This window comes from Trichormus variabilis 0441 (assembly GCF_009856605.1).
GTDB lineage: Bacteria > Cyanobacteriota > Cyanobacteriia > Cyanobacteriales > Nostocaceae > Trichormus > Trichormus variabilis.
Window position 1 is genome coordinate 831,371 of the sequence record NZ_CP047242.1, and the last position, 57,671, is coordinate 889,041.

27 protein-coding genes and 1 pseudogene (2 of these 28 running past the window's edge) are annotated in these 57,671 nt (G+C 41.5%); 6 read left to right on the forward strand and 22 right to left on the reverse strand.

The window, feature by feature from the left end; all coding sequences use genetic code 11:
• The 8 genes from GSQ19_RS03365 to GSQ19_RS03400 all read right to left on the reverse strand — a co-directional run.
• Positions 1-1,098, reverse strand: partial view of a trifunctional serine/threonine-protein kinase/ATP-binding protein/sensor histidine kinase gene (locus tag GSQ19_RS03365; RefSeq protein WP_011321378.1) — the beginning only. The gene continues 4,329 nt to the left of window position 1, outside the view; only the first 1,098 of its 5,427 coding nucleotides appear in the window; it begins with the start codon at positions 1,096-1,098; its stop codon lies beyond the left edge, outside the window.
• 335 nt (positions 1,099-1,433) lie between these two features.
• Positions 1,434-2,777: an FAD-binding oxidoreductase gene (locus GSQ19_RS03370; protein ID WP_011321379.1), complete on the reverse strand. Its 1,344-nt coding sequence runs from the start codon at positions 2,775-2,777 to the stop codon at positions 1,434-1,436.
• 362 nt (positions 2,778-3,139) lie between these two features.
• Entirely contained in the window at positions 3,140-3,874 is a 735-nt protein-coding gene (locus GSQ19_RS03375) for a class I SAM-dependent methyltransferase (RefSeq protein WP_011321380.1), read from the reverse strand.
• A gap of 37 nt (positions 3,875-3,911) precedes the next feature.
• A complete protein-coding gene (locus GSQ19_RS03380; RefSeq protein WP_011321381.1) occupies positions 3,912-4,601 on the reverse strand; it encodes a hypothetical protein in 690 nt (229 codons plus the stop codon).
• A gap of 231 nt (positions 4,602-4,832) precedes the next feature.
• Entirely contained in the window at positions 4,833-5,612 is a 780-nt protein-coding gene (locus tag GSQ19_RS03385; protein ID WP_011321382.1) for a class II glutamine amidotransferase, read from the reverse strand.
• Between the two features lie 367 nt (positions 5,613-5,979).
• Positions 5,980-7,494 (reverse strand): anthranilate synthase component I, encoded by a 1,515-nt coding sequence (gene trpE / locus GSQ19_RS03390; protein ID WP_011321383.1) that lies wholly within the window; start codon positions 7,492-7,494, stop codon positions 5,980-5,982.
• A gap of 147 nt (positions 7,495-7,641) precedes the next feature.
• A complete protein-coding gene (locus tag GSQ19_RS03395) occupies positions 7,642-8,061 on the reverse strand; it encodes a photosystem I reaction center subunit II PsaD (protein ID WP_011321384.1) in 420 nt (139 codons plus the stop codon).
• Between the two features lie 102 nt (positions 8,062-8,163).
• Positions 8,164-10,176, reverse strand: a complete 2,013-nt coding sequence (locus GSQ19_RS03400) for a DICT sensory domain-containing protein (protein ID WP_011321385.1) — start codon at positions 10,174-10,176, stop codon at positions 8,164-8,166.
• Between the two features lie 881 nt (positions 10,177-11,057).
• On the opposite strand from GSQ19_RS03400, the gene GSQ19_RS03405 reads away from it, so the two are divergent.
• The gene (locus tag GSQ19_RS03405; RefSeq protein WP_011321386.1) at positions 11,058-13,340 is read left to right on the forward strand and encodes an amylo-alpha-1,6-glucosidase; all 2,283 of its coding nucleotides are present in this window, start codon (positions 11,058-11,060) and stop codon (positions 13,338-13,340) included.
• A gap of 106 nt (positions 13,341-13,446) precedes the next feature.
• Here GSQ19_RS03405 and GSQ19_RS03410 read toward each other — a convergent pair whose 3' ends face one another.
• The 3 genes from GSQ19_RS03410 to GSQ19_RS03420 form a co-directional block, all read right to left on the reverse strand.
• Entirely contained in the window at positions 13,447-16,560 is a 3,114-nt protein-coding gene (locus GSQ19_RS03410) for a beta strand repeat-containing protein (RefSeq protein WP_011321387.1), read from the reverse strand.
• A gap of 433 nt (positions 16,561-16,993) precedes the next feature.
• A complete protein-coding gene (locus GSQ19_RS03415; protein ID WP_011321388.1) occupies positions 16,994-19,474 on the reverse strand; it encodes a DUF4114 domain-containing protein in 2,481 nt (826 codons plus the stop codon).
• A gap of 388 nt (positions 19,475-19,862) precedes the next feature.
• Entirely contained in the window at positions 19,863-22,946 is a 3,084-nt protein-coding gene (locus tag GSQ19_RS03420; RefSeq protein WP_011321389.1) for an esterase-like activity of phytase family protein, read from the reverse strand.
• A gap of 381 nt (positions 22,947-23,327) precedes the next feature.
• Between GSQ19_RS03420 and GSQ19_RS03425 the strand changes: the two genes are divergently transcribed.
• Positions 23,328-30,368, forward strand: coding sequence for an ExeM/NucH family extracellular endonuclease (locus tag GSQ19_RS03425; RefSeq protein WP_011321390.1), 7,041 nt, complete (start codon positions 23,328-23,330; stop codon positions 30,366-30,368).
• A 90-nt stretch (positions 30,369-30,458) separates the two neighbouring features.
• Here the strand turns inward: GSQ19_RS03425 and GSQ19_RS29950 are convergent.
• From GSQ19_RS29950 to GSQ19_RS03475, 11 genes and pseudogenes are all read right to left on the reverse strand, one after another.
• Positions 30,459-30,669: pseudogene (locus GSQ19_RS29950) on the reverse strand (hypothetical protein); the annotation flags it as partial.
• A 196-nt stretch (positions 30,670-30,865) separates the two neighbouring features.
• Positions 30,866-31,624: a thioesterase II family protein gene (locus GSQ19_RS03430; protein ID WP_011321392.1), complete on the reverse strand. Its 759-nt coding sequence runs from the start codon at positions 31,622-31,624 to the stop codon at positions 30,866-30,868.
• Positions 31,625-31,751: 127 nt separating this feature from the next.
• Positions 31,752-34,799: a hypothetical protein gene (locus tag GSQ19_RS03435; RefSeq protein WP_011321393.1), complete on the reverse strand. Its 3,048-nt coding sequence runs from the start codon at positions 34,797-34,799 to the stop codon at positions 31,752-31,754.
• 86 nt (positions 34,800-34,885) lie between these two features.
• Positions 34,886-37,618: a tubulin-like doman-containing protein gene (locus GSQ19_RS03440; RefSeq protein ID WP_011321394.1), complete on the reverse strand. Its 2,733-nt coding sequence runs from the start codon at positions 37,616-37,618 to the stop codon at positions 34,886-34,888.
• Positions 37,619-37,638: 20 nt separating this feature from the next.
• Positions 37,639-39,369: a vWA domain-containing protein gene (locus GSQ19_RS03445; RefSeq protein WP_224311700.1), complete on the reverse strand. Its 1,731-nt coding sequence runs from the start codon at positions 39,367-39,369 to the stop codon at positions 37,639-37,641.
• 155 nt (positions 39,370-39,524) lie between these two features.
• Entirely contained in the window at positions 39,525-39,773 is a 249-nt protein-coding gene (locus GSQ19_RS03450; RefSeq protein WP_011321396.1) for a helix-turn-helix domain-containing protein, read from the reverse strand.
• 542 nt (positions 39,774-40,315) lie between these two features.
• A complete protein-coding gene (locus GSQ19_RS03455) occupies positions 40,316-43,405 on the reverse strand; it encodes an efflux RND transporter permease subunit (RefSeq protein ID WP_011321397.1) in 3,090 nt (1,029 codons plus the stop codon).
• 213 nt (positions 43,406-43,618) lie between these two features.
• Positions 43,619-45,151: an efflux RND transporter periplasmic adaptor subunit gene (locus GSQ19_RS03460; protein ID WP_011321398.1), complete on the reverse strand. Its 1,533-nt coding sequence runs from the start codon at positions 45,149-45,151 to the stop codon at positions 43,619-43,621.
• Positions 45,152-45,248: 97 nt separating this feature from the next.
• Entirely contained in the window at positions 45,249-46,232 is a 984-nt protein-coding gene (locus GSQ19_RS03465) for a PEP-CTERM sorting domain-containing protein (RefSeq protein WP_011321399.1), read from the reverse strand.
• 251 nt (positions 46,233-46,483) lie between these two features.
• A complete protein-coding gene (locus GSQ19_RS03470; protein ID WP_011321400.1) occupies positions 46,484-47,467 on the reverse strand; it encodes a PEP-CTERM sorting domain-containing protein in 984 nt (327 codons plus the stop codon).
• Between the two features lie 254 nt (positions 47,468-47,721).
• Positions 47,722-48,471 (reverse strand): PEP-CTERM sorting domain-containing protein, encoded by a 750-nt coding sequence (locus GSQ19_RS03475; protein ID WP_011321401.1) that lies wholly within the window; start codon positions 48,469-48,471, stop codon positions 47,722-47,724.
• A gap of 1,181 nt (positions 48,472-49,652) precedes the next feature.
• Between GSQ19_RS03475 and GSQ19_RS03480 the strand changes: the two genes are divergently transcribed.
• The 4 genes from GSQ19_RS03480 to GSQ19_RS03495 all read left to right on the forward strand — a co-directional run.
• Positions 49,653-50,486: a helix-turn-helix domain-containing protein gene (locus GSQ19_RS03480; protein WP_011321402.1), complete on the forward strand. Its 834-nt coding sequence runs from the start codon at positions 49,653-49,655 to the stop codon at positions 50,484-50,486.
• Positions 50,487-50,622: 136 nt separating this feature from the next.
• Positions 50,623-50,880 (forward strand): acyl carrier protein, encoded by a 258-nt coding sequence (locus GSQ19_RS03485; RefSeq protein ID WP_011321403.1) that lies wholly within the window; start codon positions 50,623-50,625, stop codon positions 50,878-50,880.
• Between the two features lie 552 nt (positions 50,881-51,432).
• Positions 51,433-56,280: a type I polyketide synthase gene (locus GSQ19_RS03490; RefSeq protein WP_153228345.1), complete on the forward strand. Its 4,848-nt coding sequence runs from the start codon at positions 51,433-51,435 to the stop codon at positions 56,278-56,280.
• A 14-nt stretch (positions 56,281-56,294) separates the two neighbouring features.
• Positions 56,295-57,671, forward strand: the 5' end (the start) of a protein-coding gene (locus tag GSQ19_RS03495; protein WP_011321406.1) for a type I polyketide synthase. Its footprint extends 3,387 nt past the window's final position; 1,377 of the gene's 4,764 nt are visible here — the first part of the coding sequence; the start codon lies at positions 56,295-56,297; the stop codon falls past the right edge of the window.

Genomic DNA, 57,671 nt, shown 5'->3' on the forward strand with positions numbered 1-57,671 from the left:
CTTAACTTGAGTGATGGGCTTATTAACTTCATTGATAACGGAAGTTTTACCAATACCGGAGTAACCGGATACTAATATTAACTCACTGTTACCACGGCTAACTCGTGCGAATGAAAGGAGTAGTTGTTCAACTTGGGTCTCTCGTCCGTATAGCTTTTGGGGAATAATTAGCTGAGAGAAAACATCTAGACGACCTGGAGTAAAATCAGCGATCGCTCCTGTATGATTAAGTTGTTCTAAACATTGTTCTAAATCAACCAATAATCCTTGAGCAGAGTAGTATCTATCTTCTGCATTTTTAGCCATTAACTTGTGGACGATACCGACAACAGCATTGGGTACGTTTGCAGCTAGCTGCTGTATGGGTGTCGGCTCCTTGGCAATATGAGCGTGTACTAATTCTAAGGGTTCACTGCTGTTAAACGGTAATTGTCCCGTCAGCATTTCGTAAAGTGTAATTCCCAATGAATAGAAGTCGCTACGGTAATCTAGGTTACGGTTCATCCGTCCCGTTTGTTCTGGCGACATATAAGCTAGTGTTCCTTCTAGCTGGTTGGGGTTGATAAGTTGTGGCGTTTCCTTTTTTAAACGGGAAGCAATGCTAAAATCAGTGAGTTTAATAATTAAGTTAGACAAGACTTCTGGCGTTTGTTGTAACCTGGTTCCTAAATTTTTAATGATGATATTGCCGGGTTTAATATCTTTATGAATGATTTTATTGTCGTGAATGTAGACTAAAGCACGGGTGATGGCGATGGCAACTTGAAGAGTCAGTTGCAAAGAAGGCTGATGGTTATAAAGATAATGTTTGAGGCTAATACCACCAAAATCTTCAAATACTATTACTAATCGTTTGTGATGAGTTTCCAAACTGATAACCTTGACAATATTTGGATGGTCAAGGTTAGCAGAGATAGAATATTCGTGTTTAAATCTGACAATTGCTTCTAGAGAAAAGTAATTGTCTATTAAGACTTTGAGAATGGTGGGAGTGTTACCATCCACTTTTGTAGCGCGGTAGATGTTAGTGTTGGCTCCAGAATGGGCAAGTTCTAAAATTCTGTAGCCAGATACTTGAATATTATGGGAAATTACCACGTTCTTCTTCCTAGACTCAAATTATTGTTATGGCTATCCTCAATGAGTTTTGAGAAATTAATTCTTGGCTAACGCTGTCCTTCTTAATTCTGACTAAGGAAGAGTTAAAGGGGAATAATCTCTAATTCTCAATAATGATTTAAGGCAATATACAACCTGATCTCAAACCTAATCCCCAACTTATTCCCTTATAGGTCTTGTGCCAACCCAGGAAAGTAAGTTATGAAAACAGATTTAAAAAATAAGTTGTACATCACCTAATTTAGGATTGCTATATGTCTAGGATTCCCATTAATTTCAGTTACTAACAAAATTACAGCAGATTAAAAACTCTACTAGCCGAGAATATGACTTGGATCATACCGTTGTTTCATAGTCTCCCAAGTCTCATAACTGGTACCATAATGCTGTTGCCAATCAAAATCTGATTTACCAAGCCAACCGGAGAGATAGCGTTTTCCTCCTGCACTGAGAAGTATTTGACTAACTTTTGCTAACACGTCAAAAGTTTTGGTATCTCCAACTGGAACAGCCATAGGGAGAATTGCAAAACAAAGAATATTCTTGGCTGGTGGCATCATAAATAAGCTAGGTAGGTTATCAGATGCAACCATGATGGCTCTGTGTCCATCGCCCAAGCTTAGCGGTAACATATCCAGAATTTCTGGCAAGATTTCGGTCAAGGCTTCAGCACTAATGAAACATTCTATCCAAGGGTGAGCTTGATTCCATCCACCACTTGCCCGCATAACTTCAAAGCGGGGTTGGTAGCGAAAAACATGACTCACAGTTTCTTCATCTTCTGTATGGAAAAGCTGCCAGTAATTTAAGTTTTGTAATACATCACTTACAGATGGTGCTGCCTCATCATACTCAATGCCAACTTGTAGTCCATAAAGCCAATGGGCAAAGAAACTTTTACCATTAGTAGTTTGACGAATACCTTTAGCCGAAGTCCAACAGAATCCTTCTAAATGCTCTATTTGGTGATTTCTACTTAACAATACATGGTCATCCATCCAGGCTTTCAGAGAATCATAAAGTAGATGAAAAGTACGAATGTATTTTTTAGTTTTCCGTAGTGCTAATGTGGCGCTGGCAATAATGCCGCATCCTCCTAAACCACCTAAAACTGCATGGTAGAGTTCTGGTGCTTGTGTGCGGCTGCATTGGATATGTTCACCATTCCCGGTGATGATATGCAAATCAATCACATTGGCAACGACGGGGCCATAAGTTTTGGAAGTGCTACCAATACCGCCTGTGGAAAGTAGCCCTCCTACTGTTTGTTCCAAGTTGAGGGGGAGAACACAGGGAAGCATTCCGAATTTCATAGTTGTGGTAACTATATCTTGCCATGTTGCCCCAGCTTCAGTAGCGATCGCCTGCGTCACGGTATCTACTTTAGATATATGGTTTAGTCGCGTCAGGTCAAGGGTGAAAGCATCTTGAGCCACGGACTGTCCGCTTTGCGTGTAACCTTTACCACGAGCTTTGAGTCGTGAATTCTGTTGTTTGGCAAATTCTATTGCTGAACTGATTTCCTCAATATTGTGAGGTTGGATAATGCCAAGAGTATTACCTTTAATCAGATTGCCAAAGTCAGTAATAACGCTCGACACAAGACTCTGATCTTGGATTACATTCACCCCTTGAGCATCGATTTTTTGTTCACTCATGGTAATACCAATTCAAAATACCCTACAAAAAGCTAAAGCTACAAAATACCTTTCTGGTTATCCGCAGGATTACAAAATTAAGAATCAAGACAGAACAAGCGCTTGGGTCTGTATATCTGTCGCATTCTTGTTTTAAATTGGTATAAGCTAATGCGCGTCCAAATTGCATAACTACTAATAAGGGCTGTTAACATCTATATGTGCAAGCGCAGGCTAATCTAACAAGAATCAAATCGGATTTTTCTAGATGTATTAGAGAACACCAAAAAATAAATTATCCGGAATTGACGATTTGGTAGGGTGCGTCAGTACGATATATACTGACGCACCCTACATTTTGGATATTTTTATCTGGAAGTTCCTTAGCGGTGTTTAATTACTGCCCAAAATGCTGGTGGTGTTGCGTAGTTGCCATCAGGTAGTTTATGAATACTTTGGAATAAGCCTTCACCCTGACTGAGAATTTCAAAATCAGGAAAATATAATTCAATATCTTCTGCTGTGAAAATCCCTGGTCTAATGCCGTGTTCCATGACTAACAATAGTTCGTATGGTAATTGTCCATACTTTTCCAAGAGTGAGTTAAAGAAGTCAATACAGCCAGTACCTAATTCAATTAAATACATTGCTCCTTGTTTACCAAGAAGTATGCGTAAAGATTGACCAAGCAACTCCCTTTTTTCTACGGGAATGTGGTGAAAACCTGTTCTCATATAAATATTGGCATCACCGATTTCCGAATGTATTTGTGCAGCTTGTTCGGGTACTAAACCATCAAGAAGGCGATATGAAATATTTGCAGCAGTGTTTTCCTTAGCTGCTATTTCCAGCGCAGACTTAGAAACATCCAATCCGATCACTCTAGGGAAAAATTGCGAGAGAAACTTAGTTTGTGTACCATTACCACAAGCAAAGTCAATGAGTGGGAGTTCGGGATTAAATAATAATTCAAACCGTGGTAAATCAACGACTACAGCTCTTTCTACATTGGCATCCCACAAAACCGGAGTTGAATTAACTAAAGTTTTGTTCCAATATTGTTCCCAAGCATCAGCAACGTTAATGTCAGGTTTTTTGATAGCACTAAGCTTTTCCATAAGGCCTCCTAGTTTTTTAATTTACTGTTGTTACGCTCTACGAAACAGCGACCATCAATGCTGCGGAGGGAGATAACGCAATGGCTAGGCCATCAAACATCAGATCAAAAGCTTCATATATACGATCAATCATCTTGAGATGATGTATTTTTTGCTCATGATTTAACTGTATATTTCCAATTAAATCCTGCATTCCTGTCTCGAAAATCTCATGTTCTTTTTCAACGCCAAGATGATGACTGGAAAAGTATTTAAGAGATGTGTCACAGTTATTTTCTTTAATAAAGTCTGCAACACATTCAAAAAAAACATGACCTGCCGATTCTAGTGCAAGTATTAAAGTTATTCTTTCATAGTCATTGTTAGCACGAAATACTTCTGACATGAGTAAAAACGTTGCATCACGCACAGGAGTATGGAATTGATTATAGAGAACCTGCAAATTTGGCTGTTCCGTATTTAACGCCTTTAGGTCATATAAAAACCATTTATCATGACCGATATCTTCCATGAGGTGTTTTCTAATAAATTGATAGTATTCCTCATCAGTAATGAATGATAGATTAATTCTCAATAAGTCTTGAAATGACATTACCCAAAAGCCGACACTAGAAGCCATTCTGGCAAAATCTTCTAACTTAGAATCACCCAATTTTAAGTCCCGAAATAAACTGTGTTCGGCCAACAGTTTTTGTTTTGTTTCCAGATATTCTTGTATGGCTTTCATGGTGTTTTTATGATTACCTACTTGAATACAAGATAGCTTTCTTCATAATTAGCAATCATGGGTGCTAACACCGAGCTTTAAAAGAAAAAATATCTGAATTTTTTGGACAAAAATGCACTATTAAACTATCATGCACTCAGTAGTTACTTAAGTGATGATTACAGTATCTTCGTAAGATTTTTAACTCTGATTTAACGGTTTCTCAAAATCAATCTGTAATAGATGAGATGCTTAATTGAATATATGCCTTAGTGGCAAACCATCCTGAAAGACCAACAGTTCTCCTGGTTGAATTGGTGTCCAAACTTCGTTATCTGTAAGCGGCGTAGTGGCAATAACAGCAACGCGATCGCTTGGTGTTGTCAATTCATTAAAATCTACAGTCATATCCTGATCAATCAGGTGTGCAGCCGCAAAAGGTGCTTGACGGACTATGTAACTTAGGTTGGTTGAGCAATGGGTAAAGAAATGTTCTCCGTCAGATAGTAGATAGTTGAAAACACCGATTGCCGCTAATGTTTTTGTAACCTGTTGCAATACAGGATACAGTTTTTCTAGGGAGGGTTTACCTTCGGGAAAACTTTGCCGCAGTGTTTCTAATATCAAGCAGAACGCTTTTTCACTATCAGTATGACCGACAGCTTGATAAAAACTTTGTATTGGTGGTTGAAAGTCAGGTAAATTACCGTTGTGAGCAAACACCCAATATCTTCCCCAGAGTTCTCGGCGGAAAGGATGGCAGTTTTCTAAGGCGACTTCACCTTGGGTTGCCTTGCGAATATGGGCGATGACATGGGTAGAGTGAATGGGATAGCATCGCACAAAATCGGCTATCGGAGAATCTATAGAGGGTTTAGCATCTAAAAATATTCGACATCCCTTTCCTTCAAAAAAAGCAATTCCCCAACCATCACTGTGATGATCTGTCTTTCCTCCCCGCGCGGAAAATCCTTCAAAGGAAAAACAGATATCTGTTGGCACATTGCAATTCATTCCCAGTAGTTGACACATTAATATTGCAGCTTCTGAATTTTTGACTCATGCCTGAGAATCAAGATACTTCAGAATGCTGCCACAGTTTTGGTGCGATCGCTGCAATCTGAAAATTTTTAGATGTATAGCTGGGGATTGGGGACTGGGGACTGGGTGAAAAGTCTTTTTGTGTCTCGGTTGTATCATCTATTGATGTCCTAACACTACTGGCGACAGCTATAGCTGTTGACTGTTGGGAGGTAGCAAGGAAGAGGACAAGGGGCTGGGGAGGACCCCATAAATAAATTTAGGGGCTGGAAAAAATTTAGTAGGGTGGGCATTGCCCACCAAAACCATGAGCCGATCACCCTATGTATATTTAAGAACTCAAATACTAGGGCTGTATCTAGCGTAAGCAGCGAATTGCCAAGAGAAGTCCCCTAGCTTTATTTAAAGTTTCCTCATATTCTTTTTCTGGGTCAGAATCAGCCACCAAACCTGCACCAGCTTGTACCGTTACAGTGTGATCTCTGACTACCATTGTCCGAATAGCGATCGCACTATTTAATTGCCCTTCAAAATCGTAATAGCCATACACCCCAGAATACACACCCCGCCGACTGGGTTCTAACTCATTAATGATTTCCATCGCCCTAATTTTTGGTGCGCCGCTAACTGTGCCGGCGGGAAAACAGGCTTTTAATAAATCCCAGGCGTTTTTATTTGCGGCTAATTTCCCTACAACATTACTCACAATGTGCATTACATGAGAGTAACGTTCCACCACCATTAATTCATCAACTTTTACAGTCCCACTGGCACAAACACGCCCTAAATCGTTGCGTCCTAAATCCACCAGCATGACGTGTTCGGCGATTTCTTTGGGGTCTTGGAGTAAATCTGCGGCTAATTCTGCATCTTCTTTGGTTGTCTTACCCCGTGGACGAGTCCCCGCAATGGGGCGAACTGTGGCTACTGCTTCACCATCTCCATCCAGTTCCGCTTTTACCATCACTTCGGGGCTGGAACCGATGATTTGCCAGTCTTGGAAGTTAAAGTACGCCATGTAGGGCGAGGGATTGATCTGACGCAGGGAACGGTACAGAGAGAAGGGATCGCCGGTGTATTGGGTGGAAAGGCGTTGAGAAATGACTACTTGAAAGATATCACCCGCTTTGATGTACTCTTTGGCTTTTTGGACGCTGGCGCAAAATTCCGGTCGAGTGAAGTTGCTGGTATATTCTTGTGTTTCCCCCACGTTTTGGCTGCCTGGGGGTGTCCATTCTAATATGGTTTTTTGTGGCGATACGGGCAAAGATAGTTTGCTCACCATTTGGGTGACGCGATCGCACGCTTGCTGATACGCTGCTTTTAAATCTACATTTGGATCACGTAAATCAGCATAGGCGATCGCCCATATTTTCCGCTTTACCTGGTCAAATATTAACAAATGGTCTACCTGCATCCACAATCCATCAGGAATGTTGCGCTCATCTTGGGAATGCACTGGTACACGCGGTTCAATCCAACGAATTAATTCATAACCCCAAAAACCGAACAAACCGCCAATTCCTGGTGGTAGTTGGGGTAACTTGACTGGTTTATATGGTGCTAGACAATCGGCTAAAGCTGTAAATGGATCACCTGTAAACACAACCTGAGAAGCATCACGGTTTGTCTGAGTGGTCGTCTCACCCCTAGCTTCCAAAATCCATAAAGGATCACACCCCAGCAGACTATAACGCCCAATCTTTTCCCCACCTTCTACCGATTCCAGCAAAAAGCTATAAGGCTCTCCAGCGCAAACTTTGTACCAAGCGGAAACTGGTGTATCTAGGTCTGCCACCCATTCCTGATACACCGGCACAAAATTACCTTGCAAAGCTAGCTGAGAAAATTCGGAGAAATTGGGGAAAATCATCGGCAATTTGGAGATTGGGTAATGGGGATTGGGTACTAGGGATTGGGGATTGGGTAATGGGTATCAGGTATTAGAGAAGTTTCTCTCCCCTGCCCCCTGCCCCCTGCCCCCTGCTTTCCCTAGTCTCCAGTCCCTATTCCCTAGTTTCTAAGCGTCGTAGGTAGCTTTACCAGAGAACTTCACTTGTGAAGGATTGGGATTTTCCCCAATGCTGCGGGCGTTGAAACGGACTTTCTCACGACCTGGGTTGACTTTTTCTGGGAATACACCATCAGCTGGGTGGATGAAAGTGGTTTCGCCGCTTGGTAAAATCCGGTAAATTTTGTAATTGGTGATCTTGAATTTCCGGAGTTGACCGCCTAGCGCGATACCATATTCCTTCCGAGCGATATACAGGAGGTTTTCACCTTCGTGCATAGTAGCTGCACCACCTGTGGGCAGTTCAAAAACTTGCGCCTTGGGGCTAGTCCAGGTGATAGCATACTTTTCTTCTTCTACTGCTTTTGTGAGCAAGCCACCAGTGCTGCCAGCAAATAGGGGGGTTTTACCAGAAAGTGTTTCTGCCATAAGGTATTCTCTCAACGTTTTTAGGGCATCGTAACACCGCCATCACCATCATATTGCGATCGCGTTATAGTCTGTAACAGTTTTTAGTCATTGGTCAAACAACTAACGACTTTTAACTTTTGACCAGCTTTCTTCTTGACTATTTTGGGCGATGGGGATAGTGAAATGAAATTGGCTACCTTGGTCTTTACCTGTGGAAGCTGCCCAAATTGCGCCACCCCAACCGTTGACGATTTGGCGGCAAATTGCTAAACCTAGCCCTGTACCCCCTGCTGTGCGCCTTAATGCCCCTTCTTCTTGGTAGAAGCGGTCAAAAACTATTTCTAAGCGATTTGGCTCGATACCGCGTCCTGTATCGGCTACGGTGACTTCTACCATTTGACTACCATTGTGAGTGGCACTAATCTTGATCTCCCCTTGTGTGGGTGTGAATTTACAAGCGTTGTCTACGAGTTTTGCCAACACTTCTACTAGCCAATCACCGTCTGCTCTTACCAAGGGTAAGTTTCCGTCTATTTGGGTTTTAATCGCTGGTGGTTTCTCGACTCCAGGACGGATGCGGAGACGACTAAGGGCTAAATCGATACACTCTTGCAGGGTTAAGGATTCTGGATGCCATTCCACTCGACCGCTTTCTAAGTTAGAGAGAGTCAAGAAATCCTGCACTAGTTTTCGCATCCGTTCTGAGTCCGACAACGCAGTATTCAGCATTACCTGTTGCAATTCCACGGGCATATCTGGTTCGGTAGCTAAACTTTCTAAGCACACCTGAATTGTGGATAAAGGTGTGCGGAGTTCATGCCCAGTAATAGCTATCAAGTTGCTGCGGGTACGGTCTAGGGCTTCTAGTTGTTGGTTGAGTTCTTCCAGGTTGGCGTAAGCTTCTGCTTGAATTAAGGCGGCTCCAATTTGGGTGGCGATCGCTTCTACTAAATCTAATTCTCCTGGCTGCCATTGGTGGGGCGGAAGGGCGCAATAATGCAGTTCTACAATGCCTAATAATCTCCCTTGAAATACGACTGGTTCGATTAACCAAGAACGAATCGCCAATTTTTTGGCAATTAAGGACAATGTGGGGGAATTTGTAATCCGGAAGTCATTTAAGGTATCGGTGACACAAACACCTTCGCCATGATCTACCACCTCTTTAAACAGGGAATTGTTTTTTAATTCCCAGGTTTGACCACTAATTGAGACTGTCCCAGGGGTTAAAAATTCATGTTCGATCACAGCTTGGGCATCACTGGCTTGGGCGCGATAAATTAGGCAACGACTAGCTCCTAAATGTTGTCCTAATTCTTGGGCGGCGATTTGTAATACTTGGTGGGGATCAAGCGATCGCCGAATTGCTGTACTAATTGAGTTGACTAAACGTTCTTTTCGTGCTTGAGCCGCAATTGAACGGTAAGCTTTATGTAACTTGTACTGACTAGCTTGCAGGTAAGTCACTAAGCGCTGCACAAAAGGGTCAGTATCAATATCACAAGCATATTCAGTCAGAACACTAGTAGCGTTGGAGTAAATTTTCTTTTCGCCAATGCCAAATCGCTGGCAAGCCTTTGTCACTTTTTTTGCTAAGTCTGGTCGATAAACCAAAATCCTATCTAATAGCAGTTGGGCAGCTTTAATACTTACTCCCCTTTCAGATGTCCAAATACCTTCAAAGCGTCGCCCTGCATCCATATCTAGGCCAGGACTAAACTCAGGTATTTGCTGATTTTTGGCGATCGAACCCAGGCTTTCCCTACAGACCAAGCAAGTAGCATAATTGTCAGCTACTACGACCAAATGCCACTCTTGACTCAAAGCATCATCAGGCTCAAATGCTACTTTTTCGTAGTATTCCGAGCTATTGGCAAAATCAGTTTCCGGTGCAGATAGAACGTATATTTGATTACTACGTTGTGCCAATCGCTGATAGCGATGAGCTTCTTGGCGATAGAATCTCTCTCTTTGAAAGCTAGCAATCACTAAAGGCTGGTCTAAAGTCGCAGCCAACACCTGATCTTCCATCGCGTGGGAAAGGGCCGTCAATGAAGCTTTGAAATATAGCTGAGGCCGCAGGTAAGGTAGGGACTGTAGCAGATCACTCAGCACGGAAGTTGAAATGCTCATGAATATCTTTAAAGAAGCCCAATCTGAACTAGATCCACGTCACAGCTGCATTGTACAAATTACAACGGACTCTCAAGTAAACGAAAGTGTTGCGATTTGTAAATTAATGTTAAATCATACTTCTATCAAGGCATTTGCAACACTTTGCTGATTCCTGATAAGAGTGCTGAAAACTTTGTGTACACATTAAAGAACATAGAATCACTAATAGACTATCGACAGCAATGAATTTTGTGTCCAAACCTTGGCTGATCTAGGGTATAGACAGATCATAGCTAGTTTAGTCATCATTCCAGTTTTGTTTATGCAGTTATTTACATCGTAATTTTTCCTAAATTAGGCTACTAAGCCCAATATACATTCTCGAACAGCTCTCCTATTACACTGTTGGCAAGTTTCTTGGCTCAAAACCCGAACTCCAAAAATTACTAGGCATCCTCCAGCCTTACATAAAATAATGTTGTATCGTAGTTGAATATTCGCTACTCTGCTAGCTTTTTTTGTTTGATTTAGGGATAAGTCAAGTAAAAACTCTGATTTTTCAGGCTTGACTTAAGATGCAAACAATATAAATTTATAAAGATTTGTAATGTGGTTTGAGGTCTGATTATCCACCAGCATGATGTAAAGATCAAGATAATTTGGCTCCAATGCCTCGCCAGAGTTTTCTAGATAGAACTTACCTATGAAGGCACAAATTCAAAGTTATGGACAAAAAATTTAGGGGTATAGGTTTTCTGTTTTGACAAATCCCACACTTACCACCCCTGATATTTTCCCAAGGCTAGGAGTCCATTGGCTTAATTCTCACTCAAGCATATTCTCCCGACTAACGCTGATACGATCGCCAAAATTTAGACCTGTACACGGAATTTTTACTAATGACACCGGATACTCTGACTAACCCGGATAAAATCTTCTTGGATGGCAAAACTTTTATCCCCGCCGATCAATTACCGATTCCCGAATGGCCTTGTGTAGTGAGTGAAAGACCACAGCCAACGCTGACGGTTAAGGATGATGATTTATTTTTAGTTACAGACACAATTGGGAATATTTCTGGTTGTTCTCTGAATGATGGCAACCCCAGTATGGGTTTATTTTGCTGTGACACACGATTTCTCAACCGATTAGAGTTACAAATTGATGGGCGATCGCCTGTGCTTCTCAGTAGTACTGCGGAAAAAGGTTTCGCTTTGTCGGTTTTGTGTACTAATCCCAGAATCGACGAACGCATGAAGGCTGATAGCGTGAGTATTCGCCGGGAGTTGGTACTGAATGGCGCTTTATTTGAAGAAATCGAAGTAGCTAACTACAGCACAACGACTGTTGCTTTTGAACTTAGTATCAGTTTTGATGCTGATTTTGTCGATTTATTTGAAGTCCGGGGTTATGACAGAGACAAACGGGGTAAGCTTTTACGCCTAGTAGAACCAATCGCTGAGGATGGAGTAGCTGATGGTGACGGTGCTGTACAAACCCAGCATTTTGCCCACAAAGAACAGTCTTTAACCTTAGCCTATCAAGGACTAGATGGTTCGGTGATGGAATCTCGTATCCAATTCCAGCATCGCCAACCAGACGATTTTAAAGGTTACACAGCAATTTGGCGCTTAGAGTTGCCCTCTCACTCTACCCAAAAGCTGGGCTATCGGCTGAATATGTTCACCAATAACAACTCTAGTTCTAGGGTGAGTGCGGCTGTAACTTTAGTACAAGCCAAAGCATCCGAGATGATGGAAGAACAAAACTGGGTACAGAAAATTACTAATATTCGTGCCGATAAAAGTATCTTCAATTTGGTAATTGAACGCGCTGAACAAGATATGTATTTGTTACGTCAATCTTTTGACAAATACAAAACTGTTTCCGCCGGCGTACCTTGGTTTTCGGCTTTGTTTGGGCGAGATTCCTTGATTACAGCTTCCCAAACCTTGATGCTTAACCCCGAAATTGCCAAAGAAACTTTGATGTTGCTGGCTGCTTATCAAGGTAAACATGAAGATGAGTGGCGGGAAGAAGAACCAGGGAAAATTCTGCACGAGTTACGTTTGGGAGAAATGGCCAGATGTCAGGAAATTCCCCATACGCCATACTACGGCACAGTTGATGCCACTCCCCTATGGTTGATGTTGTATTCTGAGTACTATTCTTGGACACATGACCGGGAAACATTAGAGCAACTATGGCCTCATGCCCTAGCTGCAATGGAATGGATTGACCGCAATATGCAGCCAACTGGTTATCTCACCTACCACCGCAAATCTAAACGCGGTTTAGATAACCAAGGGTGGAAAGATTCTGGTGATTGTATTGTAGACCGTCAGGGCGATTTAGCTAACGGTTCCATAGCCTTGAGTGAGGTACAAGCTTACGTTTACGCTGCTAAAACCCGACTGGCGGAAATCGCTAGGATGAAGAAGCGCCTAGACTTATTTGAACGGTGGCAAGAAGAAGCCAGAAGCTTGAAGGAGCGTTTTAACCAAGATTTTTGGATCGAAGACCAGGATTTCTGCGCCTTGGCTTTAGATGGTGCAGGTAAGCAGGTAGACAGTATTACATCTAATCCTGGTCACTGCCTACTTTTGGGAATTTTCACACCAGAGAGAGCCTACAGTGTGGCAGAACGTTTACGCGCCCCAGATATGTTTAACGGTTGGGGGATTCGTACTTTAAGTAGTTTGTCCCCAGCTTACAATCCAATGGGCTATCACATTGGTTCGGTATGGCCTCATGATAATTCTTTGATTGCTATGGGATTACGATCGCTTGGTTTAATTGATCAAGCCTTAGAAATCTTCCAAGGTTTGCTTGATATGACGAGCCAACAACCTTACCTGCGTCCCCCAGAATTATTTTGCGGTTATGAGCGTAACGGCGATCGCTCTCCTGTACAATATCCTGTTGCTTGTACACCCCAAGCCTGGGCTACTGGGAGCATTTTTCAATTAATTCACATGATTGTCAATCTCGTACCCGACGCACCCAACAACTGCTTACGCATTATCGATCCTGCTTTACCAGAGTCAATTAGTAAGTTGTCATTGCACAATTTACAAGTTGGCACTACAGTCTTGGATCTAGAATTTGAGCGTTCCGGTGGTACTACTGCTTGTCGAGTCGCCAGAAAACGCGGCAATCTACGGGTAGTAATTGAGGCTTAAAACCCTGATTTCTCAAAAATCAAGACTGTAGAGACGTTGCACGCAACGTCTCTACATCGTTTATTAGTGCAATTTCATAGAGAATTGGTATAAATCTAATTACTGATCAAGCAACGATCGCCAAATCAGCCGCAGTTAAACTAGGTAAATTAATCAAATTAACCAACTCCGCACCAGTACCAAACCCAGCAGCACTGCCATTTTGGTTATAGTAAAGACTACCACTACCGATGCTGTAAACGAGGAATGCTGTACTGGTTGCGGCTAAATCATCATCCTCGACAGTGGTAAAATCAGATACTTGACTCAATCCATCACCAATAACACTACTTAAAGCCGTAAATGTCCTTTTACTCAAAACCAGCTTATCGCTTCCAGAAGTAAAGTCAGTCAGGATATCTATACCAAAATCGTTACTAGTAAAAGCTCGTCCACTACTATATAAAAAGCGATCGCTCTCAGTTCCACCTGTCAAGATATCATTGCCAGACCCGCCAATCAAAGTATCTGCCCCGCCTCTACCTGTTAACACATCATTACCATTGCCACCAGTCAGAGTATTATTGAGGCTATTGCCAATGAGGCGATCGCTGCCATTACCACCAACGACATTTTCAATCACATTATTAGCAGATAGGGTCAACTTTAAGTTACTGTTGATGGTCTGGGTGGCAATAGTACCTAAATTTACGCGTGCGGCGTTATTTGTACCAGCAAAACTGATCGTATCATTGCCGCCTGTGGTAATTTCTTGAATGCGATCGCTACCTAATGGTGTGGAAGCATTGAAATTGTAGGTATCATCCCCATTACCACCAGTCAGAATATTATTCCCACTATTCCCCGTCAATGTATTATTACTACTGTTACCAGTAGCGTTAATATTGCTACTGCCAAGTAAAGTTAAATTCTCAATCCCCTCCGCTAAGGTTGTGGTTACACTAGCTTGCAAAGTGTCAGTAATAGTGACAGTGCCAGAAGCTTTTTGTATAGTTGCATTGGTAGGGCTAGAAAGATTAACTCTCAAGGTTTCGTTAGCTTCATTGAGATTATCGTTCAGGATCGGAATTGTAATTGTCGCCGTGGTAGTATTGGCAGCAAAAGTTACAGTACCACTGCGGCTGGTATAGTCTGTATTAGCTGTAGCAGTACCAGCTACTGTAGAGTAGTTAACGCTGACTGGTTGACTAGAAGCACTGCTGAGGGTAACAGTTAAGACTGCTTGACTGCTTTGCCCTTCAACAATGGTGATATCGTTGATTGAAAGAGTGGGAAGAGTGGCTGTGTCATCATTGAGTATAGTTGCTAACGCCTGATTATCAGTGATGGTGGCGTTAGTGGCGTTGCTGAGATTAACGAAGAAGGTTTCGTTGGCTTCAACTGTTGTATCACCAGTTACAGCAACAGTGAAGGTTTTACTCGTATCCCCTGGATTGAAAGTTAATGTACCTGTTGTAGATGTGTAGTCACTTCCGGCTGTCGCTGTACCATTAGCTGTCCCATAATTAACTGTAATTGTCTTTTCACTGGCAGCCGATAGAGTGACAGTAAATGTGGTGTTACTTGTACCGCTATTACCTTCATTCCGGCTCACATCAGCAATAGCAATTGTAGGATTAGCATCATCATCGGTGATAGTTCCCAATCCTTGGTTATCAGCAATGGTAGCGCCAAGGGAATTGCTGAGGTTCAGGAAAAATGTCTGATTCGGTTCGGCTATAGTATCGCCTCTCACCGCAACAGTGATAGTTTTGTTGGTTTCCCCTGGGTTGAAAGTTAAGATACCTGTGTTTGAGGTGTAATCATTACCTGCTGTCGCTGTGCCGTTAGCTGTAGCATAGTTAACCGTAACAGCAGAAGTACTGGCGGCGGAGAGAGTGACGGTAAAAGTGGCATTGGTTGTCCCTGTGTTGCCTTCAGTAACGGTAACATTGTTGATGGTGATGGTTGGCAGGGTAGCAGATTGTACCTCAAATGCCCCAATATCTACTGTACCACCGCTAACTCGTGCCAAGCCTCTTTGGTCAAAGGGAGTGGGTTCTGTCGTGTCGCCATCACGGTCTATATCTTCTGCATCAGCCGGAATTAAATTATTGTTACCGGCATTTATAGCAGGACTACCAGCAAGCAGGGTGTGGGTGAGAGAGAGTCCACCGTTATTTTGTAAGGGGCCAAGTCCGGGGTTGGGGTTGACAATATCTGTACCTGTGCCTACAGTACCACTGGCTCCAGCTAGAGAGCCAATCAGGTTATAATTATTACCGTTAACTGTTCCTTGAATATCTTTGCCTGTCCCTTGGTAATCATAATTACCAAAATTTCCGGCAACAATTGTGTTCTTTAAATTGGCACTGCCTCTAATTCCACCTCCTCCTAAAATGCCTGCTGTATTATTGGTAATCGTGCTGTTAAGTATATTTGTGACGCTGCCCCCAGTAGAATCTATACCACCCCCACCGCTTCCTGCTGTGTTTCCACTAATTGTTGTGTTAACTAAAGCAATAGAGGAAAAACTACCGTTACCTTGAATACCGCCACCACTGCCTCTTGCACTATTATTACTAACTGTAGTGTTGATTACCGTCAATGTATCAAAGTTGTAGATTCCACCTCCACTACCTGAGTTGTTATTACTTATGGTGGAGTCAATCGTAATCAGAGTGCCAGAGTTAAGGATACCGCCACCGTTGAGGGCTTGATTGTTACTGATAGTAGAACCATTTCGTAAGTAGACTGTACCATTGTTGTTATAAATACCACCACCCCAGTTCCCACCCTCTGCACTATTGCCACTGACGTTAGTGTTGTACAAATCTAGGTAGCCATTAGAATCAACTCTAATACCTCCACCATCATTAGATATCTTGCCCCCCGTAACCACTACATTCTGTAAACTTAAAGCACCACCATTGAGGACATGAAAAACGCGATCGCTATTTAATAAACCAGACGCATCAATAGTCGCTTTCTCACCACCAACTGAGACAATATAAAGTACATTATTACGGCTCTTAATATCTAAATCACCTGTGAGGGCATTATCTTCATTAATCCCGTTCGACGTAAGATTGTAAGTTACACCGCCAGTTAACCGAATTTCATACTCAGTATTCGGATTAGCATTAGCAATTAAAATCGCATCTCGCAGAGATAAACCATTAGCAGCACTGCCATCATTTTGATCGGTTGTAGTATTGACTGTTAAAATAGTAATAGCCATATCACTGTCCTTATTTATCACAAATATGATGATGGCAGTGTAAAGTTCATCCTGAATAGGTGAAATGTCTAAGTATGCAATTAAAATTGCAGAAAACTGTATTGCTTAGTAGTGGTTTTTAATTTACCCAGATTTCTCACAAAATTCTGATAACTTAACGTGAGTCTCCAACAAAGGCGCACATTAACTTAATTCCAAAGTTTGTAGGGGTGGGTTGAGCGAAATACTCGTGAATTTCGAGTATATGGACTTCCAGATAAAAAATATCTTGGTATAGTTCAATACAGTTCAGTTAAGGCAACAACCTAGACTGGTGTAGGTTGGGTGGAGGAACGGAACCCAACATTCTCAAGACTTTGTTGGGTTCCGCTATCGCTCCACCCAACCTACCATTCTCTTAAATGAACCGTATTGAAGTATAAGTCCTAATATCTCAAGCAATACTTAGATTGACTCGCACAATCATATCATTGAAGTCTTTATCTCCACCATTTGGTAAATCCTCAAAGCCAAAGACATTGTTTGCCAATAGACGAATATGATCAACTCTATTACGGTTAGCGCCCAAGAATAAAAAATATACGGCTGGGTCGTTATTGGGATTGTTATCTAAAATTGTCTCTGGTCTACTATTAATAATGATGAATGGTGCAAATAAAGAACCGGGTTGGAACGTGCCAGTATAAGTTGCAGTTCCTCGGTTATTCACGACCAAATCAATCCCAGGAACACGACCATTAACAGCAGCTTGAGTATAACCAGATTGTCCAGGGAGAATATCTGCGGAACCATCATTATTGGTGTCAATACCACCATTCTCATCAGTCACCTGATAGAAGCCGATGAAGTTGTTGAAAGCCGCTTCTCTATTAACAACAAAATCAGCTTTTACTGATTGTGTCACCCCTCGTAAATCAATCAATTCTCCCTGTGATTGACTTTGTAAATTTGCACCTAAAGGTAAAGTTTGATTTGTCGTCTGAATCTTGACTACTAAATCTGCAAATCCACTATTATTACCAAATCCGTCTTCCCATCCTAAGGAAAACCCATCTGTTCCTAAGTTGGTAATTTTTTGGGTTGAGGAATTAGCCAATACTACATCTGAGATGGGTGTGATTCCTGCTAGTACGGCATCTGTACTACTATTTCTGACTAAATAAAACCTCAAATTATCGCCAGAATTAAATTCCAACAAACTAGCTAGATTATTGGAGTTAAATCCGTTTGGGTTGTTAGCTATAGCTGAGAAAATTACTCTGGCACGTTGTAGCGCTGCTTCAGTATAACCGACTGCACCAGGAGCAATACCATTAATGGTGCCATTAGCATCATCTACTGTAAAGACGCTTAATTCATTGGTAAAATTGGAATTGCGTCTTGTAAGAGTGACTTGGAGATTTACTTTGTCACTGTTGCCTTTGATGGTAAAGATATCGCTGTTAGGGTTCTGAAATAGTGGGATATCGTTATCAGTGATGCCTACTTCTATAGGATTTATGAGAATGTTATTGTAATTGACATCGTTACTGATAGCAGTATGGGTAATAGTATCATTACCGTCACCTTCTACTAGGAAATCATCTACTGCTGTTACAGTGACATTTTGCGCTACATTCCAATTTTCGGTAGTGAAGGTCAAAGTTCTGGGATTAGTACGAATTTGTTGACCATTACTGATATTGATAATGACATCATATGTAGGTTGACTAGTGAGTTTTATGGTGTAACTATCAGTTGTCCCATTTTCTGTAACTATAGTGTTATTACCAGTCTGGGTAATGATGACATCTGCATTATCATCATCGTTGATAGTGCCTTTAGCTGTGGCTGCTGTAGGACTGAGAATTGCACCATTAGTAGGATTGCTCAAACTGACGGTAAAGCTTTCGTTTGCTTCAACTAAGAAATCTTGAGTGGTGTCTACAGTAAAAGTTTTCTGGGTTTCTCCCTGTTCAAAAGTCAGGGTTTGGGTTTTGGCTACAAAGTCAGTATTACTAGCTGTGTCTCCTGTGGTTATAGATGTAGATACCGTCACAGTTTGCTGAGTTTGGGTATCTGCTGTACGGTTAATGGTGAAGGTGATGCTAGTGCCTTCGGTGGCAAAAGAGTTGGTAGTAGAGAAAATAGCGGTTGTGTAGTCAAAATCATCTGGTGTTAGAGTGTTGGCTTGGATGTTTCTCAAAATGCCTAACTCTCGCACAGTATTATTTATTCTAGCTTTGACAACTGTATCAGCACCGGTCTGCTGCAATTGCAAATCTTGGAATGTCCGCACTTCAGGGATACCGGCAACTATAACTTTATCGTCATTTTTAGTAAAGTCTAATACTTCGATGGGGACTTCGGGAACTGCTGCACTGGTAAGGAAAAATCTATCTAAGCCTGTACCTCCGGTTAATTGGCTACCTCTTCTACCACCGAAGAGTAAATCATCTCCAGCACCACCAAATAATCGGTCAGTATTGACTCCACCAATCAGGATATCATCGCCCTCATTACCGTAGAGGATGTTATTGCCTGTACCGTTAGAGACATCTAATAAATCGTTTCCCAGTCCCCCAGCGAGGGTATTGTAACCACTACCATCTAAAACTATCAGGCGATCGCTTCCTTGTCCTCCATCCAGGGTGTTATTTCCACCCTCGACTACAAACAGCTGATCGTTATCATCACCACCTTCTAGTGTATTGAAGCCTAGACTACCCAACGCATATAGATAATCTTCGCCAGCGTCACCTTTGAGGGTATCATTATTGTTGGCAAAAAGGCGATCGCTACCAGCACCACCCGCTAATAAATTATTTCCTTCACCGTTAGAAGCATCTAGAATATCATCGCCTTCCCAACCAAAAACTTGGTTATCTTTATTGGCATATAACTCATCCACACCAGAAGTGCCGTTAATAATCATATACTATATTTTTTACCCATTTCTTGTATAGAAATAGCTCAATTATTGCGGTATTAATAAATAATTAATCACCAATAAACATGAACTCATACAATAATTAAAGAATGTTTATCGAGAGATTATTAAAAGATTAATTTACACACTCCAACCATCATGAAGACAACAAAAAATCTGCCAATGACTATTACCAAATATCTAACTTTTTAGATAGCTTTGCGTTCCTCTCTCTTGAAAAGTTTCCTACGGAGGGAAACCCTCCTCCAGAACTTTTCGCTGCGTAAACCTCCGCGAGCCTCTGCGTTAAGAAAAAAACAAACTTTATATAAAAAACGAGGGAATATAATCCCCTCGCATATTCACTAAAACTCAATCTTTGATTGCAGCATCACTAACCAACCACACTGACAGCAAAAACAAAGTCAGTCACAGTCAGACTAGTTGACGTAATTCCTTGTAATGCAACTAAGTCAGTCGCGCCTAACTTCACCAAAGTATCAGCGCCTTGCTTTACCAAACTCAAAGCACTAAATTGCGTGACACCAATTCCCCCCAATCCAATTTTGTCAACACCGACAGCGAAGTCTGTCACCGTATTCTTGCTAGTTGGTAAACTACCATTAGCAATCCAGAACTGGTCAGTACCAGCGCCACCACTCAGACGGTTACTACCGGCTTGACCTGCAAATAGCACATCATCGCCATCGCCGCCAAACAAAGAGTCATTCACATTGGAGAATAATTTGTCATCTCCCGAACCACCATTGAGACGGTTATAACTACCGTTACTTGTGAGGGTGTCGTTACCAGAACCACCAAAGGCGAATTGACGGGAACCTTCGATGACTTGCAGAGTGTCATTACCTGCTGCACCAAAAAGGTTATTACTTCCCCCTGCTTCAATCACGGTGATTTCGTCATTACCATTACCACCGTTAGCTGTAGTGTTGCTGGTGGGGCCATTCACACCAATGAAGACTTGATCATTACCATTGCCAGTAGAGACAGAAGCATCACTGCCCACAAATACCGTATCATTTCCGTTGCCTGTGGAGATAGTATTATTCCCAGGGGAATCTACTGTATCTGCGCCATCACCTGTGAATAATATTCGACCGGGTTCCGCCGTAATCTCATCGCTACTAGGAGAGCCGAACTTAATTTCTGTAGCTTGTGGCTGTCCCAAACCAGGTGCAAGATTGAGGGGTTGCTCTAACCTCAATAAGATAATTTCGTTATTATCTATAGCTGGAGGGCGACCGACGGAAAATGGATAGTTGTTGTCATTGGCGACCAAAATGGTGTTTGCGTCAACAACTACAACAGATTCGATGGTGGTAAAAGGGAAGTCAAAGGTTGTTTTACCGTCTCTATTCAGGTCGTTGGGGTCTTGGATATTTAATAAATCGGCAATTTCTTGTTTAGCTACAAAGCCATTAGCATCTGTTTGAGACAGGTTTATTTTGTAAATCTTCTTGAATCTAGCTGAAGCGCCTTGACCTCCATCTCGTTCAATGACTAGGTACTCATTGTCATTAATGACGGTGATTTCTCCGATCGCATGAGCAGGATTTTCCAGCCTGTAATAGCGTAAATTATTTGTATAGCTACGGGTTGCTAGGTCAAATTCATTCAGCCGTAATGCACCTACAGGATCACCTTGGACTGTTCCTTCCAGAAGCATATAGAGCTTGGTTTTGCTGGCGTTAATTGCGCCACCTTCAAAACCTCTAGAACCACCCAAATTTGCTAAAGCATCTCCTGAAAGCACATCAGGGTTTTGGGGAGAACGGACTATATTGTTTCCAGGGAGACTCAATAGGTCACGGACTCTATCTGCTGTAATGGGGAAGTCGGTAAATAAAGCATCTACCCCTAATTGAAATAACTGCTGATACTCTAGTTCTGGATTTCCTTGATAATTCGCTGCTAAGTAACGTTCTTCATCACGGAAGGTGTATGGGTGAACCTGCAAACCAACATTGTGAGCATCTTGAACTAAGGTAGTTGGCGGTAACAGAGTCTTATCAGCATCATTAACTGCGCCATCTCCATTGACATCATCTGCTTGTCCATCATTATTAGCATCAGTACCTCTGACACTAACAATCATCCGCTTCCAGGGGCCGATACCATCAGCATATTCAGCAATTTCCGCCAAGCCTGCTGGAGTGCGTAAATCGCCGTAGGTGCGAGTGTCACCACTAACGATAAAGTCATAGGGTCTGGTTTCTATGAGCCTACCATCAATATCAACGTCAATGGCATCAAAAAGTTGTACCAAGGGAATATCGACCCCAGCACGAGGCATAATCACATCATGCAGCTCTTTAAGATTGCCAACTTCAAAGGACTGGATGAAAATCCGGCTAGGATCAGTAAAGTTATTAGCCTGGAGGGTATCGATGAGAATCTGACTGATATTGCGGTTAATCTTCTCTGTTGTCCCTACATAGGTAGCTTCTTGAGCAAAATAAGTAGGATGTTTGGTTTCTGGATAAATACCAATCTTTTTCCCAGTCTCGGCTTCTACCTGTTTCACCAGGTCAATAATTTCTGTCAGGGTAGGAATGGTAAATTGACCGTTGAATGACTGGTCACGGAAAGGTAGACGCTCTATGGCTCGTAATTCCTTGATTTCCGCTAAAGTAAAATCTTCAGCAAACCAACCAGTAATTTCAGTTCCATCTAAATTTACCGTTTTTAGGCGATCGCTAAACTTGGCAATTTGGTAAACGTTCGTGGTTGTATTGCTGAAATTAACGCTACCATCAGCGTTCAACACCGCTAAAGCAGGTTCATGGCGAGCAATTAACACACCATCTTTTGTCACAGCCAAGTCTGGTTCGATAAAGTCTGCACCTTGTTCAATAGCCAGCTTGTAGGACTCTAGGGTATGTTCTGGACGAAAGCCGCTTGCACCCCGGTGTCCGATAACTTCGGGTGCTGTACCATCTAAAGTCTTGAAGCGGTCTGGTGTGGCGATGGGTGCATCTAACAATTTACCCGTAGCATCAAAATGTAGTAAGTAAGGGCCAAATTCGTCACCTACCCAGATAGAACCATCTTTATCAATGACAAAAGACTCAATGTCTAAATCTGCGCCTGTCAGTAATCTGTCAGCACTAGCCTCATTCACTATCTGGAAAGGAATTTTGTTATTGGGGTCAGATAGTTGGATGTAGTCTAAAATCTTAACGCTGCCATCACCATTCTCTACGCCTCGAAAATTCGGGTCTAAACGATAGATACGTAGTAGGTAGTCAGCACTATTATCTTTACTACCGTAGCCATTATCGGACAAGAAGTAAAATGAGCCACTATTGGCGAATTGTACTGCACTAAAGCCCTGCACTGGCTGTCCAGGGAAAGGGCCTGTCCTACCGTTTCCGGAAATACCATTACCAGAAGCTGGCCCATCAGCATAGGTATCAGCCGCGAGAGAAGCAAAGCCCACTAACTGAACATTTACCACAATATTTAATCCTCAAATTTTTAGGTACACATCATGAATGGTGCAAGAGGCGCTGGGAGTTAGGAACTCCGCACTCATCACAATCAGAGAACTTGACTATTCAAGGAATTATGGGAATTTGAAGATTAAGAAAAAAATAAGTTCAAAAGAACTAATGGTTAAAATACTGTTTTTCCAAAATAGTTAGTTATTTTACCTTTTCCTATTATTCTCTTAATCTGAATTCAGTAAAGTTCCAGTGCCTATTTACACGGACAAAATTACTAAGAATTAATTTTTCCTAGCTAAAGAAAATATCACAAGCTAGCCAGGCCTATTCAAGGGCAGGGCGATGCTTTGTGTTGGTTTTGCAGATTTTTACCATCTTACTTATTAATCATTATGACAGCTACAACATTGAAGCCTGGAGATATTGCGATCGCTGGTTATAACACCACTAATCCTGATAGCATCCGTGTAGTGGTGCTTGTGGACATTGGTGCTGGTACAACCTTCAACATTACAGATAACGGTTGGCAATCTAGTGGTAGCTTCCGCACGGGAGAGGGAGTTCTGACTTATACCGCACCTCAGGATATTTCTGCGGGTACAGTTCTCACTTGGACAAATGGCAGTAGTATTAATTCACCAGGGTTTAACTCCAATAACCCTAGTAATTTTGCTCTCAATGCTAGTGGTGACTCGCTGATTATTTATACAGGAACATTAGCCAGTCCAACTTTAATTTATTCCCTGAGTTCTGGTAACTGGACTAACGCAACTAGCGCGTCCACATCTGCTGAACCCACGGCGACAAACGGTGGCACACTGGAAACTGGCAAGACAACGGTGGCTATCACTACCAATGGTACAAATGGCTACTATAGCGGTTCTACCGTGGGAACTCAGGCACAACTACTAGCGGCTATCTCCAACCCAGCAAATTGGACAGCTAGTTCCACCATCACCGACATTGCCAATTGGCGGTCATCATTCACGCTTTCTCAGCCTTTACCCAACATCCAAATCACTGAATATATGTACCAAGGTACTAACGGTGAATTTATGGAGTTTACCAACCTTGGCACTACGGCAGTAGATTTTACTGGCTGGAGTTACGATGATAGCGGTCGTACAGCTGGTACTGTTAGTTTAAGTGCCTTTGGAATTGTGCAGCCTGGAGAATCAGTTATCCTCACAGAAGCAAGTGAAGCGGATTTCCGCGCCGCCTGGGGATTATCTGCTAATGTTAAGGTCATTGGCGGATTGACAAGAAATCTGGGACGGAGTGATGAAATTAACCTGTACGATAACAATGGTCAACTCATAGACCGCCTCACCTATGGAGATGAAACCTTTACGGGGACGATTCGCACCCAGACGAGGAGTGGTTGGACTGAACCAGGGAATTTAGGTGCTGTTACTATTAATACTGATTGGCAGCTTTCCACTGTCGATGATGCTCAAAATTCTCGCACCTCTACAGGCGGTGATATTGGCAACCCAGGATTTTATAACATTAACAACACACCCCTACCAGGTATAACCATTACTCAATCTGGTAGTAGCACAGATGTAACTGAAGGTGGTGTGACAGATAGTTACGCCATAGTTCTGAAAACTCAGCCTACAGCAGATGTGACGATTAACATCACTGTTGATAATCAGGTGACAACCAGTTCACCAACCTTGATTTTCACTCCCCAAAACTGGAATATAGCCCAAACTATCACAGTGACTGCTGTCAATGATGATGTAATTGAAGGTACACACACCAGCACGATCGCCCACAATGTTAGTAGTAGTGACACCAATTACAACGGAATTGCGATCGCTAACATCAATATAAATATTACCGACAACGACGCACCACCCAACACCAATGTCAATGTCCAAATCACCGAGTATATGTACACTGGTGCTAATGGTGAATTCGTCGAGTTTACCAACCTTGGTACTACCGCAGTAGACTTTACTGGCTGGAGTTTTGATGACAATACTCGCATTGCTGGTTCCTTCAATCTCAGTGCATTTGGTATCGTCCAGCCTGGGGAGTCGGTAATTTTAACGGAAACTGCGGCGGAGACATTCCGTACTGCGTGGAACCTACCCACCTCGGTAAAAATTATCGGTAACTCTAACCAAGGTTTGGGACGCACTGATGAGATTAACCTGTATGACAGCACCGGCCAGCTAATAGACCGCCTCACCTACAATGATGAAGGATTCACCGGGACTATTCGCACCCAAAACGCTAGCGGTTGGACGACAGCAGCGAATCTTGATGGTTTTGAGATTACTACTAACTGGCAGCTTTCTGCCATTAATGATGGTCAAAATTCCCGCTTGTCTACAGGTAATGATGTGGGTAACCCAGGGACTTACATTCCTAACCCTGTATCCACTGTGGGCGCGCCGAAAATTGAAGTTAATCCCAGTACAACAGACTTACTGGATGGGCAAAACCTACCTGTCCCCTTACCTAAAATTGGTGCTGGTGCTATTAGTGGTGTCATTAACGATCCTACCGACCCAGCAAGGACATTAGGTATTAACTTTACCTTGAGTGATACTGACACGCCAGTTGAAAACCTGACAATTACAGTCACTAGTAGCAATCAGGCGGTTGTCCCTGATGCCAACCTGACCTTAACTGGTACTGGTGCAGAACGCAATCTAAAAATTAATCCTGTTGGTGTTGGTTTAGCCAATATTACCGTTACCGTGAGTGACGGTACACTCAGCAGTGCCTACATTATTAACTACGCCGCCTCAGCCGGATCTGTTAGTCCCAGTACCCGTTTCCTCACAGGGACAAGTGACGCTTCTAGTGCGATCGCTATTGATGCCAATTATATGTTCGTTGCCGACGACGAAGACCAAACAATTCGGCTGTACGATCGCCGTAATTCTGGTTTACCATTAGCCAGCTTTGACTTTACCTCATTACTCGGCTTATCTGGTTCCAGTGAAGTAGATATCGAAGCCTCTACCCGCATTGGTAACACAATTTACTGGTTAGGTTCCCACAGCAACAACAGTAATGGCAGCGATTCACCCAACCGGGAACGGATTTTTGCCACGCAGATTTCTGGTACAGGGGCAAGTGCTACCCTGACATTCCAAGGATACTATCAATTCCTCGAAGATGATTTAATTGCTTGGGATAATAACAACGGTCATGGTTTGGGCGCTGGCTTTTTAGGGCTGGCTGGAAGTGCTGCAAATGGTGTATCGCCTGAAATTCGCAACGGTTTCAACATTGAAGGCTTGACAGTTGCACCCGATGGCAATACGGCTTATGTTTCCTTTCGTGCGCCTAATCAACCAACAAGCGATCGCACTAATGCCCTAATTATTCCTGTCACTAATTTTACCAATATCCTGAATACCACAGGCGGTACATCTGGTGCTACTAGCTTTGGTGCGCCCATCTTCTTGGACTTAGGTGGTCGTGGTATCCGCAGTATTGAGCGTAACTCTAGTAATCAATACCTGATTATTGCTGGCCCCCCAGGTGGTGCTACAGGAGTAGCCCCCAATGATTTCCGTCTCTACACTTGGACTGGTAATGCTACTGATGCGCCTGTATTACGTATTGCTGATTTAACAGCGTTGAATACTAACGGTAGTTTTGAATCCATTGTGGAAGTGCCAGATTCCCTCACCAACAATACCCAGATTCAATTGCTGGTAGATAACGGCGATACCGTTTGGTACAACAACGGCACAATTTCCAAAGACTTAGCTCAGAATAACTTCCAAAAATTCCGCAGTGAAGTCATAACCCTTGGTTCTCCAGTCCTCACTCTACCAGTCGGAGCAATTTCCCTCAAGACTCCTTACTCTCAAGAGTTTAATAATCTGATTAGTTCGGGTTCAGAAACCTGGACTGATAGCTCTACAATCGCTGGTTGGTATACTGCTAGAACCGGAACCGGCACAACCATTGTCGCCTCAACAGGAAGCAACACCGCAGGTAATCTCTACAGCTTCGGTTTGGATAGTTCAGACCGTGCTTTAGGTTCTATCGGTTCAGGTAACGCAGCCGCAGGTACATTTTATTGGGGTAGCAGGTTTTTTAACGACACAGGTAATGTAGTTAATCAGCTGTATGTTAACTATTACGGTGAACAATGGCGTAGTGGTGGTACTACTTCTAATCCTCAAACCGTTGATTTCCAATATCAAACCGGTGCAACAAGCTTAACTGGTGGTACTTGGGTTGATGTCAACAATCTAGATTTTACTAGTCTGATCAACAATACGACTGCTGGCGCACTCAATGGTAATGCAAGTGCCAACCGCAATCTAATCTCCGGCACAATTAGCGGTTTATCTCTCAATCCTGGTGAAGAAATTTGGTTACGTTGGGTCGATATTGACCATCCAGGCACTGATCATGGTTTGAGTATTGATGATGTAAAAGTTTCCACTGCCCCATTACCTAGCATCACCTTAATTGAGTCTGGTGGTAGCACCAACGTTACTGAAGGAGGGGCAACGGATACCTACACCATCGTCCTAAATACCCAGCCCACAGCCAATGTTACCGTTACCATTAACCCTGATTCTCAAACTACTACTAGTGTCAATACTCTCACCTTTACCCCTGCTAACTGGAATACACCCCAAACTGTAACGATAACCGCAGTTAATGATGACCTAGTAGAAGGCACACACACCAGCGTGATTACCCATACAGTAACTAGTGACGATACTAGCTACAACGGAATTAACATCGGCTCAGTTACTGCCACAATTACCGATAATGATGTTGCCCTCACCATTACCAAAATTCACCAAATTCAAGGTAGTGGTACAACCTTTAACTCTGCTTTTGGTAGCATTCGCACAATTGAAGGTGTTGTGGTTGCTGCATTCCCCGGTGGTTCAGGTTTAAATGGCTTTTTCGTCCAAGAAGAAGATGCAGACGCTGATAATGACTCTACAACTTCTGAAGGAATCTTTGTTTTCGACCCCACAGGCCAGTTCTCTGGTAGCGTTGGTGATAAAGTCCGGGTGACTGGCAGTGTGAGCGAATTTAGCACTAACAATGGTGTCAGCAGCCTGACCCAACTTTCTAGCGTCAGCAGCATCATCAACTTAGGCGCAGACATACTACCAACAGTGAGTAATATCCAGTTACCTGTGACGACTGTCGCAGATTTGGAACGCTACGAAGGGATGCGGGTAAATATCAGTGCTGGTAGTGGGGATTTAACTGTTACCGAACATTTTCAACTTGGTCGTTTCGGTCAGGTGGTTCTCTCTGCAACTGGTACTAGTAACCAACTTGGTACGGATGGCAGGCTGGAACAATACACCCAATTTAATGACCCCAGTGTTACTGGCTACGCTGCTTATTTAGATGAGATTGCCAAACGACGGATTATCTTAGATGACGGTAGCAGCACACAAAACCCAGCAACCATCATCTTTGGTCGTGGTGGTGAACCTTTAAGTGCTACCAACACCCTACGGGGTGGCGATACCGTTGCTAGTATCACTGGCATTTTAGACCACCGCTTTGAAGGATACCGCGTTCAAACTTCAACAGGCGTAAACTTTACACCAGCCAATCCTCGTCCAACAACCACACCAGATGTAGGCGGTACACTCAAGGTTGCCAGCTTTAACGTCCTAAATTACTTTAATGGTGATGGTACTGGTAGCGGCTTCACCAGTCCTGAACAAAGGGGTGCAGAAAACCTGACTGAGTTCAACCGCCAGCGTGACAAGACAATTGCAGCCATTCTGGGGTTAAATGCCGATGTTGTGGGTCTGATTGAAATCGAAAATGATGGTTACGGTGCTAATAGTGCCATTCAAGATTTAGTCAATGGACTCAATGCTGTTGCCGGTGCGGGTACTTACGCTTTTATTAATCCAGGACTGTCTCAACTAGGTACGGATGCGATCGCCGTTGGTTTGATCTATAAACCTAATAGTGTCACCCCCATTGGTACAGCCGCCACAGTCGCCGATGGCTTTGGTCAAGGTGCGTTTGATAACAATAACCGTAAACCCCTAGCCCAAACTTTCCGACAAAACTCCACAGGTGAACAGTTCACAGCCGTCATCAATCACTTTAAATCTAAGGGTTCAAGTTTTGGAAATCCTGGCGACGCTGACGCTGGCGATGGTCAAGGTTTATCTAATGGAACACGGACTCGTGCATCCCAAGATTTGGCAGCATGGTTAGCGACAAATCCCACGGGAACTACTGACACAGATTATCTCATTCTCGGCGACCTCAACGCCTACGCCCAGGAAGATCCAATCAGGGCTTTGGAAAATGCCGGATATAACAACCTGTTGCCAAATACCACCTATTCCTACGTTTTTGATGGTCAGTGGGGTGCTTTAGACCATGCTTTAGCTAATGCCTCACTGACTGCACAATTAAGTGGTGCTGTCAAGTGGCATATTAATGCTGATGAACCAAATGTTCTTGACTACAACACCAACTTCAAGTCAGTAGGACAACAAACCAGCTTATACAGTCCTGATGCTTTCCGTTCTTCAGACCATGACCCGGTGATTGTAGGGCTGAATTTAAACACTGCACCCATAGCTGTGAATGATATAGCCACGACCAATGAAAACACGGCTGTCAACATTAACGTCCTGACTAATGACAGTGATGCGAATGGTGATGCTTTACAACTGAGTTTGGTATCTAACCCTGTCAACGGTATTGCTGTTGTCAATGACAATGGTACACCAGGTAACTTTGCTGATGACTTTATTATCTACACGCCCAATACTGGCTATGTTGGCAGTGACAGTTTCACTTATGGTATCAGTGATGGTAAGGGTGGCACAGCCACAGCATCTGTGAGTCTGACGATCAACGCTAGTGGCGGCATTATTGGTACTCCAGATAACGATATTCTCACAGGTACTAATAGGAATGATCTCATCCGGGGTTTGGGTGGTAATGATTTATTAATAGGTGGTAACGGTAATGATACCCTCTATGGTGACAGAGGCAAAGATATCTTACTAGGTGGTAACGGTAACGATACCCTGTATGGTGGTGACGGCAATGATACCTTAATCGGTGGTAATGGAGATGATTTGTTAGTTGGTGGTAAGGAAAATGACTTATTGATTGGCGGTAACGGCCGCGATCGCTTCTATCTGAGTGATACTAGAACTGGAGAGTTTGATATCATCACTGATTTTAAAGTCGGGCAAGATACAATCTTCATCTCCAAGACAGAATTTGGACTTAGCCAAGCTTTGGGTACACTTAATCCGGGTTTATTCCGCTTGGGTAGTAATGCGACAGCAGCAGGCGATCGCTTCATCTACAACAATACTACAGGCCAACTGTTTTTTGATGAAGATGGCATTGGCGGTGCAGCCAAAATTCAAATAGGTTTGTTATCTAATAAACCCGCAATCACTAGTAGCAGTATTACTATAGCTGCTTAAACTTTCTTTCCAAACAACCCCAGTTTTTCAAAAAACTGGGGTTTTTGTTTAGGGAATACCAAAACATAAATTAACGCGAGTTCGATGGAACTAAAAAATGGCAGGAGGTAGTGCAGATAAGTCTTTTGGGTAAATATCAATGGAAGGTTTTTTAGGCAAATAGGTATAAGCAGCTAAACCAGCCGTCAAATTAACCAAAAAGTTAAATGGACTACGATGACGAGAGTATAGCCTTCGGCAACGCTTCGCGAACAATTTGACAGATATTTTTGAGATGATCATTGACCGATTCAATTACTGCCCCGCTAAATTTTTAATTTAGCGGTCTACAATTAGTGGCGGGTCTGAATCCCCCACGAATTGATTCTGATTCCTGAATTCTGACTTCTGGATTCTTCTTCAATGGTATATCTAATATTCCGTTTATCCAAACCCACAGGGAGTTTCCAACCAACATTTATACCCCCAAACCCCTACACCCTTACACCCCTATACCCCTAAATTCCAGACAAATACCTAGCCAATTGTTCAAGTACAAGAGATTGAGCAGAGTGCAGAAAAAAGTGGTCGCCGGGGAACATATGTAAGTTAAAGTCAGCCTTTGTTTGTTCTTGCCATGCTTGCAATTCATCACCACTAACTTCTGAATCTTGTAATCCTCCAAAAACTGTAATGGGACATTCTAAAGGTAATTCAGGAGTATAAATATAAGTTTCTAAAACTGCAAAATCAGCCCGTAAAATCGGCAAAAATAGCTGCATTAGTTCTGAATTTTCTAATACGGTTGATGGTGTACCGTTGAGATGGCGTAGTTCTTCTATAAAAGCTGGTTCGGGTAGATTATGAATAGGTGGATGTAAGTTAGGAATGTGGGGTGGGCGACGACCGGATATGAACAAGTGAACCGGATGAATATCATACTGTTTTTGCAGGAAACGCGCTACTTCAAAACTGACCAAGCCGCCCATGCTATGCCCCATGAAGGCAAAGGGCTTGTCTAAATATGGGTAGATAGCGGAGGCGATCGCATCCACAAGCGGTTCCATTTTCTGAAAAGGCGCTAACTGTATCTGTCTTCCTCGTCCAGGAAGTTCAATAGCACAAACCTCTACAGATGCAGGTAGATAATTTGGCCAAGTGCGAAAAATAAAAGAACTACCACCCGCATAAGGAAAGCAAAATAAACGCGAAGCCGCTACAGGATTTGGCTTGGGACAAATCACCCAAGAGTTGTAACTGGATGTATTGGTCTTCATCACGTTGAATTATCCCAGATTTTTCTCAATAAAACTATTGTAGAGAAGTTAAACCTATCTACAAATAGAAAATGGGAAATTATTTATGATGCTTACCTGAGCCTATCCATTTTGGGTTAACAAACTACTAATTTAGAGGACTATACTTTGACAATAGATGATTTAAACGCTTGCGTTCGTAATGGGTTAAAACTTGGGCAGATTGTTCTGATTTTTCTAATTGTTGGTAAATTAAATCTTGTTCAAAGGTTTCTATACGTTCTTTAAGTTCTCCATATAGTTCTTGATAGCTGAACTCATTTGTTAAGTCTGAGGCAATTTTTTCTCGTTCTTTACCGAGTAATTGACCTTTGAACTGATAATTTCCATGTGCATCTTGAGACAATAATTCCAGAGCGATCGCCAGCAATAAGGTATCATAAGCCGAGATTAATTCTCTACTGGAACTAATTTCTTCGGGTATTAAATCAGGAATATTTTCCTCTTCTCCTTTCTGAGTACGTTCATAACAGTCTCGATAAAACTCTATTTGGCTGAGAAAGTAAACCGGAAAACCTAAAGAACGTACCAAAACACACAGACTACTTTCATCTTCCGCAACAAATGGAGTTACAGCACGGCTAAAGCGGCTATAAAGTCGGAGTATTTCTTCTTTATCTTTTGCTCCTACCCAAAGTGTAATTTCTGGTTGAGAAGTTGGGTTTAAGTGAGCGTCGGTATCTTGAAGACGCAACAAGAGTTTCGCACTGTTATAGAGTTGGTTTAATCTAATACTAGCTGTATTTTCTGCGATCAAATCTGATTTTAAAACGTCTCCAATGGATAACTTACTTAAATGTTCAAACTGCTTTCTGGCAAATAAAACCAGTTTGTTCTGAAATTCTGTCGCGGAAATTTGCCATGCTTGAGAACGACTAACTTCTTCTTTAGTGAATTTATTGATTGGGAGAGTTTTGAGAATATTTTGATGATAATAAATATCAATATCTGAATTGGTCAAAACAGCTAATCTAGTTTCTGAATAATTTGTTGATGCTTTATCATGTTGAGCGATTAAAATCTCATATAACTGAGAGAAGTTAGATAAGCTTTGCCGTAAAATCTCGGTCTTCTGTTTAGATATTTTAATTAAATGATTGGCTACCTCAACGCGGATATTTTGAGCGTAGAGGTCATATTCTAACTTTAATTGCTCATTATAGTTGCGGCGTAATTCCACGCCAGTAGCTTTTAAACTACTTTCTAGGCGTTTGATTTGTTTTTGAGCTTTTTGAAGGCGATCACGGATGCTGGTACTATATTTAAACCAAAGGATACCTAAGTAACTAAGTATACTAACTAAACCCCAAAGTAGGTAATTAAATAAGTTAACCCCTATTTGTTGTAATAATACCCATAAGGTTGATTGGCTAAAAAGCCCAGTGAGCAGCAATATCCCAATTAAAGCAATAGCAAAGACAGCAGGTAAAACTATGAGATACAGATAACGAAAACGGTTTTCTTCTGCTATCAATTCATTTAATTGGTCTGTAGCTATTTCATATTGGTTTTCTAAATAATTTAGTTGTTTTTGCGTTTGACTAATTTCTGTTTGTGCTTTGGAACGGGCATCTTCAATTACTAATAAGCGAGTTTGTCTAATTTGTTCAAGTTCTGCATTTATAGCTTGGTGATAATCAGCAACTACCACTCTTAGTTGTTCTTGAATTTTCTGTAATTCTTGGGTAAGTGCGTCTGAATTAGTTGTAGCCGCCGTCTCTTGTAATTGTTGTCTTTGGGATTTGAGAGTGAAAAATTTATTGAGTAGCTTTTGGCTATTTTCTTGATTAATTTTTATTTGCAATCGAGTATCTAAAAATGCTTCGGCGGCACGTAGTTCTGTAATCAGATTTTCTGGGCGATCACTAATAGACTCTGTTTGCAATTCCAAATAAGGATTATTCAAAACATTGAATAGTCTAACAGCTTCATGTAAGCCACTAGTTGCAGCATCCGCATATTGATTAATTTTTCTATCTAAAAGTTTGCTTAAGGCGATTTGTGCTTGTTTTCCGCAACTTTCTAGTGTGCGCTTATATGAAATCAGTTCTTTATTTTCAAATTGCTGATAAGCACGTTGCAATTCCATTCCATATTCTTGAGTCTGACCAGGACGAAGATCAAGACGAGGGCTAAAATCTTGCCAAACTGGTTTACCGTTGTCTCGTTCTAATTGCTGCAAAGCGTCGTGATAATCTTCGCTGAGGACAAATTCTTTCGCATCTAATAGTAATTGGCGATTCGCTTCGGGAGTTAGTTTTGCTGGGGGGAGAAATTCCTGGGTGATAATATCGCCCGCTAAGGCTGTACTCAAACGTTCTATAACTATGTCTGCGGGAAAAAATAACTCCCCATAGCCAAATGAACTGTAAGCGGGAAGTTTTCCCCGGACTGTATGCGCCCCAATTAACAATCCGCCTGTTTCGGCTTCAACAGTTAATAAACCAGCAAAAGCATCAGCATAACTATCTAAATTAACTCCTAGTTCCCCACTTCGTTCGTCAATCAGCCAACAATTATCAAAAGGTGGTCTTTTTTGAGTACCCCTAATGACAACTCCTTTAGTCATTTTGTCGTCTAATTGCTTCAGGAGTTGATAAGCTGCACTATAATCCTCAGTTCTGGCTTGGGCAAATAGTCCTGGTAAGAGTATGAAAGCTTCTAAACTATGGGGAACATCGGCAAAGTAGACATTAAATAGCCAATGAATTAAGCGGGATAGTTCAAATACTAGTTCTCGCGCCCGATGGTCATTAGCTGAGAACATGATGTAGATTCTATACCAAGAACTGATATCAACTCCAGCATTTTTTGCGGCGATCGCTTCTGGTGATTGATTAACTGATTTAATTAAATCAATTAAAGTTGTTTGCAAATCCTTTGCTGCTTGTTGGAACTGGTTACTTAATTGAGATACAGAAGCTTGTCTAGCGTTTGTCAAAGCCAGGTCAAAACTCGCATCAGCAAACTTATCTAACTCGTTACTAAACCCAAAAGTTTGACCATCCCAAGTGAGAGTGTAAGCCTGAATTAAGCGACTTTGGGCGCTGGGAAGTTGTGTGAGTTGCCGCTTGATAGCTGCACATAAAGCGGTACTGTGGGGATCGAGTGCAAGTAAAATAGTTGGTTTTGGCATGAGGCTAGTACCGCTATGGGAAATTCTAAATGCTGATTTTGGCTGAGGAAAACTGAGAATATTTGCTTGATCTAAACCACTATGTATTAACTAATCACATCTAAATCTTCTAGGTAGGAATCAATTTCTTGAATTTCTAGTTCCACCTGTTCTTTAATTGGTAAACCGACTTTATTATTCTTTATTAGCTCATTGACTTGCTTAATATAGCTTTCCAGCGAAAATCTCGCCCTTTCTTTATCTTCGTGGGTAATTTTATCAACTTTCTGAGCAATTTCTTTAACTAAAGAAACGTTATTCTTGAAAGCTTTAAATGCTGATCTGCGGTCATCACCCAATAGCAATATGCCATCTTCCAATTTTCTTGCTTGGTCTGTGTGTACAAAGTATTGCCGCTTTTGATTGACAATTAATGAATATGGATTAGGTGCTAAGGCTAAAGCAAACCAACGCAATGCACCCCCGTCATCTTCTGGAGGAATCAAATTTGCCAAATTTGTCCAATTACGGTGTAAGTGTTTGAAGACTTTATCGGGATCTAGATAAGCTAACTCCATGTCTTTCATCCCATTTAGGGTAAACAAAGGTACACCTATTTCTATACGAAACAGTGTGAGTTTATGGGGTTCACCTGTAGGTACAAAAGAAACATTTCCTTTGCCTTTAGGTAGACGATTAGAAAGGGGTGGATTACTAAAAATAGTATTGTTACTTTCGACTCCGTAGTAATAAAATTCTGTAATGACGTGTTGCTGTTTGGCTGGAATTTCTGAATCTTGATATTGCCACAAAGGAACTGCAAGTTTACCAAGTTGTTGTAAATCTTCCCCTGCATCTTCTGGGTTACCATCTGCTAATACTTGCTCAACGTTCATACTAGTGAGTGGACGATAAGTTTCCTCCATAAAGGCTAATATCTCATCCTTGACGTCTTCTGCTTTTTTATCAGACCAATTAGTTAAACTTTGAGACTTTTCTCGATACCAACGGATGAAATCCTCGCCACTGACTTTGGGGCGTTTCGATTCTAAATCAACGCGCTGAATGGTATGAATAAATGGATTATCAGAATTACCTTGGCGGCTAACTTCGGCGTAACTTTGTTCTACATCTCGATAAACTTTATCTAGGTTGCTGTGTATGCGTTGACATTGTTCTTGAATTTTTTCGATCTTACTTCGCAGTACTCCACAGACTTCTGCTGCTTTATCACAGCGTTTCCAGTGTAAATATATCCGCCACTTTTGGTCAGCCCGTTCTTTATATCTCTGACAAGCTGCTTGGATTGTATTCTTATTAGGAAACCAAGCTTCGGAGGCTTCTTTAATTTTTTCTTCTTGGGGTTCTAACTTTAAAGTGGAAAAATTAGACTGTGCTTCTTTGGATTTGCGCTGCACATTTTGTTGTAACTCATCTATCTTTTGATAAAGAATACTCACGAATTGTAGGGTAGAAGCTAGACCGTTGGGACGGTTCAGACTCCTCTCTAGCCAGTCCAAAATAGTAGCTGTTGCTGCCTTTTCCAAACGATGAAAATTCATCGCCAAATCTTTAGCCGTCCGTTGCTCCATTTGATCTAACTGGCGCTTGTACAGTTCTTTAATCGTCGGTAAAGATGTGCGGTCATATTTCATTTCTCCGATGCGGAATTCTGGTTTGATTTGTCCACCGCGATCGCTCTCTGTCAAACTATCTAATACAGTCGTCGCTTCTCCTAATTTGCAGTCTTGTAAAAAACGCTCAATTTCGCTGTCTACATCAATATTTGCAGTCGTAGCCATCAACTCATTTTTCAATAAGTTCTGCGTATCTTCTAGTTTCATTCGCTCATACTGCTGTACTGGCAAAGTCAAGGTAGCAAAGCCAAAACTACAATAATTTATATTCCTTCCTCGGACTTTTTCACCAGTAGCCAAATAAGCCCGAATATTATCAGCAACGTTGGCAGCATCTAGACCAATTTGGGAGCCAATTTGAATATACAAACCATCAGCAATTAAGTTTTGTAGGTCGTTAGGACGGCTGACTACAGTACCATTTTTGTTCATACCATCCATCAAAAATACTGCATCGAAAGGAGGGCGATCAGCTTTGACTTTGGTAATACCATAATCAATCTCTAAAGGATTGGATGGTGACAAACTCCAGAAGTGTTCAATCTCCTTCAGCGCGCCATAAGCATTGGATTTGACGAGGTGTGTTTGGGGAAGATTGGCAAAAACTCTAGGTAATACAAATAGTCCCGTAATATTGGAAAAGCTATTAAGATATTGTCGGGCTAAAAATGCCACATCTAAAAAAGTACCGCTACCTGTTCCCCCTGCTAAACTACCAATAATAAAAACTTCCACACCATCACGATTAGATACTTGAAAGTTATCTGAAAATGCTTGTTTGCTACTGCGAATTTCGCGGACAGCATTAATCGCCTGACTAATTAAACCGTTAATATCACCGACTTTCGCAAAGAAAGCCAACCGTCCACGGGCGCGAATTTGACCTGCACCACTAATCAAGCTGGATGTGGGAATGTTTCTAGGCCACCATTCATCAATGTGATCGTTGCGTGTTAATGGTAATGGATTGGCGACAGAAATCGCATAAAGTTCATTAGGTTCTAAGACAACCTTAGTACCATCAGGTGATTTTTCCCGGCTTTGAATATTTTCAGTGGTATCGATAGAAAGAAACCGAATAATTTCTGGTACGTAGCCATAAACATCTATGAAGCGCTTTTTCAACTTGAGTGTAACTTCATAACCAGTGCCGCCTAAACCGATGACAACAGTAGGGCGAAAAACAACTGTGGGACGCGACATTTCATTTCCTCTAATATTTTTTAAAAATCTGTCAGCCCACTGTTTTGTTCATAGGGCCGTTGATTGCCAATCCAGTTAAATCGCAGCTTTACGTTATCAACCTGGATTGTGTCTTCATCGTAAAGTTGATATGTAGTTATCTTTTCATTATTGACAAAAGTAATACCGCTTACACTCCGTATATATACATATTTTTTACCAGATTGCCAATTGATGACTAATTCTGCATCACTATTTGTAGAGGCGATCGCTGGAACTAATGCACTCAAGTTAACTTTTTGCCTATGCTGATGGGTAAGACTGATATATTGTTCTTCCGGTGATATGGGGGCTGGTTCTAATAGTTCTATTTCCCCTTCTAGATGGTTGCGAGTGCCAATATCTTGGGCTAATTCCCAAGGAGTTTTACGTTGAATCAAGCAAATTATGCTTAAGGTAATTAAGAAAAGCAGTAATATCAATAGCGTCCAAATAACGATTTTTCGTCCCAATGGCATCAAGATTTGCATCTGAACTTCTGCACTGAGGGGACTAGTAAGCGGGTTATCTGGAGTAACAACTACATTGAATTTACGCTTACCATCAAAACTATTATCAGCCACCTCAATCTGTATAGGTATTTTAGTTTCTCCGACTGCCAAAGATACAGATGTTGAAGGCTCTTTTAAAGAAATATCTTTAGTCTTGCCTTGCAGTTGTAAGCTAGCTGTTCCAGATATGCTGCTACGAACTATTAACGTTTGCGTTTGGCTAGTTTTTCCTGATTCTACAGAACCAAAGTTAAAGCTACTTGGTTGCACTGACAATTGGGGTTTAATCGTGACAGATAAATCAATAGCTTGTGGAGCAATAGCTTTATCTGTTGCCGTCAATAATAAGCGCAGTTTCCGATTACCTCCCTGTGCATTTACGGGGATTTGTAAACTAATAGGAATAACTTGTTGTTTATTGGCAGCTAAATTAATTCTCTTTGGTGAGACTAGGCTGATACCACTTTTTTCTAGGTCTTCTAGTTGTAAACTAACCTTAGCATTGACATTGCTAATGCTATTAATATTTAGTGCTTTTGTCGTTGTTCCTGGCAATACAGGCGGCAAATCAACAGTAGATAAACTAAAATCAATCTGAGGTTGAATTAGTGTTGGTCTAATATTTTGAGCCAACTTGTTTAATTGCACTCCTCCAGGGTCACGCAAGACCCTTCCTTTGCCACAAAGTGCTGGATTATTAGCAAATTCATTTAATTGTTTTTCGTGTTCTTTCAATCCTAAAGATACGAAAAATACATAAGGTTTACATTCTTGTTCGCGTAAAAGTTGCGTACTTTGAGGAATCGGTACAGGATTAGGAATACCTTGGACATCTTCCAATCCATCTGTTAAAAAAACTATACTCACAGTCCTATCCGCAGTATTAGGACGTTGATTTAATTTGGCAGAAGTAGAGAGCGCTTGTTGTACTGCCTTACCTGTGTGAGTACGCACACCATCAGCTTTGAGGTTGTTAATAATTTGTTTGAGCTTACCCCGATCTGGATTGCTGACAATAGGAATTTCTTGGGCTTGCAAAGTTACATCACTATCAAAGTTATAAATAGTAACTGTATCCCCTAATTTGGCAGTGTTGACAAATTCATTAATAGAATTCTTGACTTGAGCAAAGATATTTCTTGTACCACCGACACCACGCATGGAAGCAGAAGTATCTACTACTACAATCCAGTCAATTCCACCTTTAGGATTTTGAGCCAATACTTTAGAAAATTGAGAAATTGACAATATCAACAAGAGACAAATACTGGGTATTGAAGTAAATTGCAAAAAATATCTCAAGTAGTTAAAATTCATGGATAGATGTCTCCAGTCATAAATTTATGACTTTTTCTAGAAATTAATGGGCAATAGAGCTATGTTGAGTGATATTTAGCCAAAATATTTTGACCATCTTTACCAAGCTTATCTAACAAAGCTTCTATTTGTTGAATAGCGAGTTTTGAAGGCTTAGTATGCCCATTTTCCCAACGGTTTACAGTCGGAAAAGTTACACCAAGAATTACTGCAAATTCTTCTTGGGTTAAACCCATAACCAGCCTAATTTCTTGAATGAACTGACCAATTTTTGGTTGTTCAAATATTATTTTCTTTTGGCGAGACATTCGACTTCCTAACCCATTAACTGGAGGAATGTAATAAGTGATATATCAAGTTATATATTAACTAGATAATTTAGGAATGTCACGTATCTATAATGTTCAGTGTATTTGCGTAAGTTTAAATAATATTTATAAATATTGTTAATATTTTCTTGGCAATATTTCCTATATCAAATGCCTGATGTATACGTAATCATAGCAATATAAAAAATAAAAATTAAATTATAAATTCTTGCCTAATAAGTTGCTATGACATGAAGCATATATCCTGTGATCCATTATCGTCAATGTCTAGCAAGAAACTAACATTTTTTATGTTGTCTATTCGATTAGTGGTAAATCTACTCATTCCCAACTCATTAATGATCATCATATAAGCTACTACTCAGCACAATTAATGATGAGATGAGTCAAGACTTAGATTAGGCGATCGCTTCCATCAAGCAAATATCTTAAGAAAAAATTTTATACTGGGGTTCTAAGTGTCCAAACCCTTAATATTGCGTGTTCATGCGTAAGTCCTAACTATAAACTAATTGTTCAAGTTATTTTTTTGAATCCTTGACCAATGAACGTTGCAGCAACAAATATACAGAAGGGACAAAATATAAGGCAATTAAAGTAGCTCCCCCTAACCCACCGACAATGGTAATGGCAAGTGGTGGCCAAAAACCACTGGTATCTAATAATAGGGGTGTAAATCCAATAATAGTAGTTAAAGTAGTTGCAATGACATGACGGGTGGAACGGATGACTACTTTTCTGGCTGCATAGCGATCGCCTTGACGGGCTTTGGGGTCATGATTAAGGGAACTCAGAACAACAATTGAATCGTTGACGGCAACGCCAATCAAGCCAATCATGCCTAAAATTGCCGTAAATCCGAAAGGATAATTAAACAAAGCTAACGATCCCAATCCTAAACCCATCGATAAAATAGCAACCACTAGAATAATGCTTGCCAACCGAAAAGAACTAAAAGTTAGTACTAAACTGGCGATCATTATAATCATTAACACCCCAACGGTAGAGATGAGGTTACTTAAAGCATCACCCCGTTCTCCTTCTTCTCCACCAAAATCCCAAGAATAACCAGAGGGTAGGGTAAAGTTACTTGCTGTTAAACGATTTTGAAAGTCAGTCTGTACCTGCGCTGCTAGCATTCCTGCGGGAATAAAACCCTGTACAGTATTAACTCTTTTGCCATTACGGCGAGAAATCGTCACCACATCTGGAACAATTTCCACGTTACCAACCGCAGATAAGGGAACAACCCTATTACCAGACTGGTTTGAGTTCCCTGGAGATAAAAGGGTTGATGAAGCAATATCTCCTAAATTTCCTCGTTCTGATTCTAAACTACGTACCCGTACTGGTAATTCTTCCGTCCCCTCGAAAATCGAACCCCCAACAATTCCCTCTAAGTTGGTGTCCAATTGTCTAGCAACGGCGGTTTTGTCTAGTCCTGCTAAACGCAGTTGTTCTTCATCTAGATTTAATGCCAACTTCGGTAAGGTTTCGGTTAAATTAGCGCGGGTATGGATGACATTGGGTGTTTTGGCTAATTCAGCTCGCAGTTGATCTCCTAACTCTCGTAATCGATCTAAATCAGATCCATAAACTCGCAGTTCAATGGGTGCGTCAAAAGGTGGGCCTTGTTCTAACTGTCGGACAATAATTTGGGCTGCGGGAAAGGCTTGATCAAGTTCTTGTTGTAAGGTTCGGATTAAGGAACCAGACTTGACATTTTTCTGAAGTTGGACTAGACCCTGCGCATAATTAGGAGAATTTTCCCGATTTTGAATCACATTGTAATAAAAAGGTGGCGCACTTTTGCCGATAAACCATTGAACATCGGCAATTTCGGGATGGCGTAACATCAATTCTCGCGCTTGAGTCACTTGGGACTGTGTTTGTTGCAAAGAAGCTTGAATGGGCAATTCAAAATTTAAATAAAATTGACCGCGATCTGTGGGGGGGAAAAATTGCTGCTCCAGATTAGCCAAGGACATAAAGCCCCACAACGGTAGGATCAAGCTTAAAGCTATGCTCAATAAGGGTCGGCTGAAAGTGCGATCCAGACTCCAACTGTAAAATTGTCCTAAGTGATGGTGAGAAAAACCCACTTGCCACCAACTTCCTGATACTGGTGTGGGTTTCCAATAATGTAACCGACCGGCTAAAGCGGGAATCACTGTTAGAGCTAGAAATAAAGAGCTAACTAGGGCGAGAATTACAGTTACCCCAATAGTTCCCGTAAACTCCCCCGTTCCTCCAGGTGCAGTGGCGATAGGTACAAAAGCCAGAACACTGGTAAATGTGGATGCCAATAAGGGAGAAAAGATTTCCCGGACAGTAGTAGCAACGGCTTTTTTAGGTGTTAGTCCTTCTCGTAAATAAATTTGAACTTCATCTACAACGATAATGGCGTTATCAATTAACAGTCCCAAGGCAATAATCAGACCGGTCACAGAAATTTGATGTAGCGGCACCCCTAAAAGCTTCATGCTACCAAAGACCATGAAAACAGACAGAGGTAAAGCAGAACCAACAATTAACGAAGACTTCCAGCCCATCATGAATAGGGTAATGCCAACCACCAAAACAGCCCCAGTGATTAAATTCATCAACACTTCGTTGAGACGCTGTTCTACGTAATGACTTTGGTCAAACAGTATTTGCAGACCAACGCCCTTTGGTAATTGTTGCTGAAATTTCTTCAAGGTTGTGTTGGCGATCGCTGCCCAAGCATCCAAACGCTGTTGTGATTCAACGAACGCAGAGATGGCGATCGCTCGACGACCATTAACTAAGGCTAATTCTCTAGGGGGATCTAAAATTCCCTTTTTAATTTGGGCAATATCTCCTAGTCGTACTACATTGCTGGAGTTACCCGACTGAATTGATAAGCGATTGAGACGGTCAAGAGAATCAAGTTCTCCATTAATTTCTAATAATAAATTACTTTGGTTGCTCCGCAGTTGCCCAGCCGCAACTTTAGCATCACTCTGTAAAATTTGTTGAGATAGAGATTGTATTGTTAACCCTAAATTCGTTAGTTGTTTTGGGTTAACCTCAATGGCAATTTCTTCCTGGGGTGTGCCAAACTGCTCGACCTTTTCTGTTCCCCCAATCAAACGTATTTGATCGTCTAATTCTTGCGCCCAACGGCTTAAAATTGCGTAGTTGGGGGCTGATTTCAAATCCCAGGTCAAAGCGACAATTAAAGCATTAGCCTTAGGTTTCGACTGTTCAAATTTAGGAGTTGCGGCACCTGAAGGCAATAGGGGAATCGTATCATTGATTTTAGCCCGCACCCTTGACCAAACAGGATCAACATCGTTGATTGTATCGTTTAATTCAACTGTAATGCTGGAGAATCCCAGACGTGAGGTGGATTCAATATTATTAATTTCTTCTACTTCAAATAGGGATTGTTCTAATTTATCGGTGATTAGGGTTTCCACCCGTTCTGGTGCCGCACCTGGAAAAACCGTTGTAATCACCGCAAACCGGGGAGTAATTTCTGGATCTTCAATGCGAGGTAAACTAAAAAAGGAAGATAAACCCCAAACAGCGATCGCTAAAACTGTTAATATTAGTAGCCGGACATTTTGATAAAAAAGATTATTCATAGGATATTTTTATCGTAAATTCAAGGGTTTAAAACCCCTCTCTTACAAAGTTCTGTGACGCTCTCTACGAGACGCTAAAAGCGAACGCAGACTCGCTACCGCTACGCTAACGCCGGAAGTCGGCGCTCAGACTTTGCGCTACGTCTACACGTAATATCGAATTGGGATTTAAATCCCCGACCACAACTGTCTTTAATTTTGAATTTTGAATTGTTAATTGGAACTCCCTAAGGAGATAGGACGTACTTTTTGGCCGGGAACCAGCCGATTTGTGCCATTAGTAATAATTTGTTCATTACCTTCTAGGGTTCCCCGTACCAAAACCCGTTCCCCGTCAGTATAAAGAACTTCCACATCCTGACGTTCTACTTGAAAGCCTCCAGGAACTGTTCCTAAAATATAAACAGACCACAACCCCCGTATACCACGTACTAATGCTGTTGTTGGCAGCCAATAACCGGAAGCTGATATCTTTTGTCCTAGTTGCCAATTGACGATTTGCCCGGCTGTTAAAGTTTTACTGGCAGCATCTTCCAATTTTAAAACTACAGTTATGGTACGAGTGGCTTTGTCTAGTTCTGGTAAAAAGGAAGTAACCTTTGCCCGATAGGATTTTTGGCCTACCTGTATTGATTGAACTTCCCCGATTTTGATTTGAGAGGTGAGGGATGCAGGAATGCCTACATGGGCTTTTACCTGTTCTACTTGAACTAGACGGGCGATCGCTTGTCCACTAGAAACGGCTGTACCTAAATCAAGATAGCGTTGAGAAACCTTACCAGAAAAAGGAGCCTTGAGAACACTTTTTTCTAAATCCAGTTCTAAACTGGTTAGACGGCTTTGTAATTGTTTTAGCGCAGCTTGTTGAGCCTCAATCACTTCTGAACGAGTTCCAGCTAATAATTCATCCAGTTGACTTTGGGCTTGTTTTACCCTGGCTTGTTGAGCAGTAATCACCTCTGAGCGAGTTCCGGCTAATAATTCATCCAGTTGACTTTGGGCTTGTTTTACCCTCGCTTGTTGACTATTAACATCGGTAATCGCTTCGTCAAATTGTTCACGAGCGATCGCCCCTTGATTATAGAGGGCTTCTCGTCGCTTACTTTTACCGTGGGCTAATTCCAATTGTTCCTGTAAATTATTGACATTAGCCCGTGCGGCGGCGATCGTTTGTATCCGAGGCCCTGATTGCATTTCCTTGAGTAGCGCCCGTTCTTGCGCCAGTCTAGCTCTTGCTGTATCAATGGTTTCTGCCCTGGGCCCGGCTTGTAACTCTCTCAATTGGAACAGCGCCTGTTGCTTTTGAGCCAATAACTCTTGCTTTTGTGCCATCAACTGACTAGTATCTAAACGGGCTAAGGGAGTGCCTGCACTCACCCATTGTCCTGCTTCTACCGCAAGTTGGACAACTTTACCAGCCCGTTCAAATCCTAAATTACTAGTATTTTGGGCAACAATTTCTCCGGTATAGGTATGAGACTGCTGATAGGAACTGGCAGCAACTAGATTATCTACTTCCACAGGCAGTAAATGTTGATTTTCTGCCATTGCGGAACTAATGGGTTCTACTGTTTGACGAATTGAACCCAGCCAAAAACCTAATCCCAACAAGAGTAGGCTACTTAGGCATAATCCCCAAGAAAACCTCAAAGAGCTTTTAGGAGTTTTATTTTGTTCAACAGAGGAGGCAACAATCTCTAAAGTTTCTTCCGATGATGAACACGAAGCAGGATTGGTATCTTGCATATCAACTATTTTCTTTCCTAAAGCAGTATTTGAAGGTCATTATCACTATCATCTCCTTGGGTCTTAATTACGCAAGAAATATTGCCCCAGAATGAATTTAACAACGATGACGATTTTTATTTTTGAGGCGAGAGCCAAAGGCTAGTAAACCTAGCCCCAAAAAGCCAATGGTTATAGAAGGTTCAGGAACATTCACAATTCTTAATTGAACTGGAAAACGAATCGAGACAATGGGATCTAAAGGACCGAAAGGATCGGAGACAGATACGAAATCAGGAACAACTCCAGCATCTTCACTCACCAATTGGATTTTATTCCCTCTTAAATCTGCTAAAAACGCATCAGCTAAACCATTACTTAACCCATTAAGTCCCGCAACTTTAAACGCATTAAAGGGGTTACTAATAATAGCTTCTGTGTCATCGTCAGGCTCGCGGGTTGCGCCATATTCCAAAAATGAATAAATATCGCTATAGCCAAAGGTGATAAATTTGTTACCATCTAGCACAAGAAAACTTTCTACTTCGTCAGGATTAGCCGAATAGATACGCTCTTCTAATGTGGAATTAGCAGAAGAAAAATAGTTTTTTCCATTGATATCCTCTCCTAAATTCAAAGCTTTGGTAAAGTCCCTATCTTTGGCACCAAAACTAAATCCAATCCGATCAGCCGTAATATTATTACTAGTTAAGAAGGTCGCAAAATTGCCAAAACCTGTAATATCATCAAGTAGAGTGGCTGCTTGTCTTGCCCCTGGTAGATTTTCAGGACTAAAGTCTATTCCCGCAGCATAATAGGGAGCAGGATTATTAGGAGAATTGAGACTCATTTCTATATGGGCGAATCCATATGCGACAAATCCTTGAGGGTCGGGATCTGTCGCACCCACGCGCTCTCCAAATAACCGTAGACAGTTATTAGATGAAAGGGGTCGAGTTTTGATAAATTGGACTGAACTATAATCGAATATATTGCCAGCTTCGCAAGTCAGACTTGCAGCACGAGCTGGTACTGCGGATAGCATAGTTGCGGTTGCGGTGGCAGTCATCCCAAGTAATATAGAAAGGTATTGGGTTCGCATAGATTAGTTGTTTGACTCCAAATGATGATGTGGAAATATTTTTTGATTTTTAACAATCAAATGGGCTAAGACTTTATTTCACAAATAGTTTAATTTTCAGTATTCCTAGAAAGAATTAATTCCTAAAATTTACTATAAAACAGAAATTCCTCAGAGAAATGGAGAATCTTTAGCTAAATTCGCTGATTCTTTATAACCTACTGAGGAATTGATAAAATCAAGTTCTATTGATCAATTTTCATGAAAAATCTTTATTGAACACTTCTTTTGTGTCGTTTTATTTGGGTAACAACGCCACCTCCTACCAATAACATGAAACCTAAAGTAGTTGATGGTTCAGGTACACTGACACTTCCCTGCACTGCTCTTATGGTTATAGGAAAACCGATATAGGTAATATCATAAGTCTCACCGTCGATCTGAACTAAGGAAGTCTGCACCTGATCTGGTTTCAGAATATCTTCCGAGACTTCTTGGATCAGTCCACCAGCAGCAGCAACATCCTTTAAAAAGGCATCAGCTAGACCTGATTCTAGAGAGCTTAAACCAGCTACTTTATTAGGTTTTTTTGGATCGCCCAAAAAGACATTGAAATTATCAGTGAAGTCTGGTGTATCACCGTTATCGACTGCAAAATATATAGGTGAATTGTTATACGTAATGATCGGAGTAGTCCCAAAGGTGATAAAACTTTTGGTATCACCTGGGTTAGCCCGATATATTCTTTGCTCGATGGGTGAATCTGGCGTAGCCCACCAATCCTTTCCTAGCTCGTCTTTTCCTAAATTGAGAGTTTTTCTATAATCGAGACCAGCTTTTTGCCCATAACTATAGCCAATAGTACTCAGAGAAATATTGTTATCTTCTAAATACTTAAAAAAGTTAGGGAACCCCATCACACTTTCTAGTGTTGCTGAACGTCCACCAGCCGTAGCCGAATCAGGGCTTGCATCACGACCTGTTGTGTAATACGCTGAGTTCCCAGGAAGCGCATTCTTAGCTGTACTGACATGGCCGCTATCTGGAGCAGTAGAACTAGCATTATTGATCAGAGTATATCCTTCATTATTAGACACATCTCCAAAAAAACTCAGAACATAATTAGAGTCAATTGGTCTTGTTGAAAAAAGTGTCAGTTGATCATAATCAAAGGAAGCTGCTTGAGCCGTGATGGGCATTAACACTGTGGCAGCTATTATTATGTTGGCTCGTAAAAATGTATGTAACTTAGACATGGGATTATTTCTCGTGGTTTTTTCGTTGGCTTAGTACACTCTTACCTCGAATTTCTCACCACACCTCTCAACGCCTGCGCTTGTGTAGGGGAGAGTTCTTGTAAAAGTTCTTTCCCCTCCACCCCTCTGCTCTATCAAAGGCCTGAAGTTGGTGAGAAATGTAGGTTACACACGTTCATAGCAAATTGAGATTTTCTTTATATAGCAAGGGTTACAGTGACTCAATCACGCTACAAACTTGTGGAAAATTGTACTTAGTTGAGTTTTTGAAAGCGATTTTTGAAATTGATGGCACCAAGAACTGAAATAGAAATGAATAGGGGAATGACAGTACTAGATTCAGGAACTGAGACCGATACAAAAGAGCGATCGCCCTTAGCATCAGCAAATTTTAAACCAACTACAGACCGAGTTGCGCCAGCCCTTTCCAAGAAAGTACTAAATTCTTGAGAAAAGAATAGTTCAAGACCTTCAAGTTCCCAAGTCCGGGAATTAAGATCAACCTTGGGAACTCCTGATGAGGTGACATCTAAAATTCGTAAATTAGTGGTTAATGTATCGGTAATAAAAAAGTTAAAGGTTTCATCAAAAGCATTAGAAAAGTTACCAATTCTTAATTCACTCCCCAGTCCAGTGAGCTTGTTGGTATCGACACTAAAGGCAAAACTTCCTGAAAATTCTTCGGTTCCACCCAAAGGAACGTAGAGGAGAGAATCATCCTCGTAGAGGAAAGTGAATGTTGTTCCACGAACTCCAGGAACAGAACTAGGGGGTAGTAAAGCAGACCCAATGGAAAAACCTGGAGCAGGAAGTGCGGTATTCTCACTACTCAGAAAAGTTAATCCGATATCTTTTAAAATATCGAGGGTATCAGGATTTAATTCAAGACTTTCTCGACCCCCAACTTCTAAGTACACTTGAGGTTCAGCATGAACAGGAAGAACTGTATTTAGAGCAATTGCAGAAGTTAATCCCAACAAAGCCGTCAAATATTTTATGCTCATCCGTAAATTCCGATTAAGTTAAGAGAATGGTAGGTTGGGTATAGCAATAGCGGAACCCAACAAAGTCTTGAGGATGTTGGGCTGCGTTCCTCAACGCAACACCAGTCTAATACCAATTCAAAATTCAAAAAGCCGAACAGAATCAAGGTATGTCCATATGTATCTGTCGCAGTCTTTTCTCAAATTGGTATAAGTTTTGAGCCTTAACTGCACTTTATTGACTTACGTACGATGTAGATTTCCTACAATATTTATCATTGGTAACTTCAGGTTACTTTTTTTTGAATGCTCATACAATGGATTATTTTCTGCCAGAAATGGAGATTTTTTATGTAGAGTTAGACGCAAGCCTCATGCTGTGATGAAGGGAGTTCAAAACAGAGGAGAAAAAGGTAACTGCCGTATATAATGTATCATATTTAACTCAAATTATTCCGCTTAACTGTTCGTTACCTACGTATAGATTTTTCCGCGACTTACTCAGTCATCACCATTGCCATCTCTACAATTTTAGTTTGTATTAATGGATACCAATACTTAGACAGGTCTTTAAAACGTCTTGATTGGCAAATTAGTATGGTTTCAAAATTGTCTTGTTTGCAGTTTTTATGATTTATTTTTTATCGAAATACAAAAATAAATCACTTATTTTTGTTATTGTTATATAAGTTCAAGGTTCAATAATTTAAATTATTAACTATAAATTACAAATCTAAACAAAGCACTTCATATATATAAATTAATTTCTACTTAAATTATCTATAAATAGGATTTAATATTAAACCAATAACCTATTTCGTGGTGAAACAAAAAGCATAGCTACTAAATTAACGCTATGTGAAAATTTTTCCCAAACCTAACCCCCAAATCTTCGCCTACAAGCGAAAGGGAGTAATTCTTCTGGAACTGAGAATGGTAGATGTACCGCAGAAAGTAAAAGACAGAGCAGAAGTTATCCGCTTGAGCACACGTCGTTGGTACGTAGAGAAGATAGCATCTCACTAGAATTAGACTACAAAAACAGTGCGAGAAGTTTTACACAAGTGACAAAAGATATGTAATTTATACACTGAATAAGTAGATAAAAGCAACAAATATACGACCTGAAAATCTGGACAAAAGTTATTTCCACCCAAAGTTCAGAATCTAGCCACAACTATCAATTACAAAAAACTAACACTATGTTTTCCAGCCAAAATCTTTCCTCTACTAACACATATTCTCAGCCAAACTTAGCTGAATCTGTTTCTTTAATCCAGCATTTGATAAATCAAGTGAAGGAAGCAATATTTTGTTTAGATTATCAAGGACACTTTTACTACATTAATGATGCTGCCTGTTCTTTATTAGGCCATTCTAGACAGAAATTATTGAACATGACCATTGATGAAGTAGAGATGGATTTCCTCCCATCAAGTTGGTCATATTACTGGCAATTGCTTAAACAACAAACTTCCTTAACTTTTAAGAAGGTGTGTTCTTCTCAACAATATCAATCCATAGAAGTCACTATTAAGTTTCTAGAACATGGAAGTGAACTTTTAGGCTGTATTTTAGCCCATACATTCTCAACAAATAATCCAGATATTGCCTGTGATCAAGATTTATATCTGGAACAAGAAAATCAGCCTGTTAACTCATCTAATAAGTCTTTGTCAAGTGCTGACTTTTATCCTAATTGTGTACAGCTTCGACCAATCTTTGAGTTTATTGAGCAAAACTATCACTTACCCATTAGTCTTAATGATGTTGCCCAAGCAGTCGGTTATTCTCCTGCATATTTAACTAATTTAGTTAAGCGTCGAACCCAATTAACGATTATTGATTGGATTCTCGAAAGAAAAATGCTAGAAGCTCGTTCATTATTAATTAACAGCGACAAGTCAGTAACAGAGATTGCTATGGCTGTTGGCTTCACAGACGCTTATTACTTTTCTCGTCGTTTTAGCCAATATCATAAATTGTCACCCAGAAGTTGGAGACAAAAATATCACTATTTGCAAACAATAAACTAATAAAAATCCATCTTTCCCTAAAAATAACCTATGGTTTACTGAAAGAAAAATTCATAAACTAGGTATTAAGTCAGAAAGGATTTTGGCTGAAGTAAATTTCTTGTTGGCTCTTTTTTAGCCTAAACTACTAAACAACATGAAAACTATTCAACCCTGCTCTGTAGAAGATATTCAAAGTTGGTTAATCGATCAGTTTGCTCAACAACTCGATGTTGAGCCAGATGATATTGATATGGAAGAATCATTTGATAATTATGATCTAGATTCTAGTAAAGCTTTAATTTTACTAGGTCGATTAGAAAAATGGTTAGGTAAAGATTTGAATCCCGTTTTAATTTTTAACTACCCAACTATTACTGAATTAGCTAACCGCTTGGGAGAACTATATCTTTAATTACCTATATCATTTTGGAATCAATAACTCAATTTACTAGAGTAAAAATAGATTTATTGTTATCACCTATATTCACAATTACGATGTTGTTATTGTTGAGGCTATAGGACTAATATTTGATTTCTGAAATATAGGTAGGGAAGCCATTGCGTTAGCGGAGGCTTCCTCCCTTGGGGGAGCTCGCCCCAGGCATCAGAACTTCGGGGTTTTCTGGCAGTCACACCAGTGGCGTTGGGCAATGCCCACTACAACCATGATACACACTACAGATACTTAAATATTTATGCACAAGCACAGGCTATGCCAACAATAATCAAATTGGATTCCTATAGTTTTGTAGGTGTTTGTTAAGCCCGACATTTACTCTATAAACAATTTAATTAATGAAGTGGTAGAACGAGGGAAAACCTAAGCTCAATTATTAACTGACATAAACCTCGTGAGAACTTTCAGAAAAAGTTTATATCAATTTCTAAATCGATTAAGGGATGTGAGGAGCCAGAAGTTTTAATTTCTCCTGTTCATCATGATGTAGAATCACGGATTTGTAAGATGGAACCTATTGCAATTATTGGTATTGGTTGCCGTTTTCCTGGTGCGGATAGTCCGCAAGCATTTTGGCAATTGTTGTCTCAAGGAGTTGATGCGATTACAGAAATACCGGCTGATCGTTGGAACATTGATGAGTTCTACGATCGCAATCCAGAAACTCCAGGAAAAATGAACTCCCGTTACGGCGGGTTTCTCTCCCAGGTCGATCGCTTCGATCCCCATTTTTTCGGTATTTCTCCGCGAGAAGCCTTATTAATGGATCCCCAACAAAGGCTGTTATTAGAAGTAGCTTGGGAAGCTTTAGAAGATGCGGGAATTGTCCGCGAACAACTGACTGGCTCAAAAACTGGCGTATTTGTCGGCATTTCCACCAATGATTATAGCCGCATCCATCCTGAGTTTGATAGCAATCCTCAAGGTTACGATCTCACCGGTAACTGTATTAATATTGCTGCGGGTCGTCTTTCCTATCTGTTTAACTTACGGGGGCCGAGTTTAGCTGTAGATACGGCTTGTTCCTCTTCTTTGGTGGCTGTGCATTTAGCTTGCCAAAGTATCTGGAATCAAGAGTCTAGCATGGCGATCGCCTCTGGAGTTAATTTGGTTCTTTCTCCCATTGGTAATATTGCGTTAAGTAAACTGAAAGCCCTTTCTCCAGATGGACGCTGTAAAACCTTTGATGAAAGTGCCAATGGTTATGTGCGGAGTGAAGGGGCTGGCTGTATTATTCTCAAACCTCTTGCCCAAGCATTAGCAAATCATGACCCCATCTATGCAGTCATCCGGGGTAGTGCCATTAACCATGATGGTCGCAGTAAAGGATTAACTGTTCCCTACGGGCCAGCCCAAGAAGCCTTGATACGTCAAGCATTGCAACAAGCACAAGTCCAGCCCAAAGAAATTAGTTATGTAGAACTACATGGAACCGGCACACCCTTGGGCGATCCGATTGAAGCTATGGCTATAGGTGCAGTCTTAGGGGAAGGACGAGACCCAGACCATCCTTGTTTGGTAGGAGCAGTTAAAAGTAATATAGGACATCTAGAAGCAGCTGCGGGGATTGCTAGCATCATTAAAATGGCTCTTGCCCTCAAATATCAACAAATTCCTCCCAGCCTGCATTTTCATCAACCTAATCCCTACATTCCTTTTGATCAGTTACCTTTACGGGTGCAGACTAGTCTCATTCCTTGGCCAAAAAGTCAGTATGGTGCGAAAGCCGGAGTTAGTTCTTTCGGATTTTCGGGAACTAATGCCCATGTGATTTTAGAAGCATATTCATCATTCAGCCCTACCGAGCAACCAACTAGCAAACTTCCCCATTTATTACCTTTATCAGCCCATACACCCGCAGCAGTGCAAACCCTAGCGCTAGGGTATCAAGACTTGATTAACGCACAAAAACTGACTCCAGAATTTGTGCAGAATCTTTGCTATAGCGCTAGTGTCAGACGCACCCATCAGTCCTATCGTAGTGCCGTTGTTGTCAATTCTCCAGAAGACTTACCATCTTGTTTACAAGCCCTGACAACCGCAGATATTACCACCCAAGTAAAGCAGGCAAAACGCAAACACAAAGTTGCTTTTGTGTTTTCTGGACAAGGCCCCCAGTGGTGGGCGATGGGACGGCAATTATTAGCCCAAGAACCTGTTTTTCGGGCAGTGATTGAGGAATGTGATACTTTAATTCAAAAGTATGCCCAATGGTCATTATTAGCAGAGTTTGCCGTTCCTGAGTCTCACTCTCGCTTCCAAGAAACCGAAATTGCTCAACCTGCCTTGTTTGCATTGCAGGTTGGATTAGCCCATTTATGGCGTGCTTGGGGAATTGAACCCAAAGCCGTGGTAGGACATAGTTTAGGAGAAGTCGCTGCTGCCCATTTCGCCGGGGTTTTGAGTTTAGAAGATGCTATATATTTAATTTGTCACCGGGGACGGTTAATGCAGCAAGCCACTGGTAATGGCAAGATGCTAGCAGTGGAATTACCAGTTACTGAAGTTGAACCCTTATTAGCAGCTTGGGCTGGTAAATTGGAAATTGCCGCCATTAATAGTCCCACGGCAACGGTAATTTCTGGACAGTCTCAGGCATTGGAAGTATTTGTCACCCAACTGCAACAGCAACACCCCGATATTTTTTATAAAGAATTACCAGTTAATTATGCCTTCCATAGCCAACAAATGGCTCCCTTTGCTGAGGCTTTAGTTGAGAAATTATCACACATCCAACCCCAAACAGGTAGCCTAGCAATTTTCTCCACAGTGACAGGAGATAAACAAGCTGGTCAGAAATTTAATGGTGATTATTGGGGTCAGAACCTCCGCCACACAGTTTGCTTTGCGCCAGCTTTGACAGCTTTGATTCAATCGGGCTATACCCAATTTATAGAAATTAGTCCACATCCCGTATTATCAGGATATATCAATGCTTGTTTGAAAAAGCAAGAAGTTGATGGGGTGGTCTTACCATCTTTAAAACGGGGTTTTGGAGAACGGGCAACCCTGTTGAAAAGTTTGGGGACACTTTACACCCTTGGTCACGCAGTAAATTGGCAGTCTTTATATCCTGATGGCTGCCAAATGGTGGATTTACCCCTTTATCCTTGGCAAAGAGAATCTTATTGGATCAGTGAATCTCAACCCCAATTTCAAAAAGCACAACCAGCCTCCTCTTTACTCAATTTATTACTAGCAGGAAAAACAGAACAACTCACCCAAGAATTAAGCAACCATCACCAGTTATCTCCTGAAGCTAAACAATTGATTCCCCAATTAATAGAATTATTAGCCACAGGAAAATCTACAGCAAAAATTACTCAAGATTTAAGTAATGCCCGTTATGGAATTGAATGGCAACTTAGCCCTTTAACTGTAGATAATAAAATCTCTCAGGCTGAAAATTGGTTAATTTTTAGTGATAACCAAGGACTAGGAAAGGAATTAGCTGCTGTAGTTAATGACTCTTGTATTTTAGTTTCATCGGGTGAGAGTTACGAAAAATTATCATCCAGTCATTATCAAATTAATCCGCATCAAGCTGCTGATTTTCAAAAATTATTAACGGATATTTCTCAAACCGTAACCAAAGTAGTTTATCTATGGGGGTTAGAAAATTCTCAAACTCAATGCTATAGTTTGCTGTATTTAGTACAAGCCTTAGCTAAAATTAACGGCAAAATTGCACCTAAACTGTGGATTGGTACACAACAAGCTCAAGCCGTCACCACCAGTTGTCATCCTGACTTTTCAGATCATGTGGAAAAGCTAACGCCAGACCTAACCCCCCAGCCCCCTTCCCTACTAGGGAAGGGGGAGAAATCAAAGCCTCTCTCCTTGCAGGGGAGAGGTTTGGAGAGGGGTTTTCCAGGTCCCGTGAAAAGTCAGAGTTGCCATCAAATTAATGTTGCCCAAACTCCTTTATGGGGTATGGGTCAGGTCATAGCCCTAGAATATCCCCACCTTTGGGGAGGACTAATTGATTTTGGCAAGCAGGATGTTTTTGCAACTGCCATGATCGCAGAGATGACCGCAAAAACTGGAGAAGACCGGGTGGCATTTCGGGATGGTAAACGGTATGTTGCCCGCTTGATGCCTATTTCCGCCCCATTACCCACACCCCAACCCTTAATTAGTGATGGCAGTTATTTAATTACAGGTGGTTTAGGGGCTTTAGGACTCACTCTAGCAGAATGGTTGGTGCAACAGGGCGCGCGTCATTTAGTTTTAACTAGTCGTCAAGGGCTGTTAAATCAATCTGAGGAGAAACAACAAAAAATCCGTGCCTTAGAAAACCAAGGGGCAACTGTCAAAGTTGTAGCGGCTGATGTGAGTGATTATCAGCAAATGTCTCAACTATTTGCGGAAATACAGTTAAATTCTCCCAAGTTGCGTGGAATTATTCACGCAGCCGGGGTATTAAATGATTGTTCGATTTCCCAAATGGATTGGGAAACCTTTGCCAAGGTATTTCAGCCCAAAGTTACAGGTGCATGGAATCTCCACCAACTCACCCAGGACTTATCTTTAGACTTCTTTGTTTGTTTTTCTTCCATGTCTGCACTACTGGGTTCGCGGGGTCAACTTCATTATGCTGCTGCCAACTCTTTCTTAGATGGGCTAATTTACCACCGTCAGACCTTAGGTTTACCAGGCTTAAGCATTAATTGGGGGCCTTGGGCTGAGGGAGGTATGGCTACCCAAGGTTATGAGGTGGGCTTAAAACGGATGGGGATTGAACCCTTAGAACCCACAGCCGCCCTGCAAGTCCTCGGTGGTTTGTTGGGGAGTGCATCGGTGCAGACGATGGTAGCAGCCATTAATTGGTCGGCTTTTGGGAAGATTGTTGCTGCCAAAGGACGAGTAGCTTTTTTAGCAGCACTATTGACCCAAGAAAGTCAAGATGGCAGCAATGGTGAGAGTTTTTGTCAAAAATTAGCAGCCGCACCCCTTCATAGACGAGCTGCTTTACTCACCACCCAAGTACAACAAGAAGTTGCCCAGGTATTAGGTCACAGTGGGTCTTATGTCCCGGAAATTGAGCAGGGCTTTTTCGATATGGGGATGGATTCTCTGATGTCTGTGCAATTGCGCCATCGTCTCGAAGCTTTGCTTGCTGTATCTCTACCCTCAACTTTGGTATTTGAATGCCCCTCTATTGGTGATGTGGTGAGTTATTTAATGCGGGAAGTGTTTGCTTGGCAACTCGATGGTAGTGATGGGTCTGCGATGGAATCACCAGCCAGCCTAGTTATAGAAAATACGATCGCCCAACTAGAGGGATTATCCACAGCAGAAACTGAAGCCCTGATGGAACAAGAAATCGCCGAATTACAAGCATTGCTGTCTTAAAGGAGAAATTTTAAATGCAAACTCAAGACTTAACACCTTTACAAAAAGCTATTATTGCCCTGAAAGAAGCCCGTACAAAGATTGAAAGCTTAGAACGGACACAAAGTGAACCAATCGCCATTGTGGGCATGGGTTGTCGTTTTCCTGGGGATGCCAACAACCCAGAAAAATTTTGGGAGTTATTGCATCAAGGAAAAAATGGCATTACCACAGTACCGCCCCAACGGTGGGATATTGATGCCTATTACGATGATGATCCTGATGTTCCCAATAAAATGTATGCCCGTCATGGGGGCTTTATTAACAACGTTGATCAGTTTGATCCGCAGTTTTTTGGCATTACCCCCAGAGAAGCGATCGCCCTTGACCCCCAACAACGGCTATTGTTAGAAGTAAGTTGGGAAGCCCTAGAAAATGCGGGAATTGCCCCACAAAAGCTGACAGGTACGCAAACAGGGGTGTTTGTCGGTATTGGTATAGATGACTATGCTAAACGGCAAATTAAACATCACATTCCCATTGATGCCTATACGGGATCGGGCAATGCTTTTTGTTTTGCGGCAGGACGTTTATCTTATCTTTTGGGATTGCAAGGGCCGAGTTTAGCCATTGATACAGCTTGTTCTACCTCTTTAGTCACCATTCATTTGGCTTGTCAAAGTTTACGCAATGGTGAGTGTAACTTGGCTTTAGCCGGGGGCGTGAGTTTAATGCTGTCCCCCGAAGTTACCCTGTATTTATCTAAAACCCGCGCCCTTTCTCCTGATGGTCGTTGTAAAACCTTTGACCGAGATGCCAATGGCTATGTACGCGGTGAAGGTTGTGGGATGGTAGTTCTCAAACGTCTCAGTAGTGCCGTTGCTGATGGAGATCATATTTTAGCGGTAATTCGTGGCTCGGCAGTTAATCAAGATGGTGCTAGCAGTGGGTTGACGGTTCCTAATGGGACAGCTCAACAAGCAGTGATTCGTCAAGCTTTGGCTAATGCCAAGGTGACACCAGAACAAATTAGCTATCTGGAAGCCCACGGGACGGGAACTGCTTTGGGCGATCCCATTGAAGTGCGGGCTATTGATAATGTTTTTGGTAAAGGACGTTCCCCAAATCATCCCCTGATTCTCGGTTCGGTGAAAACCAATATTGGTCACTTAGAAATCGCTGCCGGTATGGCAAGTTTGTTGAAAGTGATCTTATCCTTGCAACATCAAGAAATTCCCCCCCATCTTCATTTTCAAGAACTCAACCCCGATTTAGCTGCTTCGGCCAAGTCTTTAAAGATTCCTACCAGCGTTATTCCTTGGCAACCTACAGAACAACCGAGAATGGCGGGAATTAGTTCATTTGGGTTAAGTGGAACTAATGCTCATATCATTATTGAAGAACCACCCCAG

What these genes read in the sequence shown, in the direction of transcription:
- GSQ19_RS03370 (WP_011321379.1), bottom strand. Translation starts at nt 2,777, where the DNA reads ATGAGTGAACAAAAAATCGATGCTCAAGGGGTGAATGTAATCCAAGAT.
- GSQ19_RS03375 (WP_011321380.1), bottom strand. Translation starts at nt 3,874, where the DNA reads ATGGAAAAGCTTAGTGCTATCAAAAAACCTGACATTAACGTTGCTGAT.
- GSQ19_RS03380 (WP_011321381.1), bottom strand. Translation starts at nt 4,601, where the DNA reads ATGAAAGCCATACAAGAATATCTGGAAACAAAACAAAAACTGTTGGCC.
- GSQ19_RS03385 (WP_011321382.1), bottom strand. Translation starts at nt 5,612, where the DNA reads ATGTGTCAACTACTGGGAATGAATTGCAATGTGCCAACAGATATCTGT.
- trpE (WP_011321383.1), bottom strand. Translation starts at nt 7,494, where the DNA reads ATGATTTTCCCCAATTTCTCCGAATTTTCTCAGCTAGCTTTGCAAGGT.
- GSQ19_RS03395 (WP_011321384.1), bottom strand. Translation starts at nt 8,061, where the DNA reads ATGGCAGAAACACTTTCTGGTAAAACCCCCCTATTTGCTGGCAGCACT.
- GSQ19_RS03400 (WP_011321385.1), bottom strand. Translation starts at nt 10,176, where the DNA reads ATGAGCATTTCAACTTCCGTGCTGAGTGATCTGCTACAGTCCCTACCT.
- GSQ19_RS03405 (WP_011321386.1), top strand. Translation starts at nt 11,058, where the DNA reads ATGACACCGGATACTCTGACTAACCCGGATAAAATCTTCTTGGATGGC.
- GSQ19_RS03410 (WP_011321387.1), bottom strand. Translation starts at nt 16,560, where the DNA reads ATGGCTATTACTATTTTAACAGTCAATACTACAACCGATCAAAATGAT.
- GSQ19_RS03415 (WP_011321388.1), bottom strand. Translation starts at nt 19,474, where the DNA reads ATGATTATTAACGGCACTTCTGGTGTGGATGAGTTATATGCCAATAAA.
- GSQ19_RS03425 (WP_011321390.1), top strand. Translation starts at nt 23,328, where the DNA reads ATGACAGCTACAACATTGAAGCCTGGAGATATTGCGATCGCTGGTTAT.
- GSQ19_RS03430 (WP_011321392.1), bottom strand. Translation starts at nt 31,624, where the DNA reads ATGAAGACCAATACATCCAGTTACAACTCTTGGGTGATTTGTCCCAAG.
- GSQ19_RS03435 (WP_011321393.1), bottom strand. Translation starts at nt 34,799, where the DNA reads ATGCCAAAACCAACTATTTTACTTGCACTCGATCCCCACAGTACCGCT.
- GSQ19_RS03440 (WP_011321394.1), bottom strand. Translation starts at nt 37,618, where the DNA reads ATGTCGCGTCCCACAGTTGTTTTTCGCCCTACTGTTGTCATCGGTTTA.
- GSQ19_RS03450 (WP_011321396.1), bottom strand. Translation starts at nt 39,773, where the DNA reads ATGTCTCGCCAAAAGAAAATAATATTTGAACAACCAAAAATTGGTCAG.
- GSQ19_RS03455 (WP_011321397.1), bottom strand. Translation starts at nt 43,405, where the DNA reads ATGAATAATCTTTTTTATCAAAATGTCCGGCTACTAATATTAACAGTT.
- GSQ19_RS03460 (WP_011321398.1), bottom strand. Translation starts at nt 45,151, where the DNA reads ATGCAAGATACCAATCCTGCTTCGTGTTCATCATCGGAAGAAACTTTA.
- GSQ19_RS03465 (WP_011321399.1), bottom strand. Translation starts at nt 46,232, where the DNA reads ATGCGAACCCAATACCTTTCTATATTACTTGGGATGACTGCCACCGCA.
- GSQ19_RS03470 (WP_011321400.1), bottom strand. Translation starts at nt 47,467, where the DNA reads ATGTCTAAGTTACATACATTTTTACGAGCCAACATAATAATAGCTGCC.
- GSQ19_RS03475 (WP_011321401.1), bottom strand. Translation starts at nt 48,471, where the DNA reads ATGAGCATAAAATATTTGACGGCTTTGTTGGGATTAACTTCTGCAATT.
- GSQ19_RS03480 (WP_011321402.1), top strand. Translation starts at nt 49,653, where the DNA reads ATGTTTTCCAGCCAAAATCTTTCCTCTACTAACACATATTCTCAGCCA.
- GSQ19_RS03485 (WP_011321403.1), top strand. Translation starts at nt 50,623, where the DNA reads ATGAAAACTATTCAACCCTGCTCTGTAGAAGATATTCAAAGTTGGTTA.
- GSQ19_RS03490 (WP_153228345.1), top strand. Translation starts at nt 51,433, where the DNA reads ATGGAACCTATTGCAATTATTGGTATTGGTTGCCGTTTTCCTGGTGCG.